65 protein-coding genes, 3 tRNA genes and 1 pseudogene (2 of these 69 running past the window's edge) are annotated in these 53,487 nt (G+C 67.6%); 55 read left to right on the forward strand and 14 right to left on the reverse strand.

Features of this window, described 5'->3' with window-relative positions:
* Positions 1-470, reverse strand: partial view of a 2-keto-4-pentenoate hydratase gene (locus tag GGR16_RS08350; protein ID WP_019400234.1) — the 5' portion only. It extends 352 nt beyond the left edge of the window; the window shows 470 of its 822 coding nt (coding positions 1-470); it begins with the start codon at positions 468-470; the stop codon falls past the left edge of the window.
* 196 nt (positions 471-666) lie between these two features.
* Between GGR16_RS08350 and GGR16_RS08355 the strand changes: the two genes are divergently transcribed.
* The 3 genes from GGR16_RS08355 to kduD are packed head-to-tail and all read left to right on the forward strand — an operon-like array spanning position 667 to position 3,051.
* Positions 667-1,344, forward strand: a complete 678-nt coding sequence (locus GGR16_RS08355) for a GntR family transcriptional regulator (RefSeq protein WP_019400235.1) — start codon at positions 667-669, stop codon at positions 1,342-1,344.
* Between the two features lie 43 nt (positions 1,345-1,387).
* Positions 1,388-2,251: a 5-dehydro-4-deoxy-D-glucuronate isomerase gene (kduI, locus tag GGR16_RS08360; RefSeq protein ID WP_053193986.1), complete on the forward strand. Its 864-nt coding sequence runs from the start codon at positions 1,388-1,390 to the stop codon at positions 2,249-2,251.
* 11 nt (positions 2,252-2,262) lie between these two features.
* Positions 2,263-3,051 (forward strand): 2-dehydro-3-deoxy-D-gluconate 5-dehydrogenase KduD, encoded by a 789-nt coding sequence (gene kduD / locus GGR16_RS08365; RefSeq protein WP_183316233.1) that lies wholly within the window; start codon positions 2,263-2,265, stop codon positions 3,049-3,051.
* Positions 3,052-3,915: 864 nt separating this feature from the next.
* Here kduD and uxuA read toward each other — a convergent pair.
* Positions 3,916-5,100 carry a mannonate dehydratase gene (gene uxuA, locus GGR16_RS08370; protein ID WP_183316234.1) on the reverse strand — a complete coding sequence of 395 codons (1,185 nt, stop codon included), beginning with the start codon at positions 5,098-5,100 and terminating at the stop codon, positions 3,916-3,918.
* Between the two features lie 169 nt (positions 5,101-5,269).
* On the opposite strand from uxuA, the gene GGR16_RS08375 reads away from it, so the two are divergent.
* Positions 5,270-5,629 carry a hypothetical protein gene (locus tag GGR16_RS08375; protein ID WP_183316235.1) on the forward strand — a complete coding sequence of 120 codons (360 nt, stop codon included), beginning with the start codon at positions 5,270-5,272 and terminating at the stop codon, positions 5,627-5,629.
* Positions 5,630-5,827: 198 nt separating this feature from the next.
* A complete protein-coding gene (locus GGR16_RS08380) occupies positions 5,828-6,109 on the forward strand; it encodes a hypothetical protein (protein ID WP_019401427.1) in 282 nt (93 codons plus the stop codon).
* 12 nt (positions 6,110-6,121) lie between these two features.
* Here GGR16_RS08380 and GGR16_RS08385 read toward each other — a convergent pair whose 3' ends face one another.
* From GGR16_RS08385 to GGR16_RS08405, 5 genes are all read right to left on the reverse strand, one after another.
* Positions 6,122-6,628, reverse strand: a complete 507-nt coding sequence (locus GGR16_RS08385) for a hypothetical protein (RefSeq protein WP_019401428.1) — start codon at positions 6,626-6,628, stop codon at positions 6,122-6,124.
* A gap of 290 nt (positions 6,629-6,918) precedes the next feature.
* Complete coding sequence (locus GGR16_RS08390; protein ID WP_198301021.1) at positions 6,919-7,635, reverse strand: amino acid ABC transporter ATP-binding protein; 717 nt, start codon at positions 7,633-7,635, stop codon at positions 6,919-6,921.
* An 81-nt stretch (positions 7,636-7,716) separates the two neighbouring features.
* Positions 7,717-8,868 (reverse strand): amino acid ABC transporter permease, encoded by a 1,152-nt coding sequence (locus GGR16_RS08395; protein WP_019401430.1) that lies wholly within the window; start codon positions 8,866-8,868, stop codon positions 7,717-7,719.
* 10 nt (positions 8,869-8,878) lie between these two features.
* Positions 8,879-10,075 (reverse strand): amino acid ABC transporter permease, encoded by a 1,197-nt coding sequence (locus GGR16_RS08400; RefSeq protein WP_040403862.1) that lies wholly within the window; start codon positions 10,073-10,075, stop codon positions 8,879-8,881.
* 305 nt (positions 10,076-10,380) lie between these two features.
* Positions 10,381-11,397: an amino acid ABC transporter substrate-binding protein gene (locus tag GGR16_RS08405; protein WP_026015001.1), complete on the reverse strand. Its 1,017-nt coding sequence runs from the start codon at positions 11,395-11,397 to the stop codon at positions 10,381-10,383.
* Between the two features lie 356 nt (positions 11,398-11,753).
* Between GGR16_RS08405 and metC the strand changes: the two genes are divergently transcribed.
* Positions 11,754-12,932 carry a cystathionine beta-lyase gene (gene metC, locus GGR16_RS08410; protein ID WP_019401433.1) on the forward strand — a complete coding sequence of 393 codons (1,179 nt, stop codon included), beginning with the start codon at positions 11,754-11,756 and terminating at the stop codon, positions 12,930-12,932.
* Positions 12,933-13,011: 79 nt separating this feature from the next.
* On the opposite strand, the gene GGR16_RS08415 is transcribed toward metC, so the two are convergent.
* The 3 genes from GGR16_RS08415 to GGR16_RS08425 are packed head-to-tail and all read right to left on the reverse strand — an operon-like array spanning position 13,012 to position 15,889.
* Positions 13,012-13,353, reverse strand: coding sequence for a lipid-A-disaccharide synthase N-terminal domain-containing protein (locus GGR16_RS08415; protein ID WP_019401434.1), 342 nt, complete (start codon positions 13,351-13,353; stop codon positions 13,012-13,014).
* On the reverse strand, positions 13,353-14,105 hold the full coding sequence (locus GGR16_RS08420; RefSeq protein ID WP_053193992.1) for a glycosyltransferase family 2 protein: 753 nt from the start codon (positions 14,103-14,105) through the stop codon (positions 13,353-13,355). The genes GGR16_RS08415 and GGR16_RS08420 overlap by 1 nt, the downstream gene beginning before the upstream one ends.
* 53 nt (positions 14,106-14,158) lie before the next feature.
* Positions 14,159-15,889, reverse strand: a complete 1,731-nt coding sequence (locus GGR16_RS08425) for an ArnT family glycosyltransferase (protein WP_183316236.1) — start codon at positions 15,887-15,889, stop codon at positions 14,159-14,161.
* 356 nt (positions 15,890-16,245) lie between these two features.
* Here GGR16_RS08425 and GGR16_RS08430 point away from each other — a divergent pair, with 356 nt between their 5' ends.
* From GGR16_RS08430 to GGR16_RS08460, 7 genes are all read left to right on the forward strand, one after another.
* Positions 16,246-16,455, forward strand: a complete 210-nt coding sequence (locus tag GGR16_RS08430) for a cold-shock protein (protein ID WP_019402418.1) — start codon at positions 16,246-16,248, stop codon at positions 16,453-16,455.
* Between the two features lie 983 nt (positions 16,456-17,438).
* Positions 17,439-17,666, forward strand: a complete 228-nt coding sequence (locus GGR16_RS08435) for a hypothetical protein (protein WP_183316237.1) — start codon at positions 17,439-17,441, stop codon at positions 17,664-17,666.
* Between the two features lie 137 nt (positions 17,667-17,803).
* Positions 17,804-18,049 (forward strand): hypothetical protein, encoded by a 246-nt coding sequence (locus GGR16_RS08440; RefSeq protein ID WP_210289421.1) that lies wholly within the window; start codon positions 17,804-17,806, stop codon positions 18,047-18,049.
* Between the two features lie 307 nt (positions 18,050-18,356).
* Positions 18,357-18,433, forward strand: a tRNA-Pro gene (locus GGR16_RS08445).
* Positions 18,434-18,521: 88 nt separating this feature from the next.
* A complete protein-coding gene (locus GGR16_RS08450) occupies positions 18,522-18,827 on the forward strand; it encodes an ETC complex I subunit (protein ID WP_183316238.1) in 306 nt (101 codons plus the stop codon).
* Between the two features lie 22 nt (positions 18,828-18,849).
* Positions 18,850-18,926, forward strand: a tRNA-Arg gene (locus GGR16_RS08455).
* 148 nt (positions 18,927-19,074) lie between these two features.
* Positions 19,075-19,335: a hypothetical protein gene (locus GGR16_RS08460; RefSeq protein WP_053194096.1), complete on the forward strand. Its 261-nt coding sequence runs from the start codon at positions 19,075-19,077 to the stop codon at positions 19,333-19,335.
* An 85-nt stretch (positions 19,336-19,420) separates the two neighbouring features.
* Here the strand turns inward: GGR16_RS08460 and GGR16_RS08465 are convergent, their stop codons facing one another.
* Entirely contained in the window at positions 19,421-19,735 is a 315-nt protein-coding gene (locus GGR16_RS08465; protein WP_019403043.1) for a DUF2853 family protein, read from the reverse strand.
* A gap of 311 nt (positions 19,736-20,046) precedes the next feature.
* On the opposite strand from GGR16_RS08465, the gene GGR16_RS08470 reads away from it, so the two are divergent.
* Together GGR16_RS08470 and GGR16_RS08475 are read left to right on the forward strand one after the other, a co-directional pair.
* Positions 20,047-20,358, forward strand: coding sequence for a hypothetical protein (locus GGR16_RS08470; protein ID WP_019403042.1), 312 nt, complete (start codon positions 20,047-20,049; stop codon positions 20,356-20,358).
* Between the two features lie 343 nt (positions 20,359-20,701).
* Positions 20,702-20,863: a DUF1328 family protein gene (locus tag GGR16_RS08475; protein WP_019403041.1), complete on the forward strand. Its 162-nt coding sequence runs from the start codon at positions 20,702-20,704 to the stop codon at positions 20,861-20,863.
* 542 nt (positions 20,864-21,405) lie between these two features.
* Here the strand turns inward: GGR16_RS08475 and GGR16_RS08480 are convergent.
* Positions 21,406-21,762 carry a hypothetical protein gene (locus GGR16_RS08480; RefSeq protein ID WP_183316239.1) on the reverse strand — a complete coding sequence of 119 codons (357 nt, stop codon included), beginning with the start codon at positions 21,760-21,762 and terminating at the stop codon, positions 21,406-21,408.
* 306 nt (positions 21,763-22,068) lie between these two features.
* Positions 22,069-22,590, reverse strand: a complete 522-nt coding sequence (locus tag GGR16_RS08485; RefSeq protein ID WP_183316240.1) for a hypothetical protein — start codon at positions 22,588-22,590, stop codon at positions 22,069-22,071.
* Positions 22,591-22,760: 170 nt separating this feature from the next.
* On the opposite strand from GGR16_RS08485, the gene GGR16_RS08490 reads away from it, so the two are divergent.
* Both GGR16_RS08490 and GGR16_RS08495 read left to right on the forward strand, forming a co-directional pair.
* Positions 22,761-23,057 (forward strand): helix-turn-helix domain-containing protein, encoded by a 297-nt coding sequence (locus tag GGR16_RS08490; RefSeq protein WP_183316241.1) that lies wholly within the window; start codon positions 22,761-22,763, stop codon positions 23,055-23,057.
* Between the two features lie 169 nt (positions 23,058-23,226).
* Positions 23,227-23,526 (forward strand): hypothetical protein, encoded by a 300-nt coding sequence (locus GGR16_RS08495; RefSeq protein ID WP_183316242.1) that lies wholly within the window; start codon positions 23,227-23,229, stop codon positions 23,524-23,526.
* On the opposite strand, the gene GGR16_RS08500 is transcribed toward GGR16_RS08495, so the two are convergent.
* Entirely contained in the window at positions 23,470-23,760 is a 291-nt protein-coding gene (locus GGR16_RS08500) for a hypothetical protein (RefSeq protein ID WP_183316243.1), read from the reverse strand. The genes GGR16_RS08495 and GGR16_RS08500 overlap by 57 nt on opposite strands.
* A gap of 165 nt (positions 23,761-23,925) precedes the next feature.
* On the opposite strand from GGR16_RS08500, the gene GGR16_RS08505 reads away from it, so the two are divergent.
* The 38 genes and pseudogenes from GGR16_RS08505 to GGR16_RS08690 all read left to right on the forward strand — a co-directional run.
* A complete protein-coding gene (locus tag GGR16_RS08505) occupies positions 23,926-24,387 on the forward strand; it encodes a hypothetical protein (RefSeq protein ID WP_183316244.1) in 462 nt (153 codons plus the stop codon).
* Entirely contained in the window at positions 24,384-26,594 is a 2,211-nt protein-coding gene (locus tag GGR16_RS08510; protein ID WP_183316245.1) for a DDE-type integrase/transposase/recombinase, read from the forward strand. The genes GGR16_RS08505 and GGR16_RS08510 overlap by 4 nt, the downstream gene beginning before the upstream one ends.
* A 55-nt stretch (positions 26,595-26,649) precedes the next feature.
* Positions 26,650-27,324, forward strand: coding sequence for an AAA family ATPase (locus tag GGR16_RS08515; RefSeq protein WP_183316246.1), 675 nt, complete (start codon positions 26,650-26,652; stop codon positions 27,322-27,324).
* Positions 27,324-27,944, forward strand: coding sequence for a hypothetical protein (locus GGR16_RS08520; protein ID WP_183316247.1), 621 nt, complete (start codon positions 27,324-27,326; stop codon positions 27,942-27,944). Before GGR16_RS08515 ends, GGR16_RS08520 begins: the two co-directional genes overlap by 1 nt.
* Positions 27,941-28,366 carry a transcriptional regulator gene (locus tag GGR16_RS08525; protein ID WP_343059615.1) on the forward strand — a complete coding sequence of 142 codons (426 nt, stop codon included), beginning with the start codon at positions 27,941-27,943 and terminating at the stop codon, positions 28,364-28,366. Before GGR16_RS08520 ends, GGR16_RS08525 begins: the two co-directional genes overlap by 4 nt.
* Positions 28,359-29,003: a DUF3164 family protein gene (locus GGR16_RS08530; protein WP_183316248.1), complete on the forward strand. Its 645-nt coding sequence runs from the start codon at positions 28,359-28,361 to the stop codon at positions 29,001-29,003. Before GGR16_RS08525 ends, GGR16_RS08530 begins: the two co-directional genes overlap by 8 nt.
* Before the next feature lie 11 nt (positions 29,004-29,014).
* Entirely contained in the window at positions 29,015-29,287 is a 273-nt protein-coding gene (locus tag GGR16_RS08535) for a hypothetical protein (protein WP_183316249.1), read from the forward strand.
* 11 nt (positions 29,288-29,298) lie between these two features.
* The gene (locus GGR16_RS08540) at positions 29,299-29,523 is read left to right on the forward strand and encodes a hypothetical protein (protein WP_183316250.1); all 225 of its coding nucleotides are present in this window, start codon (positions 29,299-29,301) and stop codon (positions 29,521-29,523) included.
* Positions 29,520-30,128, forward strand: coding sequence for a regulatory protein GemA (locus GGR16_RS08545; protein WP_183316251.1), 609 nt, complete (start codon positions 29,520-29,522; stop codon positions 30,126-30,128). Before GGR16_RS08540 ends, GGR16_RS08545 begins: the two co-directional genes overlap by 4 nt.
* Positions 30,125-30,688, forward strand: a complete 564-nt coding sequence (locus GGR16_RS08550) for an MT-A70 family methyltransferase (RefSeq protein WP_343059616.1) — start codon at positions 30,125-30,127, stop codon at positions 30,686-30,688. The genes GGR16_RS08545 and GGR16_RS08550 overlap by 4 nt, the downstream gene beginning before the upstream one ends.
* Positions 30,685-31,095, forward strand: a complete 411-nt coding sequence (locus tag GGR16_RS08555) for a helix-turn-helix domain-containing protein (RefSeq protein ID WP_183316252.1) — start codon at positions 30,685-30,687, stop codon at positions 31,093-31,095. Before GGR16_RS08550 ends, GGR16_RS08555 begins: the two co-directional genes overlap by 4 nt.
* Positions 31,096-31,188: 93 nt before the next feature.
* Positions 31,189-32,190, forward strand: coding sequence for an ABC-three component system protein (locus GGR16_RS08560; RefSeq protein WP_183316253.1), 1,002 nt, complete (start codon positions 31,189-31,191; stop codon positions 32,188-32,190).
* Complete coding sequence (locus tag GGR16_RS08565; RefSeq protein ID WP_183316254.1) at positions 32,178-32,693, forward strand: ABC-three component system middle component 2; 516 nt, start codon at positions 32,178-32,180, stop codon at positions 32,691-32,693. The genes GGR16_RS08560 and GGR16_RS08565 overlap by 13 nt, the downstream gene beginning before the upstream one ends.
* Positions 32,690-34,555 (forward strand): coiled-coil domain-containing protein, encoded by a 1,866-nt coding sequence (locus GGR16_RS08570; protein WP_183316255.1) that lies wholly within the window; start codon positions 32,690-32,692, stop codon positions 34,553-34,555. Before GGR16_RS08565 ends, GGR16_RS08570 begins: the two co-directional genes overlap by 4 nt.
* A gap of 243 nt (positions 34,556-34,798) precedes the next feature.
* Complete coding sequence (locus GGR16_RS26515; RefSeq protein ID WP_183316256.1) at positions 34,799-35,653, forward strand: peptidoglycan-binding protein; 855 nt, start codon at positions 34,799-34,801, stop codon at positions 35,651-35,653.
* Positions 35,650-35,940, forward strand: coding sequence for a hypothetical protein (locus GGR16_RS08580; RefSeq protein WP_183316257.1), 291 nt, complete (start codon positions 35,650-35,652; stop codon positions 35,938-35,940). Before GGR16_RS26515 ends, GGR16_RS08580 begins: the two co-directional genes overlap by 4 nt.
* Positions 35,937-36,329, forward strand: a complete 393-nt coding sequence (locus tag GGR16_RS08585) for a hypothetical protein (RefSeq protein WP_183316258.1) — start codon at positions 35,937-35,939, stop codon at positions 36,327-36,329. Before GGR16_RS08580 ends, GGR16_RS08585 begins: the two co-directional genes overlap by 4 nt.
* A 201-nt stretch (positions 36,330-36,530) precedes the next feature.
* A complete protein-coding gene (locus tag GGR16_RS08590; RefSeq protein ID WP_183316259.1) occupies positions 36,531-36,860 on the forward strand; it encodes a DUF2730 family protein in 330 nt (109 codons plus the stop codon).
* On the forward strand, positions 36,857-37,156 hold the full coding sequence (locus GGR16_RS08595) for a VpaChn25_0724 family phage protein (RefSeq protein ID WP_183316260.1): 300 nt from the start codon (positions 36,857-36,859) through the stop codon (positions 37,154-37,156). Before GGR16_RS08590 ends, GGR16_RS08595 begins: the two co-directional genes overlap by 4 nt.
* Positions 37,157-37,158: 2 nt before the next feature.
* Positions 37,159-37,734: a DUF3486 family protein gene (locus GGR16_RS08600; protein ID WP_183316261.1), complete on the forward strand. Its 576-nt coding sequence runs from the start codon at positions 37,159-37,161 to the stop codon at positions 37,732-37,734.
* Positions 37,727-39,457, forward strand: a complete 1,731-nt coding sequence (locus GGR16_RS08605; RefSeq protein ID WP_183316262.1) for a terminase large subunit domain-containing protein — start codon at positions 37,727-37,729, stop codon at positions 39,455-39,457. Before GGR16_RS08600 ends, GGR16_RS08605 begins: the two co-directional genes overlap by 8 nt.
* Before the next feature lie 192 nt (positions 39,458-39,649).
* A pseudogene (locus tag GGR16_RS26575) lies at positions 39,650-40,657 on the forward strand (phage portal protein family protein); the annotation flags it as partial.
* A gap of 590 nt (positions 40,658-41,247) precedes the next feature.
* On the forward strand, positions 41,248-42,453 hold the full coding sequence (locus GGR16_RS08615; RefSeq protein ID WP_183316264.1) for a phage head morphogenesis protein: 1,206 nt from the start codon (positions 41,248-41,250) through the stop codon (positions 42,451-42,453).
* A gap of 151 nt (positions 42,454-42,604) precedes the next feature.
* Positions 42,605-43,582, forward strand: a complete 978-nt coding sequence (locus tag GGR16_RS08620; RefSeq protein WP_183316265.1) for a phage protease — start codon at positions 42,605-42,607, stop codon at positions 43,580-43,582.
* A 33-nt stretch (positions 43,583-43,615) separates the two neighbouring features.
* Positions 43,616-44,017, forward strand: coding sequence for a hypothetical protein (locus tag GGR16_RS08625; protein WP_183316266.1), 402 nt, complete (start codon positions 43,616-43,618; stop codon positions 44,015-44,017).
* Between the two features lie 5 nt (positions 44,018-44,022).
* A tRNA-Met gene (locus GGR16_RS08630) sits at positions 44,023-44,097 on the forward strand.
* 22 nt (positions 44,098-44,119) lie between these two features.
* On the forward strand, positions 44,120-45,013 hold the full coding sequence (locus tag GGR16_RS08635; RefSeq protein WP_183316267.1) for a Mu-like prophage major head subunit gpT family protein: 894 nt from the start codon (positions 44,120-44,122) through the stop codon (positions 45,011-45,013).
* Between the two features lie 42 nt (positions 45,014-45,055).
* Complete coding sequence (locus tag GGR16_RS08640; protein WP_183316268.1) at positions 45,056-45,331, forward strand: HI1506-related protein; 276 nt, start codon at positions 45,056-45,058, stop codon at positions 45,329-45,331.
* A 177-nt stretch (positions 45,332-45,508) separates the two neighbouring features.
* The gene (locus GGR16_RS08645) at positions 45,509-45,943 is read left to right on the forward strand and encodes a DUF1320 domain-containing protein (RefSeq protein WP_183316269.1); all 435 of its coding nucleotides are present in this window, start codon (positions 45,509-45,511) and stop codon (positions 45,941-45,943) included.
* Entirely contained in the window at positions 45,940-46,422 is a 483-nt protein-coding gene (locus tag GGR16_RS08650) for a phage virion morphogenesis protein (protein WP_183316270.1), read from the forward strand. The genes GGR16_RS08645 and GGR16_RS08650 overlap by 4 nt, the downstream gene beginning before the upstream one ends.
* Positions 46,419-47,006, forward strand: a complete 588-nt coding sequence (locus GGR16_RS08655; protein WP_183316271.1) for a hypothetical protein — start codon at positions 46,419-46,421, stop codon at positions 47,004-47,006. The genes GGR16_RS08650 and GGR16_RS08655 overlap by 4 nt, the downstream gene beginning before the upstream one ends.
* Positions 47,003-47,530 carry a hypothetical protein gene (locus GGR16_RS08660; protein WP_183316272.1) on the forward strand — a complete coding sequence of 176 codons (528 nt, stop codon included), beginning with the start codon at positions 47,003-47,005 and terminating at the stop codon, positions 47,528-47,530. Before GGR16_RS08655 ends, GGR16_RS08660 begins: the two co-directional genes overlap by 4 nt.
* Positions 47,530-47,802: a PAAR domain-containing protein gene (locus tag GGR16_RS08665; protein WP_183316273.1), complete on the forward strand. Its 273-nt coding sequence runs from the start codon at positions 47,530-47,532 to the stop codon at positions 47,800-47,802. Before GGR16_RS08660 ends, GGR16_RS08665 begins: the two co-directional genes overlap by 1 nt.
* Positions 47,803-47,812: 10 nt before the next feature.
* On the forward strand, positions 47,813-48,019 hold the full coding sequence (locus GGR16_RS08670; RefSeq protein WP_183316274.1) for a hypothetical protein: 207 nt from the start codon (positions 47,813-47,815) through the stop codon (positions 48,017-48,019).
* 4 nt (positions 48,020-48,023) lie between these two features.
* Positions 48,024-48,419: a GPW/gp25 family protein gene (locus GGR16_RS08675; protein WP_183316275.1), complete on the forward strand. Its 396-nt coding sequence runs from the start codon at positions 48,024-48,026 to the stop codon at positions 48,417-48,419.
* Complete coding sequence (locus GGR16_RS08680) at positions 48,419-49,300, forward strand: baseplate assembly protein (RefSeq protein WP_183316276.1); 882 nt, start codon at positions 48,419-48,421, stop codon at positions 49,298-49,300. Before GGR16_RS08675 ends, GGR16_RS08680 begins: the two co-directional genes overlap by 1 nt.
* A complete protein-coding gene (locus GGR16_RS08685; protein WP_183316277.1) occupies positions 49,300-50,409 on the forward strand; it encodes a phage tail protein in 1,110 nt (369 codons plus the stop codon). The genes GGR16_RS08680 and GGR16_RS08685 overlap by 1 nt, the downstream gene beginning before the upstream one ends.
* 9 nt (positions 50,410-50,418) lie before the next feature.
* A protein-coding gene (locus GGR16_RS08690) for a DUF4815 domain-containing protein (RefSeq protein WP_183316278.1) crosses the window boundary here: on the forward strand, positions 50,419-53,487 show its 5' portion. It continues 180 nt past the right edge of the window; only the first 3,069 of its 3,249 coding nucleotides appear in the window; it begins with the start codon at positions 50,419-50,421; its stop codon lies off the right edge, out of view.

Below are 53,487 nucleotides of genomic sequence, written 5' to 3' on the forward strand. Positions count from 1 at the left end.
CCGAGATCGTTGATGGCGGCGAGCGGATTGCTGGCGACCTCCACGGCGAGGAGGAGGTCGTCCACCGCCCGGGTCACCTCGTCGAGGCCGTAAGGCGCCTCGCGCGCCGGCAGGTCCGCGCCGAGGCGGACCGCGAACTCGGCCTCGATGGCCGCAAAGCCGCCCTCGATGACCGGCGCGGCCACCGTCTCGCCCCGCGCTTCGACCAGCGTGCCGGCGAAGACCGGGCCGACGAGCCGCTCCGCGCCGCCGTAGGCCGGGCGAAGGTCCGGATGGATGATAGCGACCTTCCAGCCGACGACGGGCGCGCCCCATTGGCGGATCGCCTCGTCCTGAACGGCATAGGCCGCATCAAGAGAGGCGGGCAGCGGACCGGGAAAGGAATCGAGCGCCACAGCCGCGCGGCGGGCCGCGACGAAGCGATTCGCGATTTCGGCGGAAGCTGCAGGCGAGCGCCCGAGATCCTGCATGTCTCCTCCCCTTCCCCTGCCGGTATTGCCCGGCATTTTATCCTTCCAGATTGCGTCCCTGGCGGTGAATGTCGACCGCCGCGGCTCCCTCCGCAATCGTATATTTGTGTATGGTAGTATGCTCTGCTATATCGAGCAACAGCCATTTGAAACGTTTTAAACATAGTTTGAACCGTTTGAATAGGGGGCGAAGCCCGTGCTGGCAGAGGCGCAGACCACTTTCGAATCGGCAGCGCGGCGCGTGGAGCGCGAGCTGCGGCGAGCCATCATCACGCTCGCCATCGCCCCCGGCACGCGCCTGTCGGAGGTGGAGATCGCCCAGCGCTGGGGCGTGTCGCGCCAGCCCGTGCGCGAGGCGCTCATCGCCCTCGCCAAGTCGCGCCTCGTCGCGACGCTGCCGCAGCGCGGGACGATCGTCGCCCTGCTCTCCGCGCGCCAGATGATGGAGGCGCGCTTCGTGCGCGAGGCGGTGGAGGCGGCCGTCGTCCGCCGCGCCTGCGAAGGCTTCTCCTTCGAAAGCCGCCGGCGCATCGACGACCTGCTCGACCTGCAGGAGAAGGCGGCCGAGCGCGGCGACCACACGTCCTTCCAGCGTGCGGACGAGCTGTTCCATCTCGCCCTCGTCGAGGGCACCGGCTGCATGCTCGCCTGGCAGGCGATCGAGGACCTGAAGGCCCACATGGACCGGGTCTGCTACCTCACGCTGCCGGGCATCGAGGCAATGCGCCCGCTCGTCGCCCAGCACCGCGGCATCATGGCCGCCATCGACGCGCGCGATGCCGATGCCGCCGAGAAGGCCATGCGCCATCACCTCAACGAGATCCTGCGCGCCCTGCCGCGCGTGGAGGCCGACCACCCTCACCTCTTCGAGTGAGCGGCCGGCGGCACCGTCCATCCACAACCACGAGGCCGAATCCATGCCCGCCCAAGGAACCCCTACGTCCATCGAGACCCGCCACGCCATCCACTGGCGCGAGGCGGAGACCTTCGACACGGAAGCGCTGCGCGAGAACTTCCTCGTGCCCGGCCTGCTCGTGCCCGGCGCGCTCAACGTCACCTACACCCACTACGACCGGCTGATGCTCGCCGGCGCCGTGCCGCTCGGCGAGCCCCTCGCCTTCACCGAGGCCCATGCGCAGCTCGTCGGCAGCGAGCATCATCTCGCCCGCCGCGAGCTCGGCCTCATCAACATCGGCGGCCCCGGCCGCGTGACCGCCGACGGCACGACCTTCGATCTCAGCTTCCAGGACGCGCTCTATCTCGGCTCCGGCACGGCCGACGTGACCTTCGCCAGCGTCGATCCCGCCAATCCGGCCAAGTTCTACATCAACACGGCCCCGGCCCACGCGCGCCATCCCGCCCGGCACATCACCAAGGAGGCGGCGAAGGCCGTCCCGCTCGGCAGCCAGGAGACCGCCAACAAGCGCACCATTTTCCAGTACCTGCACCCGGACGTGCTGCCGACCTGTCAACTCGTCATGGGCCTCACCCGCCTCGAGAGCGGCAGCGTCTGGAACACGATGCCGGCCCATACCCACGACCGGCGCATGGAGGCCTATCTCTATTTCGAACTGCCGGAGAACGCCTTCACGGTACACCTGATGGGCCGGCCCGAGGCGACGCGCCATCTCGTCGTGCGCAACGAACAGGCCATCGTCTCCCCGCCCTGGTCGATCCACTGCGGCGCCGGCACCACGAGCTATGCCTTCATCTGGAGCATGGCCGGCGACAACCAGACCTTCACCGACATGGACATGATCGCCATGCAGGACCTTCGCTGAGGAGCCGGCCCATGACGACCACGACCAGCCCTGCGCCGGCTTTCGCCAGCCTCTTCGACCTCTCCGGCAAGGTCGCCCTCGTCACCGGCGCGCGCACGGGCCTCGGCAAGGCGCTGGCCGAGGCGCTCGCCAGCGCCGGGGCCGACGTCGTCGGCCTCGGCTCGCGGCCGATGCCCGAGACGGCCGATGCCGTCGCCGCCCAGGGCCGCAGCTTCCACGAGGTCGTCTGCGACCTCGAGAAGCCGCAGGATTTCCACGCCCTCGTCGCCGACGTCGTCGCAAGAGCCGGCGGCATCGACATTCTCGTCAACAACGCCGGCATCATCCGCAGGGAGGACGTGCTCGACTATACGGAGGAGGACTGGGACGCGGTGATGACCGTGAACCTCAAGAGCCTCTTCCAGCTCTCGCAGGCGGTCGGGCGGCACATGGTGGCGAGCGGCCGGCCGGGCCGCATCGTCAACGTCGCTTCGCTCCTCTCCTTCCAGGGCGGCATCCGCGTGCCGGCCTACACGGCCGCGAAGCACGGCGTCGCCGGCCTCACCAAGCTCATGGCGAACGAGCTGGCGCCGAAGGGCATCACCGTCAACGCCATCGCCCCGGGCTACATGGAGACGGACAACACGGCGGCCCTCAGGGCGGACCCCGAGCGCACGCGCCAGCTCATGGACCGCATCCCCGCCGGCCGCTGGGGCGCGCCGCAGGACCTCGCCACCGCCGTCCTCTTCTTCGCCGCCCCGGCGAGCGGCTACGTCACCGGCACGGTGCTGCCGGTCGACGGCGGCTGGATGGCGCGGTGACGGCATACGGATAGCCATCGCGGCCGAAGTCTCCCCGCACCGCCGAAGTCTCCCCGCACCGCCGAAGTCTCCCGCACTGCCGAAGCCTGCCGCGCGCGCCGCAACGCGTGCAGGCCGCTGAAGCCCGCGGACGCGAGCGACGCCTCCTCCCGTCATGGCCGGGCTTGTCCCGGCCATCCACGCCTCTTGCCCTCGTGCCAGCATCGCCGCGTGGATGCCCGCGACGAGCGCGGGCATGACGGCGGGGGACTTGCGCTGCGCAGCGCGGCGAGGCCGCGCAGGCGGCCGATGCAGGAATAGCGGGGTTCGTCTTTTGGGCCCACGTCGCCGCGCATCAGGCTCGCAGGCCGCTAAAGCCGTGCGGGCGTCGCGCACACCCTCTCCTCCAGTCATGGCCGGGCTTGTCCCGGCCATCCACGCCTTTTGCGCTCGTGCCAGCGTCGCCGCGTGGATGCCCGCGACGAGCGCGGGCATGACGGCGGGGGACTGGCACTGCGCATCGCGGCGAGGCCGCGCAGGCGGCCGATGGAGGAACAGCGGGGTTCGTCTTTTGGGCCCACGTCGCCGCGCATCAGGCTCGCAGGCCGCTAAAGCCGTGCGGGCGTCGCGCACACCCTCTCCTCCAGTCATGGCCGGGCTTGTCCCGGCCATCCACGCCTTTTGCGCTCGTGCCAGCGTCGCCGCGTGGATGCCCGCGACGAGCGCGGGCATGACGGCGGGGGACTGGCACTGCGCGGCCTGTCGCGCAGGCGGCCGATCAGGCGCGGGGCATGACGACTGGGGCGTTGCACTCCGTGGCTTCGTCTTGCCAAACGACGGCCATGGACGAGCGCGGCCATGCCCCCGGGGATGGCCGGCGCGCCCTTACGCCCTGCCCTGCACCCGCTCCAGCGCCATCATCACGCCGCGCAGCTCGGCGAGGCCGCGCAGGCGGCCGATGCAGGAATAGCCGGGGTTGGTCTTCTTGCCGACGTCGTCGAGCATGAGGTGGCCGTGGTCCGGTCGCATCGGGATGGCGGCATCCGCCCGCCCCTCGCCGCGCCGGCGCGCCTCCTCGTCCAGGAGCGCCCCGATGACGCCGATCATGTCGGACGAGCCGGCGAGATGGTCGTCCTCGAAGAAGGAGCCGTCGTCCTCGCGTTTCACATTGCGCAGGTGGGCGAAATGGATGCGCGGGCCGAACTCGCGCACCATGGCGACGAGGTCGTTGTCCGCCCGCGCGCCGTAGGAGCCGACGCAGAAGGTGAGCCCGTTCGCCGGCGTGTCCGCCGCGGCCAGGACGGCGCGGGCGTCCTCGGCCGTGGAGACGACGCGCGGCAGGCCGAAGAGCGAGAACGGCGGATCGTCCGGATGGATGCACAGGCGCGCGCCCACCTCCTCCGCCACCGGCGCCACCTCCTGCAGGAAGGCGACGAGATTGGCGCGCAGCTCGGCCGGGCCGATGCCGTCATAGGCGGAAAGCAGCTTGCGCATGCCCGCGCGGTCATGGGTGAAGTCCGAGCCCGGCAGGCCGGCGATGATGTTGCGCTCGAGCGCGTCCCTATCGGCCTCGCTCATGGCGGCGAGGCGCGCGCGGGCCGCCGAGAGGATGGCCTCGGGATAGCTCGCCTCGGCGCCCCGGCGCTCCAGGATGAAAACGTCGTAGGCGGCGAAATCCACCATGTCGAAGCGCAGGGCATAGCTGCCGTCGGCGACCTGCCACATCAGGTTGGTGCGCGTCCAGTCCACCACGGGCATGAAGTTGTAGCAGATGGTGGTGACGCCGCCGGCGGCGCAGGCGCGCAGCGACGCGATCCAGTTGTCGATGTAGCGCCGGAAGTTGCCGGAGCGCGTCTTGATGTCGTCGTGGACCGGGATGCTCTCGACGACGGACCAGGTGAGGCCCGCCTTCTCGATCAGGGCGCGCCGCTCGGTGACCGCCTCGACGGTCCAGGCCTCGCCGCTGGTGATCTGGTGCAACGCGCTGACGATGCCCGTGGCGCCCGTCTGGCGCACATCGGCCAGGGTCACAGGATCCTGCGGGCCGAACCACCGCCAAGTCTGTTCCATCACAGCCCCTCGCTTTTCGGGCGCGGCGCGCCCATCTCAACCATGCTGCCGCCCCTTATATCGATTTAGCCTGCGGCGCGAAGCCCCCGCCGCGGCTGTCCACTTTGCGGCCTGCGGCGTCACGCGCTATAGCGGAGCCGCACACGGCAGGAGAAGGGTCGAACGAACGGTGACGGAGCGCTCCCACGCACCGCTGACATTGCTGGCGCTCCTCGCAGGCATCCTCTTCCTTGCCCTGCAGGGCGGGCGGCCGCTCGTGCCGCCGTCCCCCGACATCGTGGTCGCGGCGCGGGCCGTCGCCACCGGCGACCTCTCGCCAGCCACGCTCCACGATGTCCTTGCCCCGCGCGGCGGAAGCAGCCAGCCGTTCGCCGGTCCCTCCGATCCGCCGGCACCGCTGACGCCCCGTGCGGCCGCAGCGGCCGCGCCCGAAGCCGCTCCGCGGTGCACGTTCGACCGGCCGGCCGCCTGGCCGGCGCGCTCCCACGCCCCCTGCGCCCGTCCGCAGACAGGCCCGCCCGCGGCGTGAACCGGCGGCGCGGTCCGCCGCGCCGGTTTCACGCAGTCGGCCATGCCGGCTGGAGCTTGCCTCGCCGCCCGTCGGGCGGCTGACGAGGTCACGTCCATGTATTCTTCGACCGATCCTGCGGCCGCTGCCGGCCGCTTGCGCGCAGCTGCGCGCGCCCTTCACCCCGCCGCCCCTCTCCAGTCGCCGCGGAGGTGAGCGATGTCCGTCCAATTTTCCAGGAAGGGCGTCGCCCGCGCGACCGCCGTGAGCGCGGTCATTCTCGTCGGCACCGAGATCCTCGGCGTCGCCGTCGCCACCGGCTGGGCCATCGGCGGCCTCATGGAGCTCGGCGACGTCGTCACCCTGGCGCTGACGGCCCTGCTCGCCGCCGGCGGGCTCGCCATCCTCGCAAAGTTCACCCGCCGGGTGATCGACGTCGAGCTGAAGGGCCATTCCGTCGAGATCCTCGACCGACAACCGGCCGAGGACCAGAGCCCCTGAGGCTCGGGAGGCTCACCGCGCCGGCGCGTCCTCGACGAGCCGGCGGCCGGCGCTGAACAGCACCGCGAGCGTCATCACCGCCTCGAGCATGAACCAGGGCCCCGCCAGCCTGTCGAAACCGACGGAGGCGATCTCGCTGGTGCGCAGCCACCACAGCTGCGCACCGCAGGGGCAGACGCCCTGGAAGGTGGCGAGCACCGTCATGCGCGCCGCCCAGATGACCTGCACCAGCATCAGCGCGCCGAGGCCGAGGAGCAGCCGCCTGTGCCGGCGCTCGACCTCCGCCTGCGCCAGCGCGAACCAGCCGACCACGAAGAAGGGCATGGACACGAAGGCGCCGACGCTCAGCGCCTCCGTCCAGCACTGGTTGCAGGCCGTAACGATGGTCGAGAGAATGCCGCTCGCCGCGCCGACCACGAAGGCCGCCGCGGCGACGAAGACGCCCCTGCGCCCGAGAACGAAGGAAATCGCAAAGGCAACCGCAAGCGCGGCAGCGATCAGCAGCACGAGGCGCAACATGCTCTTCCCCCCAAACGGCCATCGGGCGGACCGCCCGGCCCGCCCGATGGTTTTCACACGCTGCCGAACTGTCAATGACCACGCGACGCGACATGCGTGACGCCGGCCGCCGTCATGCCCGCTCGTCACGGGGCATCCACGCCTCGAAAGTCCTGCAAGGTCAAAGGCGTGGATGGCCGGGATAAACCCGGCCATGACGCGGGAAACGTTGCATGCTGCTCCGCAGGTCCCTGCGCTCTCGCAGCCGGCAGCCCGGGACGCGTGCCAGACGGCGGGCCCCGCGGCCCGCCTCAGTGCAGGATCTGGCTCAGGAAAAGCTTGGTGCGCTCGTGCTGCGGGTTCTTGAAGAAATCGTCGGGGGTGTTCATCTCGACGATCTGGCCCGCATCCATGAAGATGACGCGGTTCGCCACCTGCCGGGCGAAGCCCATCTCGTGCGTGACGACGATCATGGTCATGCCCTCCTCGGCGAGCGTGACCATGGTGTCGAGCACTTCCTTGACCATCTCCGGGTCGAGCGCCGAGGTCGGCTCGTCGAAGAGCATGATCTTCGGGCTCATGCACAGCGAGCGCGCGATGGCGACGCGCTGCTGCTGCCCGCCCGACAGCTGGCCCGGGTACTTATTGGCCTGCTCGGGGATCTTGACGCGCTTGAGATAGTGCATCGCGACCTCTTCCGCGTCCTTCTTCGGCATCTTGCGCACCCAGATAGGCGCCAGCGTGCAGTTCTCGAGGATGGTGAGATGCGGGAACAGGTTGAAGTGCTGGAACACCATGCCGACGTCGCGGCGGATCTCGTCGATGCGCTTCAGGTCGTTGGTCAGTTCCACCCCGTCGACGATGATCTTGCCCTGCTGGTGCTCCTCCAGCCGGTTGATGCAGCGGATCATGGTCGACTTGCCCGATCCCGACGGACCGCACACGACGATGCGCTCGCCGCGCGTCACCTTGAGATTGATGTCGCGCAGCACGTGAAATTCCCCGTACCACTTGTGCACGCCGAGCATCTCGACCGCGGTCTCGGTCTTCAGCGAAACGGGCTTGAGCTGGGCCGGACGGTCCGTTGCGGTTGCCATTGCCATCGTTTCTTACCTCTTTTGTCCAGCCGCGAGCCGGCGTTCCACCGCCAGTGAATAGCGCGACATGCCGTAGCAGCAGATGAAATAGAAAAGCCCCGCGAAGGCGTAGCCGGTGAGCCGTGTCACGGGCGTGGCCCAGGTCGGGTCGACCAGCGTCACCTCGACGGTCTTGATGAGGTCGAAGATGCCGACGATCGACACCAGCGTCGTGTCCTTGAACAGGCCGATGAAGGTGTTGACGATGCCGGGAATGACGATGCGCAGCGCCTGCGGCAGGATGATGAGGCGCATCATCCGCCAGTAGCCGAGCCCGAGCGACATCGCCCCCTCGTACTGGCCCTTGGGGATCGCCTGCAGCCCGCCGCGCACCACCTCGGCCATGTAGGCGGAGGCGAAGAGCGCGACGCCCACCAGCGGCCGCAGCAGCCTGTCGGGCGACATGTTGCCCGGCAGGAACAGCGGCAGCATCGTGTTGGCCATGAACAGCACGGTGATCAGCGGCACGCCGCGCACGACCTCGATGAAGATGACGCTGGCGAGCCTGACGAGCGGCAGGCGCGAGCGCCGGCCGAGGGCGAGCAGCACGCCGAGCGGCAGCGACACGACGATGCCGACGATGGAGACGACGAGCGTCACGAGGATGCCGCCCCACAGCGAGGTGTCGACCCGCTCGAGGCCGACCGCCGTCCAGCCGCGCAGCAGGATGAAGGCGACGACGGGGAAGATGACGAAGAAGTAGAGCGCCCCGAGGTTGCGCTTCGGCGCGTCGAGCCACAGGAGCCAGGCGATGCCGATGGCGCCGAGCACGAAGACGATGTCGACGCGCCAGCGCTCGTCCCACGGATAGGAGCCGTAGACGAAATAGCTGAACTTGGCGTCCACGTAGGCCCAGCAGGCCCCCACCTCGCGGCCGACGTTGGCCGCAAGGCAGGCCTCGCGGTCGCTGCCGGTCCACACCGCATCGAGGAAGAAGAAGCGGATCGCCGGCGGCACGACGAGGTAGATGATGTAGAGCGCGATCAGCGTCAGGATGGTGTTGCCGACGGACGAGAACAGGTTCTCGCGCACCCAGGCGACCCAGCCGCGCGCCAGCAGCGGCGGCGGCTGTTCGGCGATGGGAGTGCCACGGACGTAGGCGACGGGTTCGGTCGTGATGGCCATCGTCACCTCCTCATCGCTCGACGATCGCCGCGCGGCGGTTGTAGAGGTTCATCACCAGCGAGGTGATGAGGCTGATGGCGAGATAGACCGCCATGGTGATCGCGATCACCTCGACAGCCTGCCCCGTCTGGTTGAGCACGGTGCCCATGAAGACCTGCGCAAGATCGGGATAGCCGATGGCCACCGCCAGCGACGAGTTCTTGGTGAGGTTGAGGTACTGGCTCGTCAGCGGTGGGACGATGACGCGCATCGCCTGCGGGATGATGACGAGCCTCAGCGTCGGCCCCTCGCGCAGGCCGAGCGCGTGCGCCGCCTCGGTCTGCCCGCGCGAGACGGCAAGGATGCCGGCGCGCACGATCTCGGCGATGAAGGCCGCCGTATAGGTCGACAGGCCGACGAGCAGCGCCACGAATTCGGGGAAGATCTGCACCCCGCCCGCGAAATTGAAGCCGCGCAGCTCGGGATAGCTGAAGGCGATCGGCCGTCCCGTCAGGAGGAACACCAGCAGCGGCAGGCCGACGATGAGCGCCAGCGCCACGGTGCCGATGGGCGCCTGCTGCCCCGTCGCCTCCTGCCGGCGCCGTGCCCACGCGCGAAAGACGAAGGAGCCGATGAGGCCGACGACGACGGCGCCGATGACGAGGCCCGCCCCCGGCTCGAGCAGCGGCTGGGGCGCGAAGAGGCCGCGGTTGTTGAGGAAGACGCCGCCGCCCACCTCGTACGACTGGCGCGGATTGGGCAGCGCCTTGAGGACCGCGTTGTACCAGATGAACAGCTGCAGCAGCAGCGGCACGTTGCGGATCGCCTCGACATAGACCTTGGCGAGCTTCGCGACCATCCAGTTCGACGACAGGCGCGCGACGCCGACGATGAAGCCGAGGATCGTCGCGAGCACGATGCCGATGGCGGCGACCAGCAGCGTGTTGAGCAGGCCGACGATGAAGGCGTCGCCATAGGTCGAGCCGCCCGAGCTGCTGAAGGGAATGAGCGTCTGGTTGACGTCGAAACCCGCGGTGGTCGAGAGGAAGTCGAAGCCCGAGGCGATCCTCGCCCGGCGCAGGTTCTCGATGGCGTTGGTCGTCGCTTCGTAGACGAGGAAGGCGAGAACGACGACGAGGATTACTTGATAGGCGACGCCGCGCACCCGAGGATCGTTGATTACGCTCGTGCGCGGACTTGTGCTCTGGGTAATGTCGGTCACTGACATGCCTCCCGACACGGGAACGCGCGGAACGCTCCCGTTTTGGCAACTTCATTCCGGCCGGCATGAAAGATGTCGGCCAGCGTTCGCTTGTCGGTCAGGCTAACAGCCGAAGCACCCCACTCCCGTCATCTTCCGTTCTTTTTTCATTTTCATTCCCCTTGTAACGGCAGGCGTCTGACGGCCCACCTTGGACGTTTTTTATTATAGCACCGCCAGCCGGATTCCTTCACCTGTTTACAGGCGGTTGCTTGCTTGTGACCGTCACCGGCGCCCCGGGCCGTCCTCCCCGGCCCGGGGCGCCGCTCATCTCAGCGGATCGGCGGCGCGTACTGCAGGCCGCCCTTGGTCCACAGCGCGTTGAGGCCGCGCTTGATCTTCAGGAGCGATCCCTCGCCCACGTTCTTCTCGAAGATCTCCCCGTAGTTGCCCACGTGCTTGACGACGCGATAGGCCCAGTCGTTGGTGAGGCCGATCGCCTCGCCGAACTTGCCCTCGGTGCCGAGCAGGCGCTTGACCTCGGGGTTGTCCGACTTCAGCTGCTCGTCGACGTTGGCCTTGGTGACGCCGAGCTCCTCGGCGTTCAGCATGGCGTTGTGAACCCACTTCACGATATCGAACCACTGGTCGTCGCCATGGCGCACGGACGGGCCGAGCGGCTCCTTGGAGATGATCTCGGGCAGAACGATGTGATCGTCGGGGTTCGTGAGCTTCAGGCGCTCGGCATAGAGGCCCGAGGCGTCGGTAGTGAAGGCGTCGCAGCGGCCCGAATCATAAGCCTTGACCGTCTCGTCCGACGTCGCGAAGGCCACCACCTCGTACTTCATGTTGTTGGCGCGGAAATAGTCCGCGAGGTTGAGCTCCGTCGTCGTGCCCTGCTGCGTGCACACCGAGGCGCCGTCGAGCTCGAGCGCCGAGGAGATGCCGAGGCTCTTGCGGACCATGAAGCCCTGGCCGTCGTAGTAGTTGACGCCGGTGAAGTTGAGGCCGAGCGAGGTGTCGCGCGACATCGTCCAGGTGGTGTTGCGGATGAGGACGTCCGCCTCGCCCGACTGAAGGGCCGTGAAGCGGTCCTTCGCGGACAGCGGGATGAACTTGACCTTGTTCGGATCGTCGAAGACGGCCGCGGCCAGCGCGCGGCAGAGGTCGACGTCGAGGCCGGTCCAGTTGCCCTTGTCGTCCGGCACGCCGAAGCCGGCAAGGCCGGTGTTGGCGCCGCACTGGATGAAGCCCTTCTGCTTGATCTGGTCGAGCGTCGCAGCCGAGGCAGCCGTTGCCGCGAAGCCGGCCGCCAGCCCGACTACGACCGAAGCGATCATACGTTTCATTGATTGAATCTCCCACTCTGAAGGTCCGTCGGAGCCGGGGAAGGCCAGTGCATCGGACTTCCGTCGCTCCGGGCTGGCCCTTCGCGACCGGTCACCATACCCGGCCATGCGGGGAACGGCATCACCGGCGCAGGCTCCATGCATCACGGACTGTTATGCATCACATTCGACTTTGTTGAGCCGGTCAAGCACAACCGTGACAAACTCATGGCGCAAAAGGGGCAGAACGACGGTCGCCCGCCGCTCTCCCCGCAAAACACGTGGCTCCGTCGCAGCGGCACGGCTTGACGGCAGCGGGAACGCCAGTCCAAACATCGGGACATCCACGCTCACGACCCCCAGGGTTTTCCACAGGCATGTCTTCCAGCACCGATAGACCGCGCGGCATCCGCACGCGCCTCGTCACCGCCGGGCGCAACCCGGACGAGCAGTTCGGCTTCATCAACACGCCGGTCTACCGCGGCTCGACGGTGCTCTATCCGACGATGGATGCGCTGGTCCATCGCAAGGCCCGCTATACCTATGGCACCAAGGGCACGCCGACGATCTCGGCCCTCGAAAGCGCCTGGACGGACCTGACCGGCGCCGCCGGCACGGTCGTCGTCCCCTCCGGCCTCGCGGCGGTCACGATCGCGCTACTCGCCTCAGTCAAGGCGGGCGACCACGTGCTCATGACCGACAGCGTCTACCAGCCGACGCGCCATTTCTGCGACACGGTGCTGAAGCGCATGGGCGTCGCGGTCGACTATTTCGACCCGCTCGTCGGCGCCGGCATCGCCGCGCTGATGAGGGACAACACGTCGGTCGTCTTCACCGAGACGCCGGGCTCGCAGACCTTCGAGGTGCAGGACGTGCCGGCCATCGCCGAGGTGGCCCATCAGCGCGGCGCCCTCGTGCTGCTCGACAACACCTGGGCGACCCCGCTGTTCTATCCGCCGCACGAGCGCGGGGCCGACATCGCCATCGAGGCCGGCACCAAATATCTCGGCGGCCATTCCGACCTGCTCATCGGCCTCGTCTCCGCCAACGAGCGCTGCTGGCCGGCCCTGCGCGCCACCTTCGACGCCTTCGGCGCCTGCGCCGGCCCGGAAGACACGTTCCTCGCCCTGCGCGGCATGCGCACCATGCAGTTGCGCCTCAAGGAAGCCGAGAAGCAGGCGCTCGACCTCGCGGCCTGGCTCGAGGCGCGCCCGGAGGTGAAGCAGGTGCTGCATCCGGCGCTCCCCTCCTGCCCCGGCCATGAGACCTGGAAGCGCGACTTCCTCGGCTCGACCGGCGTGTTCTCCATCGTCCTTCATCCGGCGTCGCAGAAGGCGGTCGCCGCGCTGCTCGACGGGCTCGAACTCTTCGGCATGGGCTTTTCATGGGGCGGCTTCGAGAGCCTGATCATCCCCTTCGACTGCCGCAGCTATCGCACCGCGAGCGCCTGGAATCCCGGCGGGCCGTGCCTGCGCCTGCAGGTCGGCCTCGAGGACCTCGACGACCTGAAGGCCGATCTCGATGCCGGCTTCGCGCGGCTGAAAGCTGCCGGCTGAGCGGATTCACTTTCCGAGCAACGCGGCATAACGCGTTGCTCCCGCTTGCGTTTCCCGCCCGACAACCAGCGCGGCGCCTTCAGCCCTTGGCGGCCGAGCGCGCGGCGCGCCGCTCGCGGGTGATGAAGACGAGGTTGCGCAGGTAGATGAAGATGCTGAATGCCTGGCCGAGGATGATCACCGGCTCGCGCTTGTAGAGCCCGTAGACGAGCGTGATGAGCCCGCCGCCGATGGAGAAGAACCAGAAGGCGACCGGGATGACGCTGCGCTGCTCGCGCTCGCTCGCCACCCACTGCACGACGAAGCGCATGGCGAAGAGCAGCTGGCCGATGAGGCCGAGCGCCAGCCAGACGTCGAAGTTGGCGATGAAGACCTCGTAGAGGTAGCCGCCGATCTCGCGCGACAACGACATGATGAGCATTACTTCAACTCCTCGGCGGGCGCCGCCCGCCGGCAGCGGCGGATGAGCCACCACACGCCGCAGAGATCGAGGATGCCGACCCACAGGCGGTCGAACAGCCCGTAGTTGGACTGCCCGGTCAGGCGCGGCCGGTCGACCACGTCGACGAGCACCACGTCATAGCCCTCGCGCTTGACGAGGGCCGGCATGAAGCGATGGATGGCGTCGAAATAGGGCAGGCTCAGGAAGACGTCCCGCCGCACCGCCTTGAGGCCGCAGCCGGTATCGCGGGTGCCGTCGCCGAGCACGGCCCTGCGCACCTTGTTGGCGATGCGCGACTGCACGCGCTTGAAGCCCGTGTCCTTGCGCCCGAGACGCTGGCCGGCCGCCAGCCCGACGCCCGGCCCGCCCGCTTCGAGCGCGGCGACGAGCTCGGGGATGAAGGCGGGGTCGTTCTGGCCGTCGCCGTCGATGGTCACGATGATCGGCGCCCGCGCCACGCGCGCGCCCGCCCGGACGGCGGCGCTCTGCCCGGCCGAGCGCTCGCGCCGCAACCGCCTCAGCCACGGCCGCTCGGCCGCGAGCCGCGCCAGCTCCGCGCCCGTGCCGTCGCTCGACCCGTCGTCGACGTAGACCACCTCGAAAGGGGCCAGCCCGGCGCAGGCGCGCTCGATCTCGGCCACAAGCGGCGCGATGTTGCCGGCCTCGTTCTTGACCGGCACGACGATGCTCACACGCGGTGCCGGGGCGTCGATCTCAGATTGATCGTTCATTTCAAACCTTGCAGGCGGCCGAAGGACCGGCGTGGCTCACGGGTGGCTCTCGCTCAATCGCCCGTGGCGTAGACGCCGATGTCGAGCTTGCGCCCTCCGTTGATATTGAATCCCGGCACCCGTGTGACGAGACGTGGTGTTTTTCCCATCTCACCGAGCGACGCAAGGAATTCCTCTTCCGCCCGCGCTTCGACGAGCGCGATGCGGCACCCCGGACCATCGAGGAAGGCGGCCGCCGCCTTTCCGTCCGACGCCATCGCCAGATCGGTGCCGACGAGGAAGACGAGGCTCGGCTCGCGATAGCCGACCGTCACGACCTGCGGCGACGGGCAGCCGATGGCTTCGACCGCCGCCGCAAGGCGCGGCGACAGCTTCAGCGCGCGCAGCAGCGGCTGGGTGAGGCCCCAGACGGAGACCGACAGCACGAGCGAGGCGGCGACGGCGAGCACCGCCGTCTTGACGACCGCGCGGCGCCGGAAGGCAAGCCACGCCCAGAAGGCGACGAGGGTGGCGACGAGCATGCCCGGCATGCCCGCATAGGGCGGCACCCCGTCGAGCTGATAGCCGGCGATGCCGAGGCCGATCAGCAAGCCGAGCGGAATGAGGGGAATGAGCAGGGCCGCCGGCACCGCCGCGGGGCGATGCGGCCCGACCTCGCCGAGCTCCATGACCTTGACCGTGAAGATGGCAAGGGCCGGATAGAGGGGCAGCACGTAATGCGGCAGCTTGGTCGGCACGGCCTCGAAGATGATCCAGGACGGCAGCACCCAGGCGAGGCACACCGCGACCCAGGGCTCCGCCCGCCACCGCCAGGCGAGCGGCAGGGCGATGGCCGTGAGCACGGCCGCCGGCCAGAACGTGCCGAAGAAGGCGAGGAGATAGAAGCCGGGCGGAGCCCAGTGCTTCTCCTGGCCCGAGCCGACCTTGGCCAGCATGTCCTTGCCGACCGATTCATCGAAGAAGGCGCCGCCCGTCTTCATGGCGATGGCGATGAACCACGGCGCGACGATGAGAGCCGTCAGCAGCAGCCCCCAGCCGGGCCTGAGGCCCCTCAGCCAGCCGACGGTGCGGGCGCGGACCGACAGGGCCGCCCCGGCGAGGCCGACCACCATGGGGCCGATCGGTCCCTTGACGAGGATGGACAGGGCGAAGGCCGCCCAGAAGGCGGCGATCGTGCCGGCCGGGATGATCCTGTCGCGCCAGAGATAGAGCCGCGCCAGCCCGCCGAACATCACGACGGTCGTGGCCGTCAGGACCGCATCCGTCTTGGCGAGCCGCGCCTCGACGCCGAGGAGGACGGAAGCGGCCATGAAGGCGCCGGCGAGCAGCGCCCCGCCCGGTGACACGAAGGCGAGCGCCGCCCAATAGGTGACGAGCACCGTCGCCACCGCGCCGAGGAAGGAGGGAATGCGATAATAGGCGATGGTGGCGCGCGCGTTGTCGACGCCGAGCGCCTCCGCCCCGGCGACGACAGCGCTCTGCAGCCAGTAGATGCCGACGGGCTTCTTGTGGCGCGCCTCGTCCTGGAAGCGGATGTCGACGAAATCGCCGGTCTCGAGCATCTGCTTGCTCGCCTGGGCGAAGCGGGGCTCGTCCCGGTCCATCGGCTGGAGGGAAGCGAAACCCGGCGCGAAGGCCGCGCAGGACAGGAGGAAGAGGACGACGAGCGCCCTCGCATGGCTCGCACTCAGGGCCGCGACGAGCCGCTGCGCCCAGTCGCCGCCCTGCACCGCGCCCTTTTTCCGCACACCGGCTGGCGCCGTGCTTTCACCGATCAAGGCCATTCTCTCGCCCGTTCCGGAAATCCCGCCCGGCGCCGCCCCCAGCGCCCTGGCCCGCATTCGCCCTCGACGCCCCGCATGTCGAACGAGCGCCGTTTTAGCGGCGGCATGCGCTGCCGGCAATGGCTTGCCCTGCCGCCCCTTTGAGCCGCTCTCGCTGCCCGGCCGGCCAAGCGCCTTGCATCGACCACAATTGGGCCCTATCGTTACCTTATCGAGATTTGGCCGGAATATTGGTCTGTCACGCCTCGCAGTCAGGCGCACCTACCTACTTCTTCCCCAAAATCTGCGACGACAATGGCGCTCGCCCGCTTGGCGTGCGCGCGCCCGCGTGCAACCTGAAGACGAAGGATACGACAATGAGCACCGGCACCGTGAAGTGGTTCAACGAGCAGAAGGGTTATGGCTTCATTCAGCCTGACGACGGCGGCAAGGACGTGTTCGTCCACATCAGCGCCGTCGAGCGCGCCGGCCTGCGCAGCCTGAACGAGGGCCAGAAGATCTCTTACGAGCTCGAGACGGACCGCCGCACCGGCAAGACCTCTGCCGGCAACCTCCAGGCCGCCTGAGGCCTGTCCCGGCGGGAGGGCGCAAGCGCCCTCCCCCTTCGGCCGCGCCCTCGCGCGAGCCCGCGTGCAGGCACCAATCCGGATCATCCCGGCGCCGCCGCATCTTCAGCACGACATCGATGAGATACCGGGCCTTCCTCCTCGGCCCGCAGTCGCCAGGCGCCGGACCAGTGCGGGCTGGCGAAAGGCTGCAGCTCGGCTCCTCCACGGCAAGACGCGCCGCCAGGGCGTGGCGGCGACAACTGCAAGGCAGCGTTGTCCGGCGGCTCAGGCACGGCCCGGACGGTCGGCACCCGGCCAATGGCGATGGCGCGCCCTGCCCCGATAACCGTTCAGCAGCACCAGGCGGCATAAAAAACCGCTCTGGTTTGGAGCGGTCCAAGGCTTCAGTCTGGTTGATACGGGCCGGGCGCAACTCCGGCGAACATCCTGCTAGATGAGGGTTAGTGGTCCGGTTGCTTCGCTCTTCGCTCTAGTGGCGCGCTGTGCTCCATGAGAGACACACCCACTCCGGTGCGTGTTATTAACCACTGTCTCCGCAACCCGCGTGTCTGCTTTCCACGCCGCCGCTTCAACTCTTTCTTGCCTAGAATTTGCCACGATTCGCGAAGCGCTCGCAATGAGATCTCCGCCACGATGGGTGGATTGCGGCGCGGCAGGCTGCGACCGACCTTCGCCTTTGGGCAGCCTCCGCGACCGAGCATCGGTTCCAATCTGCTGGACCCATTGGCCAGCAAGGACCTTGACAGATCTGCCCGCTCCAGTTCGGGACTTTTTTCGGGAAATTCTGTTACGCCCGTCGGATCACGACTGGAGCGGCCCATGTGCAACCTCTACAACGTCCGATCCAACCGCGAGGCGATCCTCGATCTTACCCGCGGCATGGTCGACCGAATCGGTTGGAACGAGCCGTCGCGCGACATCTACCCCGGAACGCTCCCACCGATCGTCCGCATCGGCACGGACGGTGAGCGAGAGTGGTTATGGCGACCTGGGGCATGCCGACGCCGCCGGAGCGCATCCGGGGCAACTATGATCCCGGCCTCACGTTCGCCGCCGCCTGCGCCGCCCATGGCTGGACGCGCAACCAGTGCACCGAGGAGCTGCGCGTGCCGCGCTCTACCTATGACAAATGGTGCGATGGTGGAAAATGCGACCGCGAGGCAAGCAGGCGCCGCCTGATGTCCCTGATCGACCAAACGACGCCCTGAAACGCGAAAAGGCCCCGCCACCGGCGAACGGGCGGGCCAAGTCAGGGAGGAAACGCCCGGAGGGCAGCGCCGCTGTCCCACTCTGGCCACCGGAACCTTGCCAGCACTACGCTCGTTCATCGTGGTGGAGGTTAGAAATGGTGTGGATCACTTGGCTAGGCGCCGCTCTCGTCATGCTCGGAGTGCTCTATTCGGCACACGTCGCTATCTTTCGCGGCCGCATGAGCAATCCCCACACGACGCAGGCGGGAGTTCCTACGCTGGAACCGAAGCGCAGCGGCATCCGCGTTCTTGGTGTTAGGGACAATTGGCCGGGGCTTGCGATGATTGTTGTTGGTGCAGCTATTCTGCTGTTCGGCTTCCTGACGCACACTCCCGGATAGCCATGAAATTCGATTTCTCTGCTCAGAATGACGAGCACGACGACAGGGAGAGCGTAGCCATCGATTAACCGTCCCTCATGTTTGGTGCTGCTCTCGCGCCAGCAGGCGGCCGCCTAGACGGCAGCCCCCGCGCCGGCGCTCACGAGCGGGCGAGACACCGTGAACGGGACGCGAACACGCTTCGGGAATTTTTCGGGAAACTGTGTCCCGAACTGCGCATCTTGGCTCCCTTTCGTTTCGTTTGTGCGCGCGATGCCCTTGCCTTCCCCCGTCGGAAACACTAGGAAAACCTTGAGCATGAACGGTTCGGGGCATAGCGCAGTCTGGTAGCGCATCTGCTTTGGGAGCAGAGGGTCGCAGGTTCAAATCCTGCTGCCCCGACCATCATGTTCGACGGCTGCGCCGGCAGGTCGCCTTCTGGCCCCTCTCCGGCGCGGTTGGGGCCAGTTCCTAGAGAAAGCCGCGACGACCAATGATCGCACGCATCTACAGGCCGACGAAGACGGCCATGCAATCCGGCACCGCCAAGACGAAGCGCTGGCTGCTCGAATTCGAGCCGGAGAAGCCGCGCGAGGTCGAGCCGCTGATGGGCTGGACGAGTTCGTCGGACATGCGCCAGCAGCTCAAGCTGTCCTTTGACAGCCGGGAGGAGGCCGAGGCCTACGCGCGCCGCAACGGCATCCCCTATCGCGTCGAGCAGCCGTTTGCCCCGAAGCGCCGCATCATCTCCTATTCGGACAATTTCAAGTTCAACCGCGTGACGCCCTGGACGCACTGACGCCGCCGGCGAGCCACGCGACGGCCCCTTAGCTCAGCTGGATAGAGCAAGTGCCTTCTAAGCACTAGGTCGCAGGTTCGAGCCCTGCAGGGGTCGCCAACACTCCGGTGCCGGGTCGGCACGCGCGGCAGTGGCGGCATCGCCACCGTGCGCAAAGGCCATTTGCTTTCCGGCCTCGGCCACGTATGAGGAAAGGTGCCGGGCGCGGTGCGCCCGGATTCGCTTGTTCCTTTCGAGGGGCCCGTTCATGAAAAAGATCATTCTTCTGGGCGCACTGGCCTTCGGTCTCGCCGCCTGCAACACCAACAACCCTGGTGACCGTGCGGTCGGCGGCGCTCTCATCGGCGGCGGCGCCGGCGCCCTCGTCGGCGGCCTGGCCACGGGCACGGCCGGCGGCGCGGTCGTCGGCGGCGCCATCGGCGCGGCCGGCGGCGCCATGATCGGCGCGGCCACGGCGCCCCAGTGCCAGACCTACTACTACCGCGGCCGCCGCTATCGCGACTGCTGACACGGGTGTCATTCCATGCAAAAGGCCGGCGGACATCCGCCGGCCTTTTTTGTGGGCTCGAAGCTCCGGCGAGCGCCTTCCGCGTTCAGGCGAAGGCGTCCAGCTTGCCGAAATGCTCGGCCAGCAGGTAATAGAAGGTCAGACGCGACTTCGTGCGGTCGTCCTTCATGGTCTGGCAGACCGTCTTGATGGCGCCGTCGAGATCGCCGCTCGTCAGCCCCAGCTTCTTCTTCAGGAAATTCTCGCGGATACGGGCGCATTCTTCCGGATCGGAGCATGCGACATAGCGGCTGTCGGACTTGCCGAGCACCAGCTGATACGTTTTGGCGAGGCCCGCCAAGGCGGCCTCGTTGACCGGTTTCTTCGCATACTTCTGAACATCGGCAAGTTGTTCCGACATCGTCCCTCTCCGGGCTTGGGTTGCTGGATGGAAGTACGCAACACGAGCTGTAAAGATCAGGAAGAGAAGCGCCGGCCTGCTGCCTCCTCGAATCGCCGGCCATCAGAGGCGGCGGAAGCGCCGCGGCGCCATTCAAAGCGTTGCCGCCCGGTTTGGCAATGACCGGCCGCGCCGCTTCCGGCGCTGCATCCGCCACGCATCCGACACAGAAATTCGCTGAGATGGCGCTGGTGCCGCCGGCCCGGACGCGCTACAGCCGCAGCCGAGCGCGCAGAGGCTTTCGCGTCGCTTTCCGAGATGAAGGACCTCACATGTATACACTGGAAATCGGCCGCAAGGCCGTCGCCGTGATCGACGCCGACGAGGAACAGGCCCGCTCCGTCTTCGATCAGGAGGCCTTCAGGAACGACCTCAGGCAGATGACGAGCGACGGCGAGCCACTGTGGGACGGCGTGGCGCCGCTGAATCTGCGCCCGGCGAGCGAGGAGGAATCCGAGACCTTCGACCTGATGATGGAAGAGGACGCGGAAGCCTTCGACGAGGACGAAACCCTCGACGGCGAAGAGGAAGGCCTCGACGTGCTCTTCCTCGTGCCGATCGACGACGGGGAAGACGACGCCTGACGCGCCGCCGGCGCGAATCGACCGTTTGACGGGAGCGACATCGTCGGGGCGCGAAAGCGCCCCGAAACGTCTCCCGCGCCGTACAAGCGGACAGGATCCGTTCACGGCCGACAGGGAGCAGCGGTGCTGCTCCCTTCGTGTCTTTGGCGCGTGCGCTGCGGATGACGCAAGCGCTTCCCGAACGCCGCCCCCCTCTTTTGCGGCTGAAATGCCGGCAAGAGCAGCCTGCGGTGAGATCCCGGCTTGAATGACCGGGCGGATCGGATCTGGAACCGAAATTCGGGCGAAGGTGTTTCATGTCTGTACCGGCGGTGGACGTTTCCGCCGATGGAAGGACTTCGCCATGCTCAAGTGGATTCTGATTCTTCTCGTCGTCGCGGCCGTTGCCAGCCTTCTCGGCTTTCACGCCTTGGCGGGTGCAGCGGCGACGGGCGCTCGCATTCTGATCGCCATCGTGCTCGTCCTCTTCCTCCTGGTCCTCTTCGGCGTCGTTGCCATCGCCTGAGCACGCGCCAAGGGCAAGGAACCCTGGCGATCATCGCCCTGCGATCGTCGCTGCGGCATCGCAGCCGACGCCATCGAGCCGACGGAACGGATCGGCGCAGCCCCGGGCGCCGGTCCCCTCTCCGGCCATTTCTCGCGCTCTCCACCGCTCACCAAGATCAGCCTCGGCCATGCGCTCCGCATCACAGCGAAAGGCCCTCGTTCCTGAGGCTGTCTTTTGGGCTGGCCGTCGACATCCGACGCCTGCGTCCGCGAGGCCCCGAGACGAACGACGAAGCCGATGGTCGTCCGTCAGCGTTCGCAGGCGGCACGTAAACGTCTCCGCCTGCCCGACAGCGATACGCCTGACATTCCGCAACGCATCAGAGTGGATGTGAAGTGCAAGAACAGGTGCTAGCCGGGACCAGCCGGGATTAAGCGGGATAGAACGGGCGCAACCGCCGGCTGAATATAGCGTTGCGGGCCATATCGGCGGTGCGGCGAGCGCAGTTGGCGGCGCAATATCGGATGCGAGTCCGCTGCCGCCAACCGCACGGCGCAAGATCACCTGCGAGCAAGGGATCGCGGCAACTGGACCTTGAACCGAACACCGGTATATTTTGCACAATCCTTCATGTAGGCAACGAAGTCACGTCGGTTGCCGTCATAGGCTTTGACGGCACGCGCCGGCGGAAGCTTGATATCCAACGTGATATTAAGCAGTGACTGGGCAGCGAACGCGCACATTAAACCAAGACCATCAAACACCGGAACTTGGCCGAGCTGGCGCGACAATCGGAACTCATAGTCCTTAAGCGTCTCAAAATCTGCCGTTTCGATAGATAAGGCTATCATCTCCTCCGCATCCACTAAGGACTGCGCAAAGAGCTTCTGCTCAAGATCGACAGCCTTCGCGGGCATCGCGCTGCTCCCCACAAGCGCAAGCGAAGCGGCCACTATCACGAGCCTTCTCACACGAGCCTCCTAAACGTTGCTGCCGACCACAATGAAGACCGAATTGCCCGTCATGTCGCCGCTGATATTCAATGTTATCGGATTTGCATTTCGCGCTCGGCGCCTTGTCCGTCGAGGCGACTGCCTATTGTCGGACTTCCGGCTCTCAAATCCCCCTTCATCCAATACATGCCTTAGCGTCTCGAAGATGCGGGCCTTTTTCTCGGCATCGTGCGTATTCATTGTTTGCCTCGATGTCATGACGCGGGAGCCTCAGACAACAAGTCGCAAAAATCTATGTGCTGTTCGCTTGTCGATGTGATTCTCCCCTGCCTCAATTTCCTCTATAATCAATTGATAAAGCTTTGATACAATTTCCGACTTTTTGTTTGGTTCTAGTGTGCGATTGTTTACCACCAGCCATTCCTCGATAATTCCCAGGGTCTCCCCGAGAATATCGGTGCGAATTGTCGACCGACTTTCGACCGGCACTATTTCGGAGCGGCCGTCCCCTTGTCGACCTCCGGTCACGATCCAATCCAAGGACACGCCTGCAGCGACCGCGAGTGACGCGACAGGGAACAGCGGCGGGCGCGCCACTCCATCACGCCATTTGGCGATTTGCTCGGCCGTCACACCGGCAATTATCGACGCCTTCGAAAGCCCCCCAATCTGATCGCAAATAGCTCGAAGGCGGGTTCCGAATTCCGGCGTCCAACCCGGAACCGCGCCGGACCCGCCTAAAGTCGGTTCCGACATCAAGCAACCCCCTGGAATGCCGATATAAATCGGCATTCACCGTCGCTAATCGACCTCCGGCAACCCGGAACTCGACTTTTATCGTTGCGAATCACGACAAAAATCGACATCTTGTCTCCACCGTGAACACGAACGGGCGCACGAACGTGCACCCGAAAGACCGAAAAAACCGGCCCCTGCCAGGGCCGGACGATCCGGAGAATGAGATGGCCCGCAAACGCTGGGACAGGTTCACCATCAAGGCCGAGGTGCACCGGCGCAAGAGCACGCTGACGAAGATCGCGACCGATGCAAAGCTCGATCCTTCCGCGTGTCGCTCGGCCCTCATCCGCCGGCATTTCGCCGGTGAGAAGGCACTCGCCGCCTTTCTCGGCCTCGAACCGGCGGACCTTTGGCCCGATCGCTACGAGACACCATCATCCGGCACGCAGGATAGCGCGTGCCGCACAGGCGCCACCAGCCAAAACGTGCATGGGCGTCCTGACATGGGAGCGGCAGCATGACGCGTTCCCCGTCTGAAAATCGCCAGCGGCCAGACAGGCATTTTCTGCCTACAACGCGCGCCTTCGCCCGCGACGCCTTCGAGTTGGTGTGCCTCGCGCTGTTCGTTGGCGCCGTGTGGGTTTGGGCCAATGAGGCCGAGCGGCTCGTACGCCTTGTGCGGGGCTTCCAATGAGCGACCTGCAACACGCTGCTGTGCCTCGCGGCTGGCATACTGCAGCCGGTGCTCGCCGACGCCGCCTCGCGGCCTTCGCACGCTTTTGCCGCGAACAGGCCGGCAGCTTCGAGCTGACGAGCGTTGCCCGCACGTCGCTGGTGGACTTCGCCGACGAAGGAGCCGGTGGGGGCACCCGCCAGATCCTGCGAGACTTAGCCGACGCCCTGCCGCCCGATCAGGTCGACGAAGTCATTTTCCTACTCGCCTTTGTGCACGGCGATCGCCTCGCGGAGATGCTCGATGGCGGCCGCTAAGGATTTCCCGGCAGGGTCAAGTTGGACGCCGTCGACCACTACCGGCTCGCTGCGCTCCGCAGCGGCCGCCAATTCCGCCATCAGAGCGTCTAGCGAAACGTCGCCGTCACGCTCGACGAGGGTGACCACCGCATCCGCGATGCGGTGGCGCCAGAAGGCGTATTGCACGCCCTTTTCCAGCGCCGCGACCCGGCGCTCCAACAGACGTTTTGTTCGTTCTTCAGCATTCGACATTCGGTCTTTCCCCGACTCGTTTGGTGACGCGTCGAGTGTAGGGGGAGCGCGCGACCTGCGTCAGTGGTCGGTGGCGGGGCTAACCCGTGCCCTCTATGGGCGTTTCCTCCCTAGCCTTGGCCGGGCGGGTTCCGCCCGCCCGGCCCCTTTTGGGCGAGGGTGACCATGGCCCGGCAGCGCGACACCAACACCCTCGACCTCTTCCGCGATTTCCAGCCGGCGCCCGTCGTGGCCCGGTTCGGCGAGGAGGTCGTGCGGGCCGGCACGCTTGCCGCCCGCCTGTCGCGCGCCGTGTCGCAGTGCCTGCGCGACTGCGGCCTCTCCCGAGAGGTCGTTGCGCGGCGCATGTCGGAATTTCTCGGTGAGGATGTCCCGGTGTCGATGCTGGAAGCCTATGCCAGCCAAGCCAAGGCCGGCACGCATCAGATCTCGGCCACGCGCCTCATTGCTCTTGTGTCCGTCACCGGCGACGAGCGGCCTCTTAATGCCCTGCTCGATGCAGCTGCTCTCATTGCTGTGCCCAGCCGCTACGAGGCTCTGCTCAAACGGGAGCGCGCCAAGGAGCTGAAGGACGAACTCGAGCGCCAAATCGCTGCCGCCGATGCGGAGTGGAGGGCCCGCCGGTGAACGCTCCTATCTCCCCGGTGAAACAATGGCTGACGGCGAGCGAACTTGCCGAGGCGCAGCTCCCGTCGCTGCCCGAAACCGAACGTGGCGTCCGTAAAATGGCTGCCCGCGAAGGCTGGCCCTCCCGCGACCGCATCGGCCGCGGCGGCGGGCGTGAGTACCCGCTCGAAGCGCTGCCGGCCGAGGCCCGCGCCGCCTATCTCGGCCGCCACCTTCAGGCCGTTGAGGTGCCTGTTGTCCTGCAGGCCTCGCAGTCACCGGCAGAGCCCGAGACTTCGGACCTGTGCGGCCGGGCAGCGGAAGCACGGGACGCGCGCCTAGCGCTTCTGCAGATCCTCGACCGCTACATTGCCGAGTCGGGCGTCACCAAGCGCCTCGCGGATCAGCACTTCTGCGACCTCTACAATTCCGAACGCATCGAAGTCGCGGACTGGATCCGGCGCCATGTCCGCTCGATCACGCCCTCGACGCTGTTTCGGTGGCGGGCAGCCCGCCGCGACGGGCGCACCAAGCGCCTCGGCGTGGACAAGGCGGCAGCGCGGAAGGGCTGCGGCGTTCTCGATCAGGCCAACGGCGGCGAGGTGAAGACCTTCCTGCTGGCGCTCCTGGTCAAGCAGCCGCACCTCACCGCGAAGCACCTCCGGCGCGCGCTTGAAGCGCAGTTTGAAGGCGGGCTCGACCTCGTTTCACGGTACGGCGAGATCCGCCGCGTTCCCGTGCCGCCGCTGCGCACCATCCAGTGGGCAATCGGCCGATGGAAGGAAGAGCTGAAGGTCGAGCTGACAGCCCTCACCAACCCGGACGCCTTCAAGTCGAAATACCGCGCTTCGGGCCGCAACTCCTACCGGCACGTCACGCGCCTCAACCAGCTCTGGATGATCGACGCCTCGCCGGCCGACGTGCTGTGCTCGGACGGGCGGCACTCGATCTATGCCGCGATCGACGTCTATTCGCGTCGCCTGCTGATCTCGGTCAGCCGGACGCCGCGCGCCGCCGCCGTCTGTGCCCTGATGCGGCGCACCATCCTCGCCTGGGGCGCGCCGGATCGGGTGAAGACCGACAACGGCAGCGATTTCACGGCCCGGCAGACGACGATGCTGATGGCGAACCTCGGCATCGACGTGTCCTATTCCCAGCCGTTCACGCCCGAGGAAAAGGCCTTCGTCGAGCGCGCCATCGGCACCCTGCAGCGCGGCCTCATGCCGCTGCTGGAAGGCTTCATCGGCCATGACGTGGCCGACCGGAAGCAGATCGAGCAGCGCAAGGCCTTCGCGGCCCGTCTGGGCGAGGATCCGGCCGAGACGTTCTGCGTAGCGCTGACCGGCGCCGACCTGCAGCGCGAATGCGACCGCTGGGTCGAGGCCATGTACATGCACGAGCCGCACGCCGGCCTCGGCAAGCGCACGCCCTTCGAGCTGGTCAGCGCGTCGCGCGAGGCCATCCGCACCGTCGACGAGCGCGCCCTCGACATCCTGCTCATGCCGATCGCCGGCCGCGACGGCATCCGCACCGTCAGCAAGTCGGGCATCCGCATCGATCACCACTGGTATCTCGTGCCGCATCTCATGCCTGAGACCCGCGTGCTCGTGCGCATGGATCCCGCCGACCTCGGCCGCGCGTATCTGTTCACGCCCGAGGGCGACGAATTCCTCGGCGAGGCGACCTGTCCCGTCCTCGCCGGCATCGATCCGGCGGCCGCGGTGCGTGCGGTCAAGGCCGAGCAGAAGCGCATCATCGACGAGCGCATGGCGCCCGTGAAGGCCGAGGTGAAGAAGCTCGCCAAGGGGCCGCGCCTTGCCGATCTCGTCATGCGGCAGGCCGCCCGCGACGCCGGCAAGCTGGTCGAGCTGCCGAAGCCGCGCGTCGAGCACACCACGCCGCAGATCGAGGCGGCGATCGAGGCGATGACGCCGCGTCACGCGCGCCCGGTCGAGCTGCGGCCGGACGATGCCGCCATCCACGCCGAGCTGGTCGCCGCGGCCGAGGCCGATGCTCCGGTGCCGGCCCCTGAGAGCACCGTGAAAGCCTTCCCGGAGCAGCCGAAGCACCGCTTCCGCCGCGCGGTGGAACTGGAGCGCCGGATTGCCGCCGGCCAGGGCGTCTCGACCGACGAGGCGCTGTGGCTCGGCCGCTACCAGACGAGTGCCGAGTACCTCGCCCACCAGGATCTCCACCGGGACTTCGGGGACGAGTGGTTGTTTGCGTGAGCCCAAGAAGAAGGCCCGGCGCGAAGGCCGGGCCGAAAGTCGAACCGAGGAAAGCATGACAGTCGACGCACAAACGGTCAAGAAGCCGGCTCCCCTCAAGAACGTCGCCGCGTTCAACGGCCTGATCAAGCGCGTGATCAACCGCGCGCCGGACCTGCCGGGCATGGCCTGTTTCTTCGGGCGCTCCGGCCTCGGCAAGACGAAGGCCGCCACCTACGGGGCCAACGTCACCCGCGCCACCTATGTCGAGGTGGGGCAGTTCACGACCGCCAAGAGCCTCCTGCGCTCCATCCTGGTCGAGCTGGGGCAGCGCCCGCGCGGCGCCATCGCCGACATGGTCGAGCAGGCCATCATGGTGCTCGCGGCCGATCCGATGCGCCCGCTCATCGTCGACGAGGCGCACTTCATCGCGCAGAAGCGCTTCGTCGACCTGCTGCGCGAGCTGCACGACAAGAGCCTCGCCCCGGTCATCCTGATCGGCGAGGAGACGCTGCCGGGCCAGCTGGAGGCCTTCGAGCGTGTCCACAACCGCATGCTCGAGTTCGTCCAGGCCGTGCCCTGCGACGTCGAGGACGCCCGCCTGCTCGCCCGCAGCTACTGCCCCGAGCTGGACATCGACGACGCCCGCCTCGCGCAGATCGTCGATGCCGAGCGCGGCAACACGCGGCGCATTGTCGTGCGCTTCGCCCGCGAGCTGGAGGAGAGCCGCCGCCTGGGGAGGGCCGCATAATGCGCCGTCCTCTCGTCGAACACGTCGCCATGCACCTTCGCGTGCCGCGCGGCCATGCGGGCTTCTGGCAGCTCATCCAGCGCGCCGCCGAGCAAGGCACCTTCACCCTGGCCGACATCGTCGGCGAGACGAATGTCCACGAGGCGACCGTCGCCGACTATGTGAAGCGCCTCGTCAAGGCCGGCTATCTCGCGGTCGACCATGTTGAGGCGGTGCGCGGCATCCGCCACGGCCGCTATCACTACCGGCTCGCTCGCACCTCGCGCGATGCGCCCCGGCTCGCCCGCGACGGCAGCGCCTTTCCCGAGACGGCCACCGAAACGCTCTGGCGCACCATGAAGATGCTCAAGCGCTTCACTGTGTCGGCGTTGCAGGAAGCCGCCAGCACCGAGCTGCGGGCCATCCCGCGGCCGACCGTTCAGCGGTACGTCCGCCACCTTGCCGAGGTGGGCGTGCTCGCGCGCCTCAAGGCGGGCGGCGGCCGCGGGCATGAGGCCGAGTTCCACTTCGTGCGCAATCTCGGCGCCGAGCCGCCGCGCATCCTGCGCACGCACCTCGTCTTCGACCCGAACAGCAACACCGTGCTCGGGCAGCCCGAGGCGAAGGAGGTGACGCCGTGAATCGCGGGCCTCTGCCCGGCATGGCCGCCGGCATCGACTACGTCGCCAAGGCGCGCGCCACCTGGGGCGAAAAACTGCCGGACTGGGTGCTCGTGCTCGCCCAGGAGATGACGCGCACCTCCGGCGCCGTGACGGCCAAGCGCATCAACTACAGCCCGGCCGTCCTCAGCAACATCATCTCCGGCACCTATCGCGGCAACGTCGCCCGTGTCGAGGAGGTGGTCCGCGGTGCGCTCATGGGCGCGACCGTCGTGTGCCCCGTGCTCGGCGATATCGGCCGCGACCGCTGTCTCGACGAGCAGAAGCAGCCCTTCCGGGCGACCTCGTCATTGCGCGCCCGCCTCTTTCACGCCTGCCGGAAATGCCCTCACGCGTCGGCCGACAACGGCCGCGCCCTTCCCAGCGGAGATCGTCATGTCTGAGCCTGCCGTCCTTGAGCCGGGCACCGTCGAGGTGCACGGCAAGATCTACATGCCCGATGCCAAGGGCAATCTCGTGCCGGTCGACACCATCAAGCCGGCCGACCAGCTGGAAGACGAGACCGTCCGCAAGGTGATGGGCTATGCCAAGGCCCTGTCGGCGCAGATCAGCCGCTTCAAGCAGCACACGTTTAACGATCTCGGCGCCTACGAAGCCATCCTGGCGCAGGAATACGGCACCAGCAAAGGGGGCGCGAAGGGCAACAAGACCTTCACCACCTTCGACGGCCTGATGAAGGTACAGGTGCAGGTTCAGGACAACATCGACTTCGGGCCGCAGCTCCAGCACGCCAAGGAGCTGATCGACGAGTGCCTGATGGAATGGTCGGCCGACAGCCGCCCGGAGATCCGCGCCATCGTCACCCGCGCCTTCAACACGGACAAGGCTGGCCAAATCAACCGCGCCGAGATCTTCATGCTGCTGCGCCTCGACATCGAGGACGAGCGTTGGTGCAGGGCCATGGAGGCGATCCGCGATGCCATGCGGGTCATCGGCTCCAAGACCTATGTGCGCTGCTATGAGCGCGACCGGCACGACGCGGAATGGCGGCCGGTGACCATCGACCTCGCGAGAGCATGACGGAGGCCGCGATGCAGAAGGTCTTCGTCATCCAGGCCATGGGCATCCGGCAGGCCGGGCTCGTGGCGCGCCTCGACTATCGCGGCGGCACGCGCTGCAAGGTGCGCATCCAGGGCGCCCGCATGCCGCGCCTCGTCGATCCCGCGCTCGTCTTCGACGACGCCGAGGCGGCGCGCGAGGCGTGGCGCGATGCCCGGCGCCATCGCCAGTCACTGGAGAAGGCCGGCCGGCACCTGACCGTGACGGAGGCCGCGCTCGATCTCGCCCGCCAGCTCGCTTCTTGAAGGAAGGGACGATGCCCCGCGTCACCGCCAACATCGCCGCGCCACCGCCGCTGCTCGTGTGGGAGGAGCGGCGGCACATCGACCGCATGCTCGCCGAGCGTGAGGAACTGCGGCAGCGCATTGCCCGTCTTCCCCTCCATTGCCACCGCCGGATCGTCCTGCAGGCGCGACTGGAGCAGCTCACCTTGCAGCTCGTCGCAGCCGAGGTCGCCCTCAATGCGAGGCCATTGCCATGACGAAAGCTGTCCCCTCCAACGACCGCATCACGCCTGCGCAGATCTGCGCGCTACAGGCCTGCCGCCGGAAGGCCGGCATGACGGATGAGGACTATCGCGCGTGGCTCGATGCGCGCGCCGGCGTCTTCTCGACGACGGAGCTGAGCCGCACGGACGCGGCCCGTCTGATCGATGAACTGAACGCCCGTGCCCCGCGCCGGTCGCCGGCCGCGACCGTCTCCGGCCTCTATGCCGGCAAGCTGCGGGCGCTGTGGATCTCCGGCTGGCACCTTGGCGTCGTCGCCGAGCGGGATGATCGGGCGCTGCTCGCCTTCGTTCAGCGCCAGACAGGTGTGACGCACACCCGCTTTCTGACAGATCCAAAAGAGGCTTCAAAGGCCATTGAAGCCCTCAAGGCGTGGCTCGCCCGCGAGGCCGGCGTCGCATGGCCGGGTGACCGTTCGGACGTGACCGGTGCCAAGCGCGCTGTACTGCGCGCCCAGGCGCGGCTGCTCGCCGGCCGGGCCGACATCGATATGCCTGTCGTCAATGTCGCCGCCGAGCAACTGGACGCCACCATCGCGGAATACGGTCGTCTGATCCGCCAGCGCAGGGGGCGCAAGTGAGCTGGCCCTTCGGAGAGCTGCGCCCCCTGTCCATGGACGTGATCGTCGCCGATCCGCCCTGGGATTTTGAGAACTGGTCGCAGGCCGGCACAAGGAAGGGAGCGGACCCGCATTACGGCGTCATGCCGCTCGACGAAATCGAGCGCCTGCCTGTCGGCCAGCTCGCCCGCGGCGACTGCCTGCTTTTCTTGTGGGCGGCCGGCTGCATGCTGCCGCAGGCGCTCGGCGTTATGCGCGCGTGGGGCTTCCGGTTCGTCTCCGAGATCGTTTGGCACAAGGTCACGCGCAACGGCAAGACGCGCATGGGCACCGGCTACCGGGTGCGCACCATGCACGAGCCGGTCCTCGTCGGCGTCATGGGCTCGCCGACCCATCGGCCGCTTCCGAGCTATTTCGCCGGCGTTGCCCGGCAGCATTCCCGCAAGCCTGAAGAGTTCTACCGCCTCGTCGACGCGCATGTGCCGGCCATCGGCAAGCTCGACCTGTTCTCGCGTCAGAGCCGGCCGGGCTGGCAGGCCTGGGGCGACGAGACGGGCAAGTTCGATCAGGAGGCAGCATGACGCGCCCCGGCTGGCCGGACCTGCCACAGTTGCTGTCAGAGATCGCGGAGGTCGCTGGCATCAGCGCCGCGCTCGCTATCGCGGAAGCAAAGGGTGGTCAGGAGGTGTTCATTGCGGGACGTCTCAAGAAGGACAACTGGCTCGTCCAGGCGGTCGGCCTGGAGAAGGCGCGATTAATCAGTGACCATTTCTGTTCTGGCCGGGCGCGTCTGAAGGTAACGATCCCGTTGGGACCGACGGGATCCTATCTCGCCGAGCGGCGGCGACGCGCCAAGGCAATGGCGGAGGCCGTCGAGGCCGGGGTATCCGCTAATGACATCGCCCGCGCGGCCGGTGTCACCAACCGGTCTGCGCGCAGGTTTCGAGCCCGAATGCGCAAAGATCGCGATGTCGACCTTCTGTTCTAGGTTCGGGATCCGCACCCAGGGCACATTCTGCCGCCATCTTGCCACATTTGCGATGAGACGGCATGATCGAGGCTCTGCGATCCGGGGCAACAATTGCGCATCAACTACGCTATCCAGATCCGTGCTCTTCCCGCGGATCGTCTGGAAGACTTCGTTAACGACTGGCTAGCCCAGCGTTGCAAGGACTACGACAGTCACGAACTATGGCGCGGCACGGGCGACCTGGGCCGCGACGTCACGGGTTACCTTACTGCGAAGCGGATGGAAGGCCCGTGGGATAACTACCAGTGCAAACAGCTCAGCAAGATGCTCTCCGAACGCTCAGCCTTCGTCGAGCTCGGTAAGATCTTCATGCATTCGGCGGCCGGCGAGTACTCGTTGCCGCGCTCCTACACCTTTGTGGCACCACGCGGCGTCGCCCGGGCCGTGCAGCAGTTTATCGCCCATCCCGAGCGGTTTAGGACGGCCTTCCTCGACCGGTGGGACACTGATATCGCCGGCCGGCTTGTCGAGAACAAGAACATAATGCTTACCCTCGAGATCGAAGCCAAGATTCAGGCGTTCGATTTCACCCAGATCCATTGGCTCGACGCGGCGCGGCTCGTTGATGACCCTGCCTGCAAGCCCGCGCTGGTCAAGTGGTTCGGGGAAGATCCTGGTCCGTCGCCGCGAGGCGTAGTCCCCGTCGAGATTCAGGCCAGCGAGTCCGCCTACATCGGCCAACTCCTTCAGCTTTACGAGGAAGAGGGTCCAGGGGCCTACCCCGACGCCGCGGCGGCATTGGCCTGTCCCAAGTGGGGCACGCACCTGCGCGACCAGCGGACGCGCTTCTTCGATTCCGTAGCGTTCGACCGGTTTTACCGAGACTCAACGCCCGAGGGCTATCTCGTCGCATTCAAGGATGAAATCTACCATGGTGTCGTGGAAACCCATGGCGACAATCACCCAAATGGCCTAGCAAGACTCCGCCAAGTGATGCGGCAGGCAGCGATCCTGCAACCGTCTGGCATCCTCGGCAAGCATGCAGGTCCGCAGGTCAAGCAGGGGACCTGCCACCAGTTCGCGAACGAAGGACGTCTGCCGTGGCATCGCTAGAGGACAGGGTTTCACGCGCACACCCCTTTAACAGCACCCTTGAGACGGGCATCCGGGCGCTAATCGTGCTCGAAGCCCTTTATCCGCGCCGCTGCGACCTGATTGAGATGACCTGGCTTGACCACCTTGTCGTCCATACTGGCGACATTGACGGCGAGGACGCACCAGAAAGCCTGCACCCGGACCTGCCAAACCGCGTCGGTGAGCTCCTCGTACGCAGGCAGCTGGTCGAACGAAGCCTGCGCATAATGCATCAGGTGCACCTGGTGGAAGTGTTCGAGACGGAGTCTGGCATCGAGTTCTGCGCCAGCGAGGAAGCGCCAAGCTATCTTGACCTGCTGCAGGCCCCTTACTCACTTGCCCTCAAGCAACGAGCCAAGTGGATGGCGAACCGCTTTGCCGGGTTAGAGACCGCCGAAATTCGGGCGCTGATAGAAAGCCGGATCGGACGCTGGACCGCCGAGTTCCGGGCCGATGAGACGCCCACGGGACTGTCTGCATGACTGGCATCCGGCTGCGCCACCTCGTCTTCACCGGTCCCAACACCCAGCCTGCCGAACTCAAGTTCGACGACGGGCTCAATATCATCTATGGCGCTTCAAACACCGGCAAGTCATTCACCGCGAAAGCCATTCTGTTTATGCTGGGGGTTTCCAAGAGCCTACCTGAGACTGAGGAAATCGCCTCTTACGACGCTGCCTGGTTGGGTCTTACGCTGCCCGACAGCCGCGATGTCACGCTTTACCGCGCTACGAGGGGCGGCCACTTTAGGCTCTATGAAGGTCTAATAAAGAGTGCCGGCACCGCTGACGGCGAGACGCTGCGTCAACAGCACGATTCCAAGCGCACCGATACGGTCTCGCACCTGCTGCTCGACGCGATGGGGCTTGCTGGCAAGCAAATCGTGCGCGACGGCAATGGCGCAAAGGACACGCTGTCCATCTACCTACTGTCGCCCTATGCCGTTGTGTCCGAGCAGGACATCATCGCCGAGAGGAGCCCCATCTTTGCCTCGGGAACGCCATCTAAGCGCACATTCGAGCAAAATCTCTTCAAGCTCCTCATCACCGGCATCGATGATTCCGCAGCTGTAACGGTCCCGAAGTCCTCAGAACGCAAAGTGGCTAAGGCCGCCAAGCTCGAGCTGGTGGACGAGATGATCGCTCAGCTCGATGCCGAGCTCGGCGAGGACCCGCCCAAAGAGAAGGAAACCGAGGAGCAACTCGACAGACTCGACCGGAGTGCCGAAGGCCTGTTCGCCCGGCTGCAGAGTGCCCAGAAGGAGCTGGATAGTCTCGTTAGCGAACGGCGAAGCTCCACCGATCGTCTCCGCGAGTTGCAGGAACGGGCGGGCGAGCTCGACCTGACGCTGCAGCGCTTCGCCAAACTACGAGCGGTCTACAGCTCAGACCTGCAGCGCCTGCAGTCGATTGAGGAAGGCGGTTACGTGCTCGTGGCGATGGCCGGCATGGACTGTCCGGTGTGCGGCGCCCCACCCGAGACTCAAAAACACAATCATGCAGCCGAAGAAATCGCCATGGCCCACAAGGCTGCGGCCGCTGAAGCTCGCAAGATTGAGCTCGAGCAGCGGGAGTTGGCGCAGACCATGACCTCGCTCGAAGCCGAAGCCGTCGACCTCCGCGGGACCATCAGCCAGCTCAAGGCCGAAATCAAAGAGCTCGAAACAAAAATCGAGGAAGCACGTCCACGTGAGGCCTCGCTACGAGAAAATTATGAGACGTACGTCTCGGAGCGAGTGGAGATTACTAAAGTCCTCGGCCTCTACCAGCGTCGTGCCAAGCTCGTCGCCCGACGGGCCGAAATCGACGCCGAGCCAACCAAGCGCGAAGACGATGCGCCACCGGTCGGCCCAGACTCGACCACGTTGTTCAAATTCGCCGAGACGGTGAAGGCTGTGCTAACCGCCTGGCACTTCCCCAACGCAGACAAGGTTCAGTTTGACGGGAACGCCAACGACATAACCATTGCCGGCAAGAGCCGAGCCGCCAACGGTAAGGGTGTCCGGGCGATCCTCCATGCCGCCTTCAACGTCGCTGTCATCGTCTATTGTATCGAGAACAAGCTGCCGCACCCGGGCTTCCTCGTCCTCGACACCCCACTGCTCACTTATCGCGAGCCGATGACCTCACGGCATGGCGAACTGTCCCAGGACGAGGCGGCGCTCAAGGCGACCAGCCTCGCTGAACACTTTTACGAGCATCTCGCCAGCCTGAAGAGCGAGGTGCAATTCATTGTTATCGAAAACTCGGATCCGCCCGCTGCCATTCGTGACCTGGCCCGGATCGAAACGTTCACCGGCCTTGAGGGGAACGGTCGCTTTGGCCTGCTCGCAAGGAGCATCTAATTTCGCTGCGTCGACCTTGTGAGGTTGGCAGTCGATCTTTGTTTGCTTACGCACGAGCAAGCCTGCCCACGTCGGCTACGGCTGGTCTCAAAATTCCACCGATCAATAAACAACTAACGTCACCCCGGACGCGCGTCCGGGGCCGCTTCCAGCGCCGTTTTCGGGATCGTCTCCATCATCCCGAGGCCGGACACTCTGTCAATCAGGCCTCGTCGAGACATCCGAACTCGAGCCGGGGGCCACGTGATTCACGAGAGCCAGATCAGGGCCATTGCGCCGAACGCCCGCGACGACGTCGTCGCCGTCGTGGTGCGCGACGGCGCCCATGTGCTGACCAGCACGCGCATCGACACCCCGCTGCGGCTGGCGCACTTCCTGCCGCAGACGGCACACGAGAGCCGCGGCCTCACGCGGCTGGAGGAAGATCTCAGCTACAGCGCACCGCGCCTCATGGAAGTGTGGCCCAAGCGCTTTCCGACCCTCGCGTCGGCCACGCCCTTCGCCCGCAATCCGCGGGCGCTTGCGAACCGCGTCTACGGCGGCCGGATGGGCAATGTGGATCCCGACGACGGCTGGGCGTTCCGCGGGCGCGGGCTCATCGGCCTCACCGGCCGGGCCAACTACCGCCACTACGGCCGCAGGATCGGTGTGGACCTCGAAGAGGACCCGGACCTCGCGGCCGAGCCTGGCATCGCGTTCCGGCTGGCAGCATCGTTCTTCGCCGAGGCCGGCTGTCGCGAGGCGGCGGATGCCGACGACGTCGTCGCGGTCACGCGCCGCATCAATGGTGGCACCAATGGGCTCGACGATCGCCGCCAGCTCACCGCCATCGCCCGTGCCATCTTCCTTCCCGGCGAGCTGCCCGTGCGCACCCTGCGGTCGGGCTGCGCCGGTGTCGACGTGCGCCTGCTCCAGGCCGAGATGGTCGAGCTCGGCATCGAGATCGGCATCGACGGACAGTTCGGCCCGCGCACCGCGTCCGTCGTGGCGGCGTTCCAGCGGCGCGCGAACCTCTCCGCCACCGGCATCGTCGATGCGGTGACCCGCCGCGCGATCGCGGATGCGCTCTTCCTGCAGCGTCACGGTGGCGACGCATGAGCGAAGGGCTCATCAAGCCGAAGCGCCATTTCACGCGCGGGCTGACGATCGGCACGCTCGTGCCGGCGTGGACGTGCATCGCCTGGGCGATGTGGCTCGGCGATCGTATGGCCGAGGCCGTGGTGCCGCCCATGATGATGCTGATCGCCGCGACCCTCGGCGTCTACCAGGGCGTCGGCCATCTCGACCTGCGCGGCCAGTTGGGCGCCGGCCGGCGCGGCCGGCCGCCCTACGACCGTGACGACAGGTTCGACCTCGGCCGCCACGACCGGGAGCAACAGCCATGATCGCCGCCATCGGCACCTATCTCGCGCAGCGCCTCGGCCGGGCGGGCGCCATCGCCCTCGCGGTTGCGGCGCTCCTCGCTGTCGCCGGCCTCGGCGCGTGGCGGGCGACGGCCACGATCGAGCGCCTGGTCAACGACGCGGCGACGCAGGCGCGCGCGGCGCGGGATGCGCATTGGCGGGCCGAGATCGAAGCGTCCAACGCAAAGGTCGCGGCCATGCGCCTGCAGCAGGTCGAGGCAGCCATGCAGGCCGAGAAGTCTCTGCGCGACGCGAAACAGCAGTTCGAAGCGGATTTGAAGGAGCTGGAGGAGGCAAATGCGGCCCTTGCTGGTGGCGATGATGGCGGCCTGGGGCGCGATCGCGTCCGGCTGCTCAACGGCGCCCGGTGATCCCGTGATCCGGACGGAGCTGGTGCGGCCGAGCCTGCCGCCCGCCGCGCGCGAGCCGTGCCCGGCGCCGGTCCCACTCCCCGATCGCAGCATCACCTCGGGCGAGGTGACCCGCTGGTGGGGCCGCGATCGTGCCGAGCTGCGCGCTTGCGAGCAGCGGCGCGCCGCGGCCGTCGCCGCTATCGACGGGAGCGCCTCCCCGTGAGCGAGCTGATGATTTTCATCCAGGCCTACGGCGGGGCGCTGGCGCTCCTCGGCTCGATCGCGGTGATCCTGCTCTCTTCGAAGTTCGTGACGCGCGACCAACTGGCCGCGAGCAACAAGCGCATCGACGACATCGAGGACCGGCTCATCACACTGGAAGGTGAGATGCGCCACCTGCCCGACAAGGACGTCTCCCACCGCATGGAGCTGGCCATCAAGGAGATGCAGGGCGACATCAGCGTGCTGGCCGAGCGCCTCAAGCCCGTCGCCGAAATCAGCCGGCGGCTGCAGGAACTCTTCCTCGAACAGGCGAAGGGCAGATCATGAACCTGATGGACCGGCTCATCCGTGAGGAGGCGCGCCTCATCATCCTGCGCGCGCTCGACGAGCAGGCCGACCGGCGCCTCAACAGCGAGCTGCTGCGCCTCGCCCTCGAGTCGTTCGGCATCACCAAGACCCGCGAGTGGGTGCACGAGGAGCTGCGCTGGCTCGCCGATCTCGGCGCGGTGGCCGTCGTCGAGGCCGGCACCGTGCGGGTGGCGAGCCTCACCTCCAAGGGCGCCGACCATGTCGCCCGGCGCATCGTGATCGAGGGCGTCAAGCGCCCCTCGCCGGAGGCCTGATCATGGCACGCGGACGCGGCCGCCTGTCGTCGATCGACCTTCTGCCGCCCGAGGCCGAGGAGGATGTCGCCTGGGCATTCGCGCAGCTGCGCGAGCGCAAGATGACCCAGGAGGAGATCCGCGAGCAGCTCAACCTGCGGCTCAAGCTCAAGGGCATCGACGCGATCAGCTCCTCGGCGTTCAACAGGGCTGCGGTGCGCACCGCGCGCATGGCCCACCGCCTGGGCGAGGTGCGCGAGATCGCCAGCGCCCTTGCCACGAAGTTCGAGGATGGCGGCGACGAGAAACTGACGCTGCTCGTCAGCGAGACCATCAAGAGCCTCGTGTTCGAGCTGCTCGAAAACGCCGGCAACCTGAAGGCGACGCCGCTCACGGCCGAGATGGTGGCGAACCTCGCCACCGCCGTCGCCTCGGCCGAGCGCGCGAAGAAGATCTCGGCCGACACCCGCAAGATCATCGAGAAGGACTTCCGCAAGAAGGTCGACGATGCCGTCGACAAGGTCGGCGCCTTCAAGGGGCTCAGCCCGGAAGCGAAGGAGGACTTCAAGCGCGAGTTGTTCGGGGTCCGCGATGGCTGACGGGGACATCCTCAAGGCCGCCGGCAAGGCGATCCGCAAAGGCCTGCGCGACGGGATCACGACGGCCGCTGCCGCTTCGATCGCCATCACCGCCGCGACCGCCGACATCACGGCGCGGCCGACACGCGACGAGTGGGTATTCATCCGCACCCAGCAGGGCCGCGCCACCGCGGCCGACTGGCGCGAGACCACGGTCCTGCTCGGCTATCAGGCCCGCATCGTCCTGGCGTGCGAGCAGTACGACGTCGTTTTCGTCGAGAAGAGCCGGCGCACCGGCGCCACGTGGGGTGCCGCCGCCGACGCTGTCCTGCGCTCGGCGAGCCCGCGCAATAACGGCGGCATGGACACCCTGTACATGGGAACGTCCCATGACATGGCGAAGGAGTTCATCGACGCCGCCGCCATGTGGGCGCGCCTGTTCGAAAAGGTCTGCGCCGGCATCTCGGAGACGATCTTCGACGACGGGTCCGAGAAGGGCATCCAGGCGCTCAAGATCGATTTCGCGTCGGGCTTCTCCATCGTCGCCCTGTCGTCGAAGCCGCGTTCGCTGCGCGGCCGGCAGGGCTTCGCCATCCTCGACGAGGCCGCCTTCGTCGACAACCTCGCCGAGTTGCTGAAGGCCGCGATGGCCTTCCTCATGTGGGGCGGCAAGGTGCTGGTCATCAGCACCCACAACGGCGCCGACAATCCGTTCAACCAGGTCATCACCGATATCCGCGCCGGCCGCGTCAATTACGGCCTGGTGCGCTTCGACCTCGACGATGCGCTTCGTGACGGGCTGTTCGAGCGCATGTGCCTTGTCAATTCGCACAAGCACGGCGAGTGGACCCCGGAGAAGGAGGCGGACTGGCGCGAGAAGCTCGTCAGCGACTATCGCGATGGGGCCGACGAGGAGCTGTACTGCATCCCGAGCCAGGGCTCGGGCGCGTGGCTGCCGTCGCCCCTGATCGAGGCGCGCATGGTGGATGCGCCGATCCTGCGGCTGTCGTTCCCCGAGTCGTTCGCCCTGGAACCGGAGCACATCCGCAAGGCGACGGTGCAGCGCTGGATCGAGGAGGAGCTGCTGCCCGTAATGCGGGCGACGCTCGATCCGACGCTGATGACCGGGTTCGGCATGGACGTCGGCCGCCACCGCGACCTCACGGTGATGTGCCCGATGCAGATCAGCCGGCTGATGCGCCGCGTGGTGCCGTTCATGGTCGAGCTGCAGCGCGTGCCCTTCCAGCAGCAGGAGCAGATCCGCGACGCCCTCGTCGCTGGCCTGCCGCGCTTCATCGGCGGCCGGACGGACGCCACCGGCATCGGCGCCAGCCTCGCCGAGAGCGGCATGCAGAAATTCGGGCAGCGCATGGTCGAGGTGAAGTTCTCGACCGAATGGTACCGGGTCGAGATGCCGCCGGTTAAAGCGGCCTTTGAAGACGACATGATCGCCGTTCCAAGGGACGCCGAGGTGTCGGCGGACCTGCGCGCCTTCAAGGTCATCAAAGGCATCGCGACCTTGCCCGCCCTGCGTACCACCACGGCCACGGGCGGCACGCGGCACGGCGACGCCGGCATCGCCATCGTGCTCGCCTATTCGGCGACGCGCCAGCCGTTCGAGGCCTACGGCTACGAGAGCGCCCAGCCGGGCGCGGACGCGGAGTACGAGCGGCGCCGGCGGCTGCGCCCGGTCGATTCCTATCGCGACAACATGATGCCCGGCCGGAACGACGGCCTTTGGTGAGGTGCGGTGATGGCTGACAAACCCGGGCTGGTCGACTGGACCGGCGTCCCTATCCGCAGCCGGCGCGAACTCGAGCGCGAGGAGGCCGTGCCGAGCGTCACCGGCATCCAGCACAGGTTCGACGAGACCGTCGCCTCCGGCCTGACGCCCGCCCGGCTGGCGTCGTCCCTGCGCGATGCCGCCGCCGGCGACATGTACGACTTCCTGACCCTCGCCGAGGAGATGGAGGAGCGCGAGCTGCACTATCGCTACGTGCTGGAGACCCGGAAGAACGGCGTCACATCGCTCAACGTCCAGGTCGACCCGGCAAGCGAGAACGCCCGCGACGTCGAGATCGCCGACTTCCTGCGCAACGAGTTGGTCGAGACGCCGGCCTTCCAGCAACTGCCCGACATGCTCGTCGACGGTCTCGCCAAGGGCTATTCCGTCGTCGAGATGGTCTGGCGGACGGGCAACCGCTGGGTGCCGGAGCGGTTCATCTGGCGCGACCCGCGCCTGTTCCACTTCGACCGCGAGACCCGGCGCGCGTTTCGCCTGCGCATCCAGGCCGAACCGGACGGCCGGCCGCTCACGCCGCTGAAGTACCTCACGCACGTTCCGCTCCTGAAGATGGGCCTGCCGGCGCGCAACGGGCTCGCGCGCATCGCGGCCTGGGCGTTCATGTTCAAGAGCTTCAGCATGCGGGACTGGGCGCAGTTCCTCGAAGTCTACGGCATGCCGCTGCGCCTCGGGAAATACGGGCCGGGCTCGTCGAAAGAGGACCGCGCCGTCCTGCTCGCCGCCGTGCGCCGCCTCGGCCGCGATGCCGCCGCGATCGTTCCCGAGGGCATGAACATCGAGTTCGTGGAGCCGAAGGGCTTTTCGGACCGACCGTTCGAGGGCCACGCGCGCTTCATCGACGAGCAAATGTCGAAGCTGATCATCGGCAAGCCCGGCGACGGCACCGCCTCGTCCCGTGCCGGCGAGGAGACGCTCGACAAGGTCCGCATCGACATCAAGCGCTCCGACACGCGGGATCTGCAGCTGACGCTCATGCAGCAGCTCATCATCCCCGTGGTGCAGCTCAACTTCGGGCCGCAGGTAGCCTATCCCAAGGTGCACTTCCCGATCCCCGAGCGGAAGGATTTGCAGGTCTGGTCGAATGCGGTGACCTCGCTCGTCGACCGGGGGCTCGAAGTCGAGCAGTCCCAGGTCTACGACGTGCTCGGCCTGAAGGAGCCGGCCAAGGGCGCCAAGCTGCTCACGGCCGGGCAGGCTCGCGCCGCGCCCCAGGTGCCGGTGGAGAAGGCCAGCGCCATAGGGCGCGCGGGAGCGCGCCCGTCTGTGGATGGGGACGCCCCGCCGGGGCGCGGGGCTATGCCGTCCCGCTATCGCCTCGACCCGCGCGTGTGCCCGGCCTGTGGCCCGGCGCGGCTGCAGGCGGACGGCGGCGAGGACCAGGACGAGATCGACGCGCTCGTCGCGGCCGAGCTGGACGGTTGGCGCCCGGTCATGGATCCGATCCTGCAGGCCGTCCGCGCGGCGGCCGAGGACGCGCGCGACTATGACGAGTTCCTCGCCTCCCTCGACCGGCTTGACGGGCAGCTGCCGGTGGACGGGCTCGCCCGCCGGATCGCGGTCCTGAACATGATCGGCAGGGGGCGCGGCGATGCGGGAGAGGAGTGAGGGGCGCAGCGCCGCCGTTAAAGGGGTTTTGAAGCCCCTGGGGGCGCCTCTTCGGGCCGGCGCGCCCATCGGGCCGTCCCGGAAGTCCTCGCGCGCCGGTGGGCGCCCGTCCGGCGGGGCCGCTCATGTCGCTTGACGACCTGTTCAACCAGGCGCCGAAGGAGGTCGTCGAGTATTTCGACCGGCGCCCCTCGCGGCCGTCGTTCCGGTGGTCCGAGTGGTCGCCGCGCGAGCACGCCCTCGGCTATACCGTTGCCCGCACGGCCGGCTTCGACGTCCTGGACGACATCCGGGCGGCCACGCGGCAGGCTGTGGTCGACCGCATCCCCTTCGAGCAGTTCCGTGCACAGCTCGAGCCGACGTTGCGCGCCAAGGGCTGGTGGGGCGAAAGGCGCGTGCGCGATCCACGCACCGGGCAATTGGTGAAGGCGCAGCTCGGTTCGGTGCGGCGCCTGTCCCTCATCTACGACGCCAACATCCGCTCGGCCGAGGCGGCGGGCGACTGGATCCGCATCCAGCGCACCAAGGACGTGCTGCCGTATCTCGAATACATGACCTCGTTGTCGGAGCGGAAGCGACCGCTGCACCTCTCGTGGGTCGGCACCACGCTGCCGGTCGATGACAGCTGGTGGGCCACGCACTACCCGCCCAACGGCTGGCGCTGCAAGTGCCGGGTCCGAAGCCGGGCCGCGCCGCGCGAAGGCGCCTCGACCGAGCGCCCGCCCATCAATCTCCAGCCCTGGACCAATCCCGCCACCGGAGAGTCGCGCCTTGTCCCGGCCGGTATCGATCCCGGCTGGGAGAGCAACCCCGGCCGGACGCGCGAGCGCATGGCGAGCCGCCGCCTTGTCGACCGGCTCGATCGTATGGGCGACGAGGCCCGGCGCGAGACGATCCGGCACCTGCGGGCGGATCCGGTTTTTCGCTATGTCACGGAGAACGGTGCAGGGTTTGACCATGGACGCCGGTTCGAGCCTGATCAGGCGCCGGCCGGGCGGCTGCGCTGGCCGGTGGCCGCGCTCGGCGACGAGCTGGCGGCGATGCTCGGCACGAAGAGCCGCACCCTCACGTTGAGCGTCGCCGACGCGGCGAAGATCCGTGAGAAGCATCCCGAGACGACAGCCTTCTGGCCGATCGTGCAGGAGGCCATCGACAATCCGGACGTTGTGGTGACCGGCCCGAAGCTGGTGCTGTGGCGTCGCGTTGCCGGCATCCCGTGGAAGATCGCCTTGAAGGCGAGCGCTTCGGGCGAGCTCTTCCTCAACAGCGTTTACCGCGGTCGCGAAGATGCCTTTCAGAAGGCTCTGAAAGCGGCGGGGAAAGAGGGATAAGCGGTCGGTAGGTCGGCACCCCTACACGTCACCTGGACGGCACTCCATGGCTCGACCGCTTCGGAAAGGTAACATCGGGCGAACCGGATAGCAAACGCCCCGGACGTGCGTCCGGGGCCTTGTGTTCCGCCAGCTTCGCCATGGTGCCCTCATGCCGAAGCGAACTGCAACCCCCCGTGACGAAATTCTCCCGGCCGACCTGATCGCCGGCGGCGTGGCCTTCGAGGTTGTCACCGCCGCCGCGGACGGCGAGGTCACGCTGCCGGAGTGGATCCAGCTCACGCCGCGCGGTCGCGTCACGGCGCGGGACGGACGGGTCTTTGCGTTCGATCCCGAGCGGCTGGCCGCCGGCTTCACGGCGGGCGGGCTGAAGCTGCCGATCGACTTCGACCACGAGACCGAGTTCACGATGATGCTCGGCGCGAAGCCGGCGCGTGGCTGGATCGTCGCCGTCGAGGCACGCCCCGAGGGGTTGTTCGGCCGTGTCGAATGGCTGCCGGATGCCGTCGAGGCGCTCCAGGCACGCCGTTATCGCTACATCTCACCCACCTTCTGGCGCGAGGAGGACGGCATGACGGCCCGTCTCCTCAAGGGCGCCGCCCTCGTCACCTCGCCGGCGCTCGGCATGCCGGCCGTCGCATCCGCTCATCTGGAGGACCCAATGCTGAAAGAGCTGCTGGCGGCGCTCGGCCTCGCCGACACCGCGACCCTCGACGATGCCAAGGGCGCCATCGCGCGCCTGTCGGCCATCGATCCCGACAAGTACGTGCCCAAGGAACAGCACGAGGCGACGGCGGCGGCGCTGGCCCAGGCGCAGGCAACCATCGCGGCCGCCAGGGATGCCGCCGAGGCGGCCCGCTGCTCGTCCCTGGTCGACGAGGCCGTCACGGCCGGCAAGATCGCCCCCGCCGCCCGCGACCACTATGTCGCCCTCGCCAGAGCGAACTACGACGCCACGAAGGCGGCCATCGACGCGATGCCCGTGGTCGTTCCGCCCGGCGTGGATCCCGCGACCGCGACGGCCGATCCCAGCACCGGCGCCGCGGGCCAGCTCAGCGACGCCGAGAAGGAGATCGCCGCCAAGCTCGGCATCGAGCCTGCCGCGTTCCTCGCTGCCCGCCGCGTCTGACGCCGCGACCATCCGCAACCGGAGCCTGCCCCGATGCCCCTCGCCAAACCCCGCAACACCATCACGCGTGCGCCTGATCTTCTGGTCATCCCTGTCGCCGCAGCCACGGTCATCCAGCAAGGCGCCCTCGTGTGCGTCGACGGCGGCCATGCGGTCCCCGGCGCCACCGCCGCGGAGCTGACGGCGGCCGGCCGGGCCGAGGAAACCGTCGACAACAGCGACGGTGCCGCGGGCGCCAAGGCGATCACCATTCGCCGCGGCGTCTTCAAATGGAAGAACGCCGCCGCGGATCCCATCGGCCAAGCCGACCTGCTGGCCGACTGCTACGTCGTCGACGACGAGACGGTCGCCAAGACGGACGGGGCGGGCACGCGGTCCAGGGCCGGCAAGGTGCTCGACATCGAGCCCACCGGCGTCTGGGTCGAGACCCTCTGAGCTTCGGCGGGATAGCGCAGCGGTAGCGCGCCGGGCTCATACCCCGGAGGTCGGTGGTTCAAATCCACCTCCCGCAACCACCCTTCATCGTGAGGACGGACCATGGACATCAATTCGGCCAACCTGCGGGCGCTCACGACGGGCTACCGCGCCAACTTTCAGGCGGGCCTCGGCGCAGTGCAGCCCATGTGGGGCCGCTTCGCGACCGAGGTGCCGTCCACCACGTCGGAGGAGCTGTACCCGTGGCTCAACCAGATCCCCGGCATGCGCAAATGGATCGGCGAGCGCCAGATCAAGAACGTTGCCGACTCGAGCTACCGCCTCGTCAACGAGGACTGGGAGGACACGGTCTCGGTCGGGCGCAACTCGATCCTCGACGATCGATATGGCCTCTATCGCCCTCTGATGGGCATGCTCGGCGACGCCGCAGGCCGCCAGCCGGACGAACTGATCTTCAGCCTGTTCAAGCAAGGGTTCACCACCAACTGCTTCGACGGCCAGTTCTTCTTCGACACGGACCATCCGGTTCTCGACGCCAACGGCTCATTCGTTTCCGTCTCGAACGTCCAGGCCGGCACCGCCGAGCCGTGGTTCCTGCTCGACACCCGGAAGGCGCTGAAGCCGCTGATCTTCCAGAACCGGCAGGCGCCGGTGTTCGCAGCGCTCGACAACCCGGATGATCCGAACGTCTTCATGAAGAAGGAGTTCATCTACGGGGCGGACAGCCGCAACACGGGCGGCTTCGGCTTCTGGCAGACGGCCTTCGGCTCGAAGGCCGATCTCACGCCGGCGAACTTCGCCGCCGCCTTCACGGCGATGACGCTCCTCAAGGCGGACTACGGCGCGCCGCTCAGCATCACGCCCGACGTCCTGCTCGTCGGCCCGAGCAACCGCTCGAAGGCGGAGGCCATCGTCAAGAAACAGAACCTCGCGGGCGGCGAGTCGAACCTCGATTACGGCCGCGTCGAGCTGGTCGTGGCGCCCTGGCTCGGCTGATCGCCGGGCCAGCCCTTCCCCGATAGTTCGCAAGGTGACCCGATGAGCGCGAAACCCAACAGCAAGCAGGCTCCGGCGGCCGGCGCCGAGAAGGCGCAAAAGCCCGCCGAGGCCATCGGCCCGACCAAGCCCGAGGGCCTCCATGTGATCGTGTCGGCGGTGGCCAAGGAGGGCCGGCGCCGTGCCGGCATCGACTTCGCCCATGCCGGCACCCCGCTCGCCCTGGACGATCTCACCGAGGCGCAGTGGGAAGCGATCCTGGCCGACCCCCAGCTCACTGTGCGGCCGGCGAAGAACCCCGACCCCGACGAAGACTGAGATCCCGAGCGAAAGGAACCGCGGGCAACGCAGCGGGACAAACCGGAGCGTGAAGGCCGGGCCGCTGGGCGGGAGTTCCGAGTAGGCGCGGCCTCGACGCGGATCGAGCGGACCAAGCCGGGAGAGGAGCGGCCGAGCCGGTGGAAAGCCGGCACCCACCATTGCGGAGGTATTGCGGTGTACGCGAGCCGGCAGGACATCGAGGCGATCTACGGCGCGCGCCACCTTGAGACGCTCGTGCCGGCCGACGTCGACATCGACGTCGCGGTCAGCCGCGCCATCACGGCCGCTGCCGCCATGATCGACCCGTACCTGCGCAAGCGGTACCGGCTGCCGCTTCCGGTCATCCCGGCCATCATCCAGCAGTGCGCCATCGACCTCGCCTGCTGGCAGCTGGCGCCGGCCGCCGACCGCATGTCCGAGGAGATCGAGAAGCGCGCCAAGATCCGCATCGCCTTTTTGACGGCCCTGGCGGACGGCAAGGTCGATATCGCCGAACTCGAGGCGGCGCAGATCTCGATCGGCGGCGGCCCGAACTCGGCCGAGACGGATAGCGGCGCGGCGTTCTTCACGGACGAACGGCGCTGGCCGACCGGCGGGGGGCTGCTGTGAGCGCGCTGACCGTCCGCCTCGACCTCTCCGGCTTCGGCACGATCGAGGCGGTTCTCGCGCGTTTGAACCCGCTTCAAAGCGAGACGCTGCTCGAAGCGCTCGCCCGGCTCATCCGCGAACAAACGGTCGATCGGCTGATCTCGGGCGGGCCGGCACCGGACGGCTCGGCCTGGAAACCGAACGCCGAGCGGCGCACGCCGATCCTCCACCGCACCGGCGCGCTCGCCCGCTCCATCGACTACGCCGTCTCGGGCAACGCGGCCATCGTCGGCTCGGGCCTGGTCTATGCGGCCATCCACCAGCACGGCGGCGCCATCAAGCCGCGCTCGGCCGGTGCGCTCGCCTTCCGCATCGGCAACCAGTTCATCATGACCCGCAAGGTCACCATGCCGGCCCGACCCTACATCGGCCTGTCGGTCGAGGATCGCGCCGAGCTGGTCGCCGCGGCCGTCGGCTATCTGCGGAGGCTCTTCCAATGAGCCGCGTGGCCGCACTGCTCACCGCCGTCGCAGGCAAGCTGCGTGCTGCGCGAGACGAGGCGAACAGGCCCGTCTTCACCGAGGTGCGCGTCGAGCTCGACCGCTACGACCTCGCCGACCTGGTCAACGATTCGACACGCGCTCCGACCGCGCGGGTGTGCTTCATGCGCAGCAAACCGGTGAAGCGGGAAGACGGCGGCCTGGACCTCGACGTCTCCGTCGCCATCGTCGTCGTCGCCGGCCGGCAGGGGCGCGCCAACCCCGAGCTGTCGTCGGCCGACCTCGCGGCGCTCGGCCTCCTCGATCGCTGCACGGTCGAGTTGATGTTCGATCCCTATGTCGGGCTCGGCCAGCTGCAAGCCGCCGACATCGGCGACCAGCTCGTCGCCGTCTCCGAGCAGAGCAACAAGCACGCCGTCGCGATCGCGCTGCTGGAAGCGAAGTGGCGCCTGCTCGACGTCCATATCGCGCGGCCGGCCATCCAGGCGGCGATCGAGACCGGTCGCAATCCGTGGACGCCGGACGGCATCGCCATCGGCGACGGGGAGCCGGAGCCGCCCCGCACGGCGGGAGACGGAACATGAGCGGCGGCGAGCGGGATCTGCGCAAGCGCGTCGCGGCGCTGGAGCGCCGGCTCGGGGCGCTCCTCCTGGTCGGCACGGTCGAGGAGACCAGGGGCGCCCAGGTGAAGGTGCGTTTTGACGACGAAGGCGCCGCCGGCGGGCCGTTCGTCTCGCCGTTCCTCGCCCAGGCGGCCTCGGCCGGCAAGAACGGCCAGGGCGTCTCGCGTTACACCCGCATGGGCAAGGGCGAGCCGGCCATCGTCATGTCGCCCGGCGGGGAGATCGGTGCGCACTCTCGTGTCCTGCCCGGCGGCCACGTCGAGGATTTTCCCTCACCCGGCTCGGCCGAGGAGCACGGCGAGATCATCACCATCGGCAACGCCACCATCGCCATCAAGGATGGCGAGATCCAGCTGCAGGTCGCCGACACGGTGTTCGTCGTCACGGCCGAGCGGATCGAGCTGAAGCGGGGCGCCTCCTCCTTCGTGCTCACCGATGCCGCCGTCACGCTCACGGCGCAGCAGTTCCGCGGGGTGAAGGCCTGATGCCGGGGATCGCGGTCAAAGCCCTCGACGTCGCCGGCGGCGCCCAGCTCGCCGGCGGGCAGGACTGGTTCTCGGTCGAGGGCCAGCTCGTCGTGCTGCGCGGCGACCCCGTCACGCCGCACCTGCCGCTCGTACCGCTGCACACCGCTCCGATCATGGCGCAGGGATCGCCCTGGATGAGCATCGACGGCGTGCCGGTCTGCCGGGCCGGCCATCTCGCCAACTGCGGCCACGCCACCACCGGGCGGGGCTGGTTCCTGATCGACGAGTGAGGAGAGACGCATGTCCGAGACGAAGCTGTTCCGCACCACGGACAAGGCAGGCTGGTGGGTCGCCGGCCGGAAGATCCCGGCCGAGAAGATCGACGGTGCCGTCCGCCCGAAGGTCGGCCATGAGCTGCGCCTCACCGAGGCGGAGGCGAAATACGAGCTGCTGTCCGGCGTGATCGAGCGGCCGGCGGCGACGCCGACCACGAAGCGCAAGGATTGATCCCGTGCGGGTGGGCATGGATGCGCAGACGGGGAAGCTGCTGACTGGCTGGGATCATTGCGTCCAGTCGATCGGCAAGATCCTCACGACGCGCGTGGGTCAGCGGGTGATGCGCCGCGCCTTCGGCTCGGCCGCGCTCGACCTGCAAGACCGCAATGCCACGCCCATGAACATCATGCGCGTCTATACCGCCATCGCAGCGGCCCTGCGCCAGTGGGAGCCGGGCTTTCGCCTCAAGACGATCCGCCTGACCCGCGCCGGTGCCGATGGCGTCTTCGCCTTCGAGATCAGCGGCATCTTCTATCCGAACGGCCACCTCGGCGATTACAGCTTGAGTGAGGAGCGCGACGTGACGCTTGCCGCCGATACGGGCTTGCGCCTCGTGAGGGAGGCGGCCTGATGGGCATCACCGCCATCGACCTTGCCGCCCTCCCGCCGCCCCAGGCGATCGATGAGCTCGAGTTCGAGATGCTCCTCGACGCGGCGACGCAGGAGTTCACGCGCCGCTGGGAGGAACTGCGGCTCGCCAAGCCCGAGCTGCCGTCGGTCAACACGGTCCTGCTCGAGTCGGAGCCGGTCACGATCGCGCTCCAGACCGGCGCCTATCGCGAGCTGCTCGTGCGCCAGCGCATCAACGAGGCGGTGCGGGCGAGCCTGCTCGCTTTTGCGAAGGGCTCCGATCTCGACCATCTCGCCGCTTTCTATGACGTCGTTCGGCTTCCGGGCGAGCTGGACGATCGCCTTCGCCTGCGCGTCATTCTCGCCATCCAGGGCCGCTCGACCGGTGGCACCGCGCCTCGCTATCGGGGCGTCGCCCTGGCCGCGTCCCTGCGCGTGGCGGATGCCCGCGTCTATCGGGTCGGCCGGGATCCGACCATCTTCGTCGCCGTCTACGCTACCGACAACAGCGGCGTCGCCGATGCCGCGCTTCTTGCGCAGGTCTCGGCCGCGTTGAACGACGACGAGGTGAGGCTGATCAACGACACGATCGTCGTGCGCTCCGCCATCTTCAACGTCGTCGACATCGTGGCCGACGTCTGGTTGCTGCCTGATACGCCCGACACGGTGCTCGGCACCCTGTCGGCATCCCTGCGCGAAGCATGGATGACGGAGACCGGGCTCGGCTTCGACCTGACGCTCGCCTGGGCGACAGCACGTCTCATGCGCACCGGTGTCTACAAGGTGCAGCTCCTGCAGCCCGGCGCCGACGTGCGGGCCGAGCCGCACGAGGCGCTCGCCATCGGGCAGATCCAGCTCAACAACCGGGGGCGCGACTACTGATGGAGCTGCCCCACCTTCAGCCGGACAGCTCGACCCCGCTGGAGCGTACGCTCTCGGCATCGACGGACGTTTATGAGCGGGTCGGGGCCAATGTAACAGCCATGCGGCGGCTGAAGCTCGGCAACCCGCCACCGAGCTGGCTGCCGTTCCTCGTCTACGAATACGGGCTCGGCGAGCTGCAGCCCTATGTTCCGAACCTGTACGAGCTGATCGACGAAGGCATCGACTGGCAGCGGGTCCGCGGCACGCCGGCGTCGATCAGCCGGGCGCTCGCCTGGTTGGGCTACGGCGCGGCTCTCGACGAAGCGCCGCCGCGCCGGCGCTTTTGGAACATGCTGCAGCTGGCGCTCAACCGGGTGCGGGATGACGAAGCCGACCTTATCCGCATCGATGGCGTCACGACGCTGTCCCTGCCGAAGCGCTCGACGTTCTGGCGCGGCTATCACGGCTACGACGTCCGGGCGCTGGAATGGGGCCGCACGCGCTGGGGGCAGACGCTCTGGAGCGCCTATTCGGGTGCTCGCATCCCGCAGTCGGACGTCAAATGGTCGTTCGGCCGGCCCTACGACATCGACCACGCCATGACCCAGGCCGAGCTGCAGGCGCTCGGCGTCTGGATCGAGCCGACCGGCGAGGTCGAACTGGGCTGGGACGATATCCCATGGCCCGATGCGCCCTGGACCTCGGACGCCGAACACGCACGCTCCGTCGCCATGCTGGCGGCCGTACCGGCCGGAACCGCCTGGGCCGTATTCCGCGACGCGGACGGCGCCGTCATCGGCTATCGCCGCGCGCGCGCTCGCTGGCCCGTGCGGCCGGCACCCGGCGGCATCTATGCCATCGGCAGCAACCGATATGCAGTCGAGCTTTCCGGTGCCACGCGCCTCTATGTCGAGGCCATGACCGATTTCGGCGACGGCTTTGGCTCGACGGCATTCAGCGTCGGCTTCGTTCTCTCGGCTGTCCCCGCGGCCGGCTTTGCGCCCGGCGCCCGGTGGCTGCCGGCAGGCGGCATCGTCCCGGCCGGGCCGGTGGTCGCCGAAACCCCTGTCTCCATCGAATTCGGCCGCACCGTGCGCGAGCGCGTGCGGGCCGTCCTGCGCTTCTGAGGAGCGACCATGTCCCACGAGCATCCTTCCGGTGTCCCCGGCGCCTACGACAGGTCGGCGGACCATCCCGATTGGGCGCGCGTGGTCATGCGCGAGGACCGCATCGCCCAGGCGGCGGAGATCAACGAGATCCAGTCGCTCGGCGAGCGCCGCGTGCGCCGCATCGGCAACCTCATCGCCAAGGACGGGGACCGCCAGGAGGGGGCCGATATCATCGTCGATACCGAGGCCGGCACCGTCTCGCTCACCGCCGGCCGCATCTACGTCGCCGGCGATGTGCGTCCCGTCGAGGCGGCGGTGCTGACCGACGTGCCGATGACCGGCGAGGTGCGCGTCGGCGTGCGCCTGATTGGCACGGTTGTCACCGAGGACGATGAGCCGTCGCTGGTCGGCCTGCATCCGGGCACCGAGGGCGAGGGCGAGCCCGGCGCCGCGCGCGTCGCCGAGCACCTCGTGTGGGCGCTTGCCGATGACGAGCAGCCCGGCGAATTCATCTCGGTCTACGTGCTGCGCGACGGCACCGTCATCGACCAGATGCCGCCGCCGGCGCTCACCGGCGTCATCCAGCAGATCGCCCGCTACGACTACGACGCCCTCGGGCACTACATCGTCGACGGCTGCGAGGTGACGCCGCTCGGCCGCATCGGCACGGATCAGGTCTATTCGATCGCGGCCGGCACGGCCAACATCAGCGGCTTCAAGCGGATCAGGGAGACGGCGCTGCGCTATGCCGTGCCCGAGGATCCCGACCTCGAGCCGATCGCGGCCGAGCCGCACACATTCACCGGCCCGACCGGCGGCTCTTCCATCGTCGCAGTCTCCCGCCCGCCGATCGCGGCCGTCACCTCGGCCATCGTCGTCAAGCGCGTCACGGAGACGCTCGTGCGTGGTCCGGTGGCCGGTGGCACGGATGCGTTGCAATTCCCGGCGGTCGTAGAGATCGAGAGCATCGTGCAGGGTGGCACGACCTTCGCACCGTCCACCTATGCCCTTGCCGGCGATGGCGTCTCCTGGGCGCCCGGCGGCGCCGAGCCCGCGGCGGGATCGTCCTATCAGGTCACGTACCTCTACAACGTCGCCGTGGTGCCGGACAACGTGACCGACCGCGAGGTGACCGTCTCGGGCGGCGTGCAGGGCCGGCCGGTGCTCGTCTCCTACACGTCCAAGGTGCCGCGGATCGACCTGATCTGCATGGATATCATGGGCCGGGCGGCCTATGTGCGCGGCATCAGCGCCCGCAACGGCGGCCTGCCGCCCATCGCGCCGACGTCGTTGCTCAAGCTCGCCGAGGTGCACCACACCTGGTTCGGCGCGCCGACCGTCATCAACAACGGCACGCGCAACTACACTTTCGACCAGCAGCGGCGCCTGTTCGGCCGGCTGATCGACGTGCTGGAGACATTCGACCGCTCCGAGGCCGAGCGCGATATCCTTGCCCGCGAGCCGGTCGCCAAGCGCGGCATCTTCACGGACGCGTTCGTCGACGACAGCTACCGCGACCAGGGCGCCGTGCAGACGGCCGCGATCAACCGCGGCGTGCTGCAGCTCGCCATCGACAATGTGCTCATGCAGCGCGCCGGCTCGGCCATCGAGACGCTGCCGTGGGCAGAGGAGGTTGTCGTCAGCCAGCCGCTGCGCACCTCGTCGATGAAGATCAATCCGTACATGAACTTCACGGCCATGCCGGCGGCGCTCGTGCTGGAGCCGGCGGCGGATTTTTGGACGGAAGTGCAGACGCAGTGGACCTCGCCAGTAACGCGGGAGTTTACCGCAGCACCGGACACGCCGCCCGGCTCCACCACCATCAACGAGGTGGTGGAGATCCAGCGCAAGCAAGCCGAGTTCCTGCGCCAGATCCCCATCCAGGCGACGATCGAAGGTTTCACGCCCAACGAGAACCTGTCGAAACTCACCTTCGACGGGGTCGACGTGAAGCCGCCCGGCACGCAGACGACCGGCCCGGACGGGCGGCTCATCGTCTCGTTCTCGATCCCGGCCAACATGCCGGCCGGTCGTCGCCTGGTGCGGGCAGAGGGCGCCGCCGGCGGCTTCGCTCAGGCGATTTTCGTCGGCGAGGGCACGGTCGACGTCAACACCATGCGCCGCGTCACCCTGGTGACGCGTGCGGCCCCGGATCCGGTGCAGATCACCAACATCACCGTGGTCAACCAGATCACCAACGTGGTCGTCAATCCACCGGTCAATCAAGGGTCGGGCCCGAACGAAGGCAGTGGTGAGGGGGGCTCGTCGGATCCGCTTGCGCAGCCCTTTACCCTGCCCGAGCCGCGTATGCTCGCCGGCGTCAACTTCCGGTTCACCGCCATCGGCAACCGCGCCAACGGCGTACGCGTGCAGCTCTCCACGGTCCTCAACGGCTATCCGACCAACGAGGTGCTCGCGGAGGCATTCGTCAACATGCAGACGGTCGAGGTGGGCCAGCTGGTGGAAGCGCGCTGGCGCACGCCGGTATACCTGCCGGCCGACCGCCAGTATTGCTTTGTCGTCCTGACGGCCGACGCGGAGCATGCCGTGGCGATTGCCCGCCTCGGCGACGTCGATCCCGTCACCCAGCAGCGCGTCTCGTCGCATCCGTACACCGTCGCGCCGCTGTTCTCGTCCGTTAACCGCCTTGCCTGGACGGCGCACCAGGACACGGCCATGCACTTCGAGCTGGTCGCGGCGAGGTTCACCGCCACGAGCCGCACCATCGACCTGTGGACCGGTGCATTCAGCCAGATCAGCGACGTCCTGGTGCGCGGCACGGTCGACATCCCGAGCGACGCCGCCCAGGCCCGCTACGAGCTCGTCTCTGGCTCGACCGTGATCGCGCTCGCGCCGGGGCAGGGGGTGGCGTTCAGCGAGTTCGTGAGCGGTCCGGTCACGCTCCGGGCCGTCCTGACCGGCACGGCCAAGGTAGCGCCGATCCTCTATCCGGGCACGACGCTCGTCGGCGGGCGCATCCGCACCTCCGGCACCTACATCACCCGCGCATTTGACATGGGCAATGCGGTGCGGGTCGCGGCCCTCTTCGCGGCGCGGCTGCCGGCCGGCTCGGCAGTCGCGGTCCACGTCGACGGC

Origin of the sequence: Chelatococcus caeni (assembly GCF_014196925.1) — a bacterium.
GTDB lineage: Bacteria > Pseudomonadota > Alphaproteobacteria > Rhizobiales > Beijerinckiaceae > Chelatococcus_A > Chelatococcus_A caeni.

What these genes read in the sequence shown, in the direction of transcription:
- kduI (WP_053193986.1), top strand. Translation starts at nt 1,388, where the DNA reads ATGCCCGCCCAAGGAACCCCTACGTCCATCGAGACCCGCCACGCCATC.
- kduD (WP_183316233.1), top strand. Translation starts at nt 2,263, where the DNA reads ATGACGACCACGACCAGCCCTGCGCCGGCTTTCGCCAGCCTCTTCGAC.
- uxuA (WP_183316234.1), bottom strand. Translation starts at nt 5,100, where the DNA reads ATGGAACAGACTTGGCGGTGGTTCGGCCCGCAGGATCCTGTGACCCTG.
- GGR16_RS08380 (WP_019401427.1), top strand. Translation starts at nt 5,828, where the DNA reads ATGTCCGTCCAATTTTCCAGGAAGGGCGTCGCCCGCGCGACCGCCGTG.
- GGR16_RS08385 (WP_019401428.1), bottom strand. Translation starts at nt 6,628, where the DNA reads ATGTTGCGCCTCGTGCTGCTGATCGCTGCCGCGCTTGCGGTTGCCTTT.
- GGR16_RS08390 (WP_198301021.1), bottom strand. Translation starts at nt 7,635, where the DNA reads ATGCTCGGCGTGCACAAGTGGTACGGGGAATTTCACGTGCTGCGCGAC.
- GGR16_RS08395 (WP_019401430.1), bottom strand. Translation starts at nt 8,868, where the DNA reads ATGGCCATCACGACCGAACCCGTCGCCTACGTCCGTGGCACTCCCATC.
- GGR16_RS08400 (WP_040403862.1), bottom strand. Translation starts at nt 10,075, where the DNA reads ATGTCAGTGACCGACATTACCCAGAGCACAAGTCCGCGCACGAGCGTA.
- GGR16_RS08405 (WP_026015001.1), bottom strand. Translation starts at nt 11,397, where the DNA reads ATGAAACGTATGATCGCTTCGGTCGTAGTCGGGCTGGCGGCCGGCTTC.
- metC (WP_019401433.1), top strand. Translation starts at nt 11,754, where the DNA reads ATGTCTTCCAGCACCGATAGACCGCGCGGCATCCGCACGCGCCTCGTC.
- GGR16_RS08415 (WP_019401434.1), bottom strand. Translation starts at nt 13,353, where the DNA reads ATGCTCATCATGTCGTTGTCGCGCGAGATCGGCGGCTACCTCTACGAG.
- GGR16_RS08420 (WP_053193992.1), bottom strand. Translation starts at nt 14,105, where the DNA reads ATGAACGATCAATCTGAGATCGACGCCCCGGCACCGCGTGTGAGCATC.
- GGR16_RS08425 (WP_183316236.1), bottom strand. Translation starts at nt 15,889, where the DNA reads ATGGCCTTGATCGGTGAAAGCACGGCGCCAGCCGGTGTGCGGAAAAAG.
- GGR16_RS08430 (WP_019402418.1), top strand. Translation starts at nt 16,246, where the DNA reads ATGAGCACCGGCACCGTGAAGTGGTTCAACGAGCAGAAGGGTTATGGC.
- GGR16_RS08435 (WP_183316237.1), top strand. Translation starts at nt 17,439, where the DNA reads ATGGCGACCTGGGGCATGCCGACGCCGCCGGAGCGCATCCGGGGCAAC.
- GGR16_RS08440 (WP_210289421.1), top strand. Translation starts at nt 17,804, where the DNA reads ATGGTGTGGATCACTTGGCTAGGCGCCGCTCTCGTCATGCTCGGAGTG.
- GGR16_RS08450 (WP_183316238.1), top strand. Translation starts at nt 18,522, where the DNA reads ATGATCGCACGCATCTACAGGCCGACGAAGACGGCCATGCAATCCGGC.
- GGR16_RS08460 (WP_053194096.1), top strand. Translation starts at nt 19,075, where the DNA reads ATGAAAAAGATCATTCTTCTGGGCGCACTGGCCTTCGGTCTCGCCGCC.
- GGR16_RS08465 (WP_019403043.1), bottom strand. Translation starts at nt 19,735, where the DNA reads ATGTCGGAACAACTTGCCGATGTTCAGAAGTATGCGAAGAAACCGGTC.
- GGR16_RS08470 (WP_019403042.1), top strand. Translation starts at nt 20,047, where the DNA reads ATGTATACACTGGAAATCGGCCGCAAGGCCGTCGCCGTGATCGACGCC.
- GGR16_RS08475 (WP_019403041.1), top strand. Translation starts at nt 20,702, where the DNA reads ATGCTCAAGTGGATTCTGATTCTTCTCGTCGTCGCGGCCGTTGCCAGC.
- GGR16_RS08480 (WP_183316239.1), bottom strand. Translation starts at nt 21,762, where the DNA reads ATGCCCGCGAAGGCTGTCGATCTTGAGCAGAAGCTCTTTGCGCAGTCC.
- GGR16_RS08485 (WP_183316240.1), bottom strand. Translation starts at nt 22,590, where the DNA reads ATGCCGATTTATATCGGCATTCCAGGGGGTTGCTTGATGTCGGAACCG.
- GGR16_RS08490 (WP_183316241.1), top strand. Translation starts at nt 22,761, where the DNA reads ATGGCCCGCAAACGCTGGGACAGGTTCACCATCAAGGCCGAGGTGCAC.
- GGR16_RS08495 (WP_183316242.1), top strand. Translation starts at nt 23,227, where the DNA reads ATGAGCGACCTGCAACACGCTGCTGTGCCTCGCGGCTGGCATACTGCA.
- GGR16_RS08500 (WP_183316243.1), bottom strand. Translation starts at nt 23,760, where the DNA reads ATGTCGAATGCTGAAGAACGAACAAAACGTCTGTTGGAGCGCCGGGTC.
- GGR16_RS08505 (WP_183316244.1), top strand. Translation starts at nt 23,926, where the DNA reads ATGGCCCGGCAGCGCGACACCAACACCCTCGACCTCTTCCGCGATTTC.
- GGR16_RS08515 (WP_183316246.1), top strand. Translation starts at nt 26,650, where the DNA reads ATGACAGTCGACGCACAAACGGTCAAGAAGCCGGCTCCCCTCAAGAAC.
- GGR16_RS08520 (WP_183316247.1), top strand. Translation starts at nt 27,324, where the DNA reads ATGCGCCGTCCTCTCGTCGAACACGTCGCCATGCACCTTCGCGTGCCG.
- GGR16_RS08530 (WP_183316248.1), top strand. Translation starts at nt 28,359, where the DNA reads ATGTCTGAGCCTGCCGTCCTTGAGCCGGGCACCGTCGAGGTGCACGGC.
- GGR16_RS08535 (WP_183316249.1), top strand. Translation starts at nt 29,015, where the DNA reads ATGCAGAAGGTCTTCGTCATCCAGGCCATGGGCATCCGGCAGGCCGGG.
- GGR16_RS08540 (WP_183316250.1), top strand. Translation starts at nt 29,299, where the DNA reads ATGCCCCGCGTCACCGCCAACATCGCCGCGCCACCGCCGCTGCTCGTG.
- GGR16_RS08545 (WP_183316251.1), top strand. Translation starts at nt 29,520, where the DNA reads ATGACGAAAGCTGTCCCCTCCAACGACCGCATCACGCCTGCGCAGATC.
- GGR16_RS08555 (WP_183316252.1), top strand. Translation starts at nt 30,685, where the DNA reads ATGACGCGCCCCGGCTGGCCGGACCTGCCACAGTTGCTGTCAGAGATC.
- GGR16_RS08570 (WP_183316255.1), top strand. Translation starts at nt 32,690, where the DNA reads ATGACTGGCATCCGGCTGCGCCACCTCGTCTTCACCGGTCCCAACACC.
- GGR16_RS08580 (WP_183316257.1), top strand. Translation starts at nt 35,650, where the DNA reads ATGAGCGAAGGGCTCATCAAGCCGAAGCGCCATTTCACGCGCGGGCTG.
- GGR16_RS08585 (WP_183316258.1), top strand. Translation starts at nt 35,937, where the DNA reads ATGATCGCCGCCATCGGCACCTATCTCGCGCAGCGCCTCGGCCGGGCG.
- GGR16_RS08595 (WP_183316260.1), top strand. Translation starts at nt 36,857, where the DNA reads ATGAACCTGATGGACCGGCTCATCCGTGAGGAGGCGCGCCTCATCATC.
- GGR16_RS08600 (WP_183316261.1), top strand. Translation starts at nt 37,159, where the DNA reads ATGGCACGCGGACGCGGCCGCCTGTCGTCGATCGACCTTCTGCCGCCC.
- GGR16_RS08605 (WP_183316262.1), top strand. Translation starts at nt 37,727, where the DNA reads ATGGCTGACGGGGACATCCTCAAGGCCGCCGGCAAGGCGATCCGCAAA.
- GGR16_RS08615 (WP_183316264.1), top strand. Translation starts at nt 41,248, where the DNA reads ATGTCGCTTGACGACCTGTTCAACCAGGCGCCGAAGGAGGTCGTCGAG.
- GGR16_RS08620 (WP_183316265.1), top strand. Translation starts at nt 42,605, where the DNA reads ATGCCGAAGCGAACTGCAACCCCCCGTGACGAAATTCTCCCGGCCGAC.
- GGR16_RS08625 (WP_183316266.1), top strand. Translation starts at nt 43,616, where the DNA reads ATGCCCCTCGCCAAACCCCGCAACACCATCACGCGTGCGCCTGATCTT.
- GGR16_RS08635 (WP_183316267.1), top strand. Translation starts at nt 44,120, where the DNA reads ATGGACATCAATTCGGCCAACCTGCGGGCGCTCACGACGGGCTACCGC.
- GGR16_RS08640 (WP_183316268.1), top strand. Translation starts at nt 45,056, where the DNA reads ATGAGCGCGAAACCCAACAGCAAGCAGGCTCCGGCGGCCGGCGCCGAG.
- GGR16_RS08655 (WP_183316271.1), top strand. Translation starts at nt 46,419, where the DNA reads ATGAGCCGCGTGGCCGCACTGCTCACCGCCGTCGCAGGCAAGCTGCGT.
- GGR16_RS08660 (WP_183316272.1), top strand. Translation starts at nt 47,003, where the DNA reads ATGAGCGGCGGCGAGCGGGATCTGCGCAAGCGCGTCGCGGCGCTGGAG.
- GGR16_RS08665 (WP_183316273.1), top strand. Translation starts at nt 47,530, where the DNA reads ATGCCGGGGATCGCGGTCAAAGCCCTCGACGTCGCCGGCGGCGCCCAG.
- GGR16_RS08670 (WP_183316274.1), top strand. Translation starts at nt 47,813, where the DNA reads ATGTCCGAGACGAAGCTGTTCCGCACCACGGACAAGGCAGGCTGGTGG.
- GGR16_RS08680 (WP_183316276.1), top strand. Translation starts at nt 48,419, where the DNA reads ATGGGCATCACCGCCATCGACCTTGCCGCCCTCCCGCCGCCCCAGGCG.
- GGR16_RS08685 (WP_183316277.1), top strand. Translation starts at nt 49,300, where the DNA reads ATGGAGCTGCCCCACCTTCAGCCGGACAGCTCGACCCCGCTGGAGCGT.